Here is a 55074-nt window from a genome sequence, read left to right on the forward strand (position 1 = left end):
GGATCTTCCGGGAGTGGAACGAGGGCCGGCTGGGCTCGTACCTGATCGAGATCACGGCGGAGGTCCTGGGCCACACGGACGCGTCGACGGGCGGGCCGTTCGTGGACGTGGTCGTGGACCGGGCGGGGCAGAAGGGCACCGGCCGCTGGACCGTCCAGACCGCCCTCGACCTCGCCTCGCCGGTGACGGCGATCGCGCAGGCGACGTTCGCGCGGGCCGCGTCGGGGCAGACGGCGCTGCGCGACGCCTACCGGGGTCTGCCGGGCGGGACGACGCCGCCGCTGAGCCGGACGGAGGCGGCGCGGTTCGCGTCGCAGGTGGAGAACGCGCTGTACGCGTCGAAGGTCATCGCCTACGACCAGGGCTGGACGATGATCCAGGACGCGGCCAAGGAGTACGGCTGGGACATCGACCTCGCCGCGGTCGCCCGGATCTGGCGCGGCGGCTGCATCATCCGCGCCTCCTTCCTCGACCGCATCCGCGCCGCCTACGCCCAGGACGCCGCGCTGGTCAGCCTGCTGACCGAGAAGGAGTTCGCCCAGGAGATCGGCGACGCGCAGGTCCCCTGGCGGGAGATCGTCGCGACGGCCGCCCGCCGCGGCATCCCCGTCCCCGCGTTCTCCGCGTCCCTGGCCTACTACGACACCCTGCGCGCCGAACGCCTCCCCGCCGCCCTCCTCCAGGGCCAGCGCGACTACTTCGGCGCGCACACCTACGGGCGGGTCGACAAGCCCGGCGCGTTCCACACCCACTGGGCCGACGCCGACCGCCCCGAGACCGACGCATAGCCGACGCATGACCGCCGCATGGCAATTGACGTGCGGCGAAGGACTGTTGGGCCACGGACCGCGAGCGGACCGTGGCCCTCCGTTCTTTTTCACCTCACGGCCGGGTTACAGAACCCTCAACCTCTGGTAGCGGGGCGGTTATCCGGCGACGATGGGAGCATGACACCGGCCGAGCGCGCCCATGAACGCCTGGCAAGCTGGCCCGACCTCACGACGGTGACCTCGTCGTGCGGCACGGGTCCCGCCCTGCGTTCCGCGCACAGCGAGATCGTCCACTTCCACTCGGCCCACGAGGTCGACCTGCACCTCACCGGTCGGGCCATCCAGCGCCTCTCCCGCGACCTCCGTGCCTCCACGGCCATCCGTCTGCTCCCCGGCTCCCGCTGGGTCACCGTCCACCTCGACTGCGAGTCCGACGCGGACCTGCTCGTCAGTCTCGTCAGCATGGCCCTCCAGGCACACCAGTCGGCTCCGCCGGGTGAGGAGGGGACCCGGTGCAATCTGCATCGGGTGATGCTGGTGCCGAGGGACGAGCCGCTGGTCTGAAGTACTCGGTCTGAAGTACTACGGGTACCCCCGAGCGACTTTGCCATCCCTTTACAACTGACACCCCCGCTGCCTCGTCTCTCCGCTCGATTCCACCCCACCCGGGTGGACCGAAGAGGGAGAGCAGGCATATGCGTCGTACAGCTCGTGGTGTGGTGGGGGCCTTCGTGCTCGCCGGGGTCGTCGCGCTGACCGGTGCGGGGGTGGCGGTCGCCGACACCGCGCCCTCCGCGGTGCCGAGCACCGGTGAGGCGCCGAGCCCGGTGCCGAGCGTCGTCGACTCGACACAGGCGCCCAGCGAGACCTCGACCAAGGCGCCGACGGACGCGACGGCCGTGCCGACCACCGCGCCGAGCGTGCGGGAGGGGCAGGTGGCGGTGGTGCCGTCGGGTGCCGCCGACACCGGGGTCGGGGAGCCGTCGGACTCCGGGCCGTCGTCCACGACGCTCGTCGGGGTCGGGGCCGGGAGCGCGCTGCTCGCCGGGGGTGCCTTCGTCGTCGTGCGGCGCCGGCGGGCGACCGGGGAGTGACCGTGCTGTCCAGGCGGGGGTTCGCCGCGGGGCTCGGGGCGGGGCTGGGGGCGCTGCTCGTCGGGTGCGGGTCGAACGGGGAGGGCGTGCGGGTGTCCAAGGACACCGGCGCGCTCGGGGGTGTTCGGGCTGCCGGTGACGGGAGTTCGGGGTCCGGGGGTTCGGGGTCCGGGGGTTCGGGAGGCGGCTCGGCCGGAGGTACTACGGGTACCACGGGGTCGTCCGGCTCCGGGGGTGCCTCCGCTGCCGGGGGCCGTTCCGGGGTCGTACCCGTACGCCTTCGGGTGCCCTCGATCGGGGTCGACACCCCGTTGCTCTCGCTCGGACTCGGCAAGGACGGGGCCGTCGAGGTGCCGCCGGTGGCTCCGCACGACCGTGCGGGGTGGTACCGGTACTCGCCGGTGCCGGGGGCGACCGGGCCGGCCGTGATCCTCGGGCACGTCACCGTCGGGGAGTACGGGGACGGGGTCTTCAAGCGGCTGACCGAGCTGCGCCGGGGCGACGAGGTGGTCGCCCGGCTGACGGACGGCCGGGAGCCGGTGTTCCGGGTGACGTCCGTGCGGACGGTCGCGAAGTCGGCGTTCCCGACCCAGGAGGTGTACGGCGACACCGTGCGCCCCGAGCTGCGGCTCATCACCTGCGGGGGTGCGCGGACCGGCGAGGGATACGCGGACAACGTGATCGTGTTCGCCGAGCTGAAGCGGGGGTGAGGGCGGGGTGGGGGGCGGGGCGCCTGTGAACGAGACGTCGCACCGGTACTACGGGTACGGGGGAACCCGTACCCGTAGTACCGGCATCCTCCCACCCGAGCCGGACCCCGGCCCGGACCCCGGCCCCAGCCCTGATCCGACCCCCCACTCCCCCTGGAGAGCGTTGAACCGCCCCCGATCCCTCCCCTGGTCCCGGCCCCGGTCGCGCTCGCGCGAGGAGGACGCGTCGGAGCTGTTCACGGCGCTGTACCCGCGGCTCGCGGGCTGGTGCCGGCGGCTCGTGGACGACGACGAGACCGCGCACGAGATCGCCTCGGAGGCGTTCACCCGGCTGTGGTCGCGGTGGACGAAGGTGGAGGAGCCGCAGGGCTTCCTGTACGTCACCGCGGCGAACCTGGTCCGCGACCACTGGCGCAAGGCGGAACGGGAGCGCCGGGCGATGCGGCGGGCGCGGACGGAGGAGGCGCTGCGCCCGGCGCCGGAGCAGGGCGACCCGTCGGTCATGCTGCTGGTGCAGTCCCTGCCCGAACGACTGAGGGTCCCGATCCTGTTGCACTACTACGCTGACATGCCGATCCGGCAGGTGTCCGCCCTGACCGGACGCAAGGAGGGAACCGTCAAGGCCGACCTCCACGCGGCCCGCGAGCTGCTCCGCGCCCACCTGAGGAGAAGCCTTGACCACACGCTTTGACGCCGACGGGAGCACCGGCGGCGGCCAGGAGGACCCGCTCGTCGAGCTGTTGCGCCCGCCCGCGTCCCATCTCCCGCCCCCGTCCGGCCACTTCACCGCGCTGCGCCGCAAGTCCCGGCGCCGCAAGGCGCGTACGGTCCTCGCGGCGGCGGCGACCTGTGCGGCGGCGCTGCTGATCGCGCTCCCGCTGACGTCGACGTCGGGGCCCCCGGTGCACAAGTCCCCGCCGCTGGCGCCGCCTCCGGCGACCGTCCCCTCACCGACGGCGCCCCCGTCCCAGCGGGCCGCCACCTCGCCGGTCCCGGGCCCCTCGACCGCGGACACGCACCCGCCGGTGCGGGACGCGACCCCTTCCATGGACCCGGTCCCCTCGCCGGGGGTCTCGGACACCGTCGTCGAGCGGCCGTCGGACGCCTCGTCCCTGGCCGCGGAACCCACCCCGTCGCCCTCCGCGGAGAAGACGGAGAAGTCGGGGTCCCGCACCGGCGCCACCGTCGCCCCGCAGGAGCCGGTCACACGCTGACCCTCGGGCACCGTCAGGGCAGGTCGACGGGGGTACCGGCGGCGAAGACGGTCAGTTTCTCCGGGTTGCGGACGTAGTACAGGCTCGTGATGACGGGGCCTTCGTGGCTGAACGCGATGACGCCGTCGAGCTCGCCGTCCACGTACATCGCGAGCGCCGGGGAGCCGTTGACGAAGGTGGGGCGGGACGTGAGGACGACGTGCCTGGCGACGTAGCTGAGAATGAAGCGGACGACCTTGTCGGCGCCCGACACCGGTACGCGGGCGGCCTGTTTGACGCCGCCGCCGTCCGTCACCATGACGACGTCCGGGGCCAGGACGTCCAGCAGGCCCTGCGGGTCGCCCGAGTCGAGCGCCGCGCGGAACGCGTCCAGGGCGTCCCGGGTCTGCCGGGGTGTGACCGTCTGACGGGGGCGGCGGGCGTCGACGTGCCGCCGGGCGCGGTGCGCGATCTGCCGTACGGCGGCGGGGGACTTGTCGACGGCCGCCGCGATCTCCTCGTACGGCACGTCGAAGACCTCGCGCAGGACGAACACGGCGCGTTCCGTCGGGGAGAGGGTCTCCAGGACGAGCATCAGCGCCATCGACATGCTCTCCGCGAGTTCGGCGTCCTGGGCGACGTCGGGGGTGGTGAGCAGAGGTTCGGGGAGCCAGGGGCCGACGTACGACTCGCGTCTTCTCGACAGGGTGCGCAGGCGGTTGAGGGACTGGCGGGTGGTGATCCGGACGAGGTACGCGCGGGTGTCGCGCACCTCGTCCAGGTCGACCTTCACCCATCTCAACCACGTTTCCTGGAGGACGTCTTCGGCGTCCGCCGCCGAGCCGAGCATCTCGTAGGCGACGGTGAAGAGGAGGTTGCGGTGGGCGACGAAGGCGTCGGTGGCCGGGTCGGTCATCGTCTCTCTTTCAGGGGGCGGTGACGGGGGTGGGCTCGGTGGCGGTGGCGAGGGTCTGCCGGCGGTTCGGGTCCTTGCTCCACCACGTCCGTACGCCGGGTTTCCTTGCCTCGTAGGAGAGTTGCCACACCGTGCTGCGGCAGACCAGTTCCTTGACGCCGCTGCCCGTGCGGCCTCCGAGGTGGAGGTTCCTCGCCGTGTCGTCCTTGTGCGAGAACTGGAAGACGCCCGTGTGGCGCCCCAGGCTGATGCACTGGCCCGCGAACCCGACGTCCGCCGGGGCGGGTTGATCCCCCGCGATCCGGCTGAGCACCGTCTCCGCCGCCTGCGGACCGAGTTGGACCGCCGACTGGCAGCCCATCCGGTACGGCCGCCCCGAGGGCGCGGCGGAGTCGCCGGCCGCGACGATGCGTACGTCGTCGACGCTGGTCAGGGTCTCGTCGGTGAGGAGGCGGCCGAGGGGGTCGGTGCTGAGGCCGCTGCGGGCGGCGAGGTCGGGGACACCGAACCCGGCGGTCCAGACGACGAGTTGCCCCTCGATCTCGCGGCCGTCGTCGAGTCGTACGGTGTGCCGCGTGACCTCTGTCGCCTGGGGGCCCTCCAGGACGGTGACGCCGAGGCGGGTGAGGCGGGCCGCGATCGTCCTGCGGCCCTTCGGGGAGAGGTAGGGGTTGAGGGTGGCGCCGCAGATCAGCGTCACCTTCCTGCCCTGTTCGGCGAGTTCGGCGGCCGTCTCGATGCCGGAGGCTCCGCCGCCGACGACCGTGACGGTCGCGTCGGGGGCGGCGTCGAGGGTCGCGCGGAGGGTGCGGGCGTCCTCCAGGGTGGCGAGGGGGTGGGCGAACTCCCTCACGCCGGGGATCTGTTGGGCCGAGCTCGCGCTGCCGACGGCGTACACGAGGTAGTCGTAGCGGACGGGTCCCTGACTGGTCGTCACCGTCCTTGTACCGGCGTCGATCCGGCTCACCGAGTCGACGACGAGCCGCACCCTTTCGTTCAGCACCTTCCCGTACTCCGTCACCGCGTCGTGCGTGCCGGCCGCCAGTTGGTGCAGCCTGATCCGCTGCACGAACTCCGCCCTCGGGTTGATCAGCGTCACCGCGACGTCCGTCCGCCGCGTCAGCCTGTTCGCCGCCATCACCCCGGCGTACCCGCCACCCACCACGACCACTTCGGTCTTCTCGCTCACTGTCTCTCCTCCGTTCCAGGGGGTTCGGCCTCAAGACACCGACCGCACGGGCCGTGTGACACCCGTGACCCAGATCACTCCCCCAACTCCCCGGCGAGCCGCCCCAGCGCCTCCCGGATCATGTCCCCGTACGCGTCCGGCGCGAGCGCGTCCAAGTACCCCTGAGCCTGGGCGACATGACTCCGCGCCCGCTCCTTGTCCCCCGTCCTCTGATAGCTGGCGGCCAGGTTCAGATGCAACGACGGATAGAAGCCCCGCACCGCCAACGCCGGGTGATGCTCCTTGACCCGCTCGTCGCCGACCTGTCCGGCGGCCTCCAACGCCCTGAGATCCCAGGCGAGTTCGTCATGTGGATCGTCTTGCAGATCCGCCATGTGATGAGCGAGCACACACCGGTGAAACGCGTCCCCGTCCACCCCGATCTCCTCCCACAGCTCCCCCAGCTTCCCGGCGTCCCGCGCCTGTACGGCTTCCTGAATGCGCTCGATCACTCGGGGCTCCCCTTGGTCGTCGGTGGGTCGGGGGAAGGGTAGGGGTGGGTACTGACAGCGGGGGGGTCGGCCGCTGTCCGGGTGGGCCGTCGGTGTGGTGGTTCAAGTCGGCTTCTGTCAGGCCGAGTTCTTCCAGCCCCGGCCCAGCACCTCCGCCACTCTCATGAACCCGTCCGTGCCGTGGCCGAGGGTGATCGTGTGGTGGGTCAGGGATTCGGCCGCTCGGACGAGGGTCGCGTCGATGCCGTGGGACTCGGAGGTGTGGGCGATGTGGGAGAGGGTGGAGGCGGCGGAGGTGAGGGGGTTGTCGGTGCCGGAGGAGGTGAAGTCGGTGGTGTCGAACTCGGCGGCCGTCTGGGTGAAGATCGGCGGGAGGATCTGGGTGAGGCCGCTCGCGAAGGGGGCGAGTTCGCCGGCGGTGACGCCTTCCGCCCGGGCGACGGCGAGGGCGTGGGCGTAACCGGCCATGGTGGTCCAGAAGATGTCGAGGAGGGCGATGTCGTAGGCGGCGGCGCGGCCGATCTCGTCACCGAGGTGGGTGTGGGTGCCGTTCAACCGGTCGAGGACCGGACGGTGTTGGGAGTACAGGCCCGCGGGCCCCGAGTAGAGGAAGACGCCGGCCGGGGTGCCGATCACCGTGTTCTGGGTCATGATCGCGCCGTCGAGGTACGAAATCCCGTGCCCGGCCGCCCAGTTAGCGAGGTCGCGGGCCCGATCGGGGGTGTCCGCGCTCAAGTTGACGACCGTACGTCCGCGCAGCGCCTCGGCGACCGCGTCCCGCCGGAGGAACGAGTCGACGGCGTCGTAGTTCACCACGCAGACGACGGTCAGCGGGCTCGCCGCGACGGCCTGCGCCACGGAGGGCGCCCAGACGGCCCCTCGGGCGGCCAACTCCCTTTCGCGGCCCGGGGTCCGGTTCCAGACGGTCGTGCGGACACCGGCGTCCAGGAACGCCCCGGCCAGCGCGCGGCCCATCGGGCCGAGGCCGAGCACGGTGACAGACTGAGGTATGACATCAGACATGAGTTCGATTCCTTCGTGATGGACAGGTGCGGTGAACTTGTGGGATGTACTGGCGGGACGAACGGGACGGAGAGGACATGACGCGCAGCCGCGCCCAGGACACGAACGTCTGCGGAGTGACCGCCGCGATCGCCGTGATCGACGGCAAGTGGAAGACGAGCCTGCTGTGGCTCCTGGAGTCCGGCCCCACCCGCCCCGGCGAGCTCCGCCGCAGACTCCCCGGCCTCAGCGAGAAGGTGCTGACGCAGGCGCTGCGCGAGATGGAGACGGACGGGCTGGTCCACCGGGACGTCCACGACGTCCTGCCGCTGAAGACCGTGTACTCCCTGACCCCCTTCGGCCATGACCTCTCCAAAGCCCTTGGCCCGCTTGCCGATTGGGGCCACGAACGGCTCGCGAGACTGACCGGGCGGCCCTGAGCGTCCCCCGGTCGCCCGCCCCGTCAGCCTCGCCCGGCCGGCGCCCGCCGCCAAGTACCCACTTTTTTGTGGCTACTTCACCGCCCGCCGACACCCACGAGACACCCCCCTCGGAACAGGAGCCCGCCATGGGAACCAAACAAGAGCTCCAGGGCCTCCCCGAAGGCTCCGACCTCCGCCGCGCCGACTCCCTCGCCCGCGAGATCTTCTCCGACGTCGCCAACAAATGGGCCCTCCTCATCATCGAGACCCTCGGCGAACGCACCCTGCGCTTCAGCGAGTTGAGGGACGAGGTGGAGGGGATCAGCCACAAGATGCTGACCCAGAACCTCCGCATGCTGGAGCGCAACGGCCTCGCGGAACGCACCGTCCACCCCACGATCCCGCCCCGCGTCGAGTACACCCTCACCGAACCGGGCCGGGCCCTGCGCGCGACGGTCGACCTGCTCTGCGACTGGACGCAGCGGTACCTGGGGGACATCGAGGAGGCCAGGGGCCGGTTCGGGGAGTGAGTTCGCCTCGCCGGCGTCGTACCGGAAAACCCGTGGCGGGCCGGCGTCGGCCGCTGCTAGGTTCGCCGAGGCCGTGCGAACGAACGAGGAGGTGGTACCCGTGAACGCTGTATCGACATGGGTGCTCCCCTCAGGGGTCACGGTCGGGCGGTAGGCCGTCCGGGAGCGCCGTTCACGCGCATTCCCGAAGGGCATGACCATGCGTTTCACCTCCGAGCGACGGCTCGACGACGGCGTACTCGTCCGCGACTTCACCCTCGACGAGATCCCCGGCACCCTGTGGACCCCCGGGGCCCCCGAGCCCACCGGAACCCCCGGCTCCACCCGCGCCCCGGGCTCCGCCGAGCCCCCCGCCCCGCTCCCCCTGATCCTGATGGCCCACAACAACGGCCTCCCCCGGCACGAACCCCGCCTCGGCGCCCGCGCCCGCTACTCCGCCGCGCGCGGCTACGCGGTCGCCTCCATCGACGCCGCCGGCTGCGGCGACCGGCCCCGCACCGCCGCCGAGGAACAGGCGCGGACGGAGCTCCGGCGGGCTCTGGCGGCGGGCGAACCTGTCGACGACATCTTCGAATCCTTCATCGGCCCGCTGATCGAGAAGGCCGCCCCCGACTGGACCACCGCCCTCTCCGCCCTCCTCGAACTCCCCGAGATCTCCGGCCCCGTCGGCTACTCGGGCTGGATGGCCCTCGGCATCCACCTCACCGCCACCGACCCCCGCATCACCGCCGCCGGCTTCTTCGCGGGCGGCTACGTCCCGCACGCCCAGCGCGCCCAGGCCCCCGACGTCACCGTCCCCCTCCTGCTCCTCCTCCAGTGGGACGACGAGGGCAACCCCCGCGAACGCGCCCTCCAACTCTTCGACACCTTCGGCACCCGGGAAAAGACCCTCCACGCCAACTTGGGGGGCCATACCGGGACGCCGTGGTTCGAGGTGGAGGACGGGGATCGGTTCTTCGGGCGGCATCTGAAGACCCCGCCCCAGCCGACCCGAGCCGCCACGCCGTAACCCACCGCGCCTCGGACCGGCCGGGACGGCGCTCCGGCACGTGTCCCGGCCGGTCCGAGGCGGGCTTCAGCTGTTGGTGTTGCGCAGGTGCCACTCCAGCCCGTTCGCCGTACCGCGGGCGACGCCGGGCGTGTCGCCGCCGATGCCGTCCCAGTTGCCGGTGACGGGGCAGTCACCTCGAACGCCGTAGGAGAAACTCCTGGTCGTGGGACCGTCGGTCAAGGTTTCTCGTTGGTGCCAGTACAGGTTGGTGTCGGCGTTCTGCCCTGGACGGACGACGCCCTGAGTGTCACCGCCGATCCCGTCCCAGTCGCCGGTGACGGGGAAATCACCGACGACGCCGTAGATGAAGTCGTAGTCGGATATTCCGCCACTGACGCCTTTGCGCAGGTGCCACGCCTTGGAACCGCCCGCGTTGCCTCCCGCGACCCCCGGCCCGTCGCCCCCTATGCCGTCCCAGTTACCGGTGATCGGGCGATAGGTGAGCACGTCGTTGACGTAAGCGCGCCCATAGCTGAAGACCGGGTACTTCGTACTCAAGGGGCTGTCGCGGACGTGCCACTCCCAGTTCATGTACGTGTTGCCGTCCCTGACCGGACGGACGATTCCGTGACCGTCCCCACCGATGCCGTCCCAGTTGCCGACGACAGGCACATCGCCGGCGTCACCGTAGGTGAAGTCGTAGTCGATCCGCCCGCTGAAGGCGCTCTCGCTCAGACGCCAGCGCAGTACGCCGCCCTCCACAGTGACGTACCCGACGCCGTCTCCGCCGACCCCGTCCCAGTTGCCGGTCACCGGCCAGATCGTGCCGTCCTTGACGGTGCACCCGGCCGCCGCCCCGAGAATCCCCACCGAGCCCCCGGCCCTCTCTCCGACGGCGGGCTCCTCCGCCGCACCCGCCGGGACGGCCGCCAGCATCGGGCCGATCAGTCCTGCCAGCGCGCCGATCATGCCGAGAACACGCCGCTTCGCTCTGCTCACCCTGGTCTCCTTTCGTGTCCGGCCCACCTCGGCGGACGGATGACCGCCGGGGTGTGCGGGGAGTGCCACGATGTGGGGTGTTCCTTGACGTGAACCTTGTAGAAATCTTGACCGACTGGTCGGCGCGGCCCCCACAGCCCGTCGCGCGGACGCCGAGACCTTGAGGGACGTACATGACGGAGTTCGTACTGCTGGATTCCCCCGCGTTACGCGACGCCGAGGGCGTGGCGGTGGACCTGGGCCCGGCCAAGCAACGCACCGTCCTCGCGGCGCTGTTGGTGGACGCCGGGCGCTGGGTGACGGTGGAGACGCTGATCGACCGTGTCTGGGGCGAGGGCCCGCCGCTGCATGTACGGCCCTCCCTGTACGCGTACATCACCCGGATTCGGCAGTCGCTCGCCCGAGCGGCCGTCCCCGGCGGCACGGGAGCGGGTGACGGCAGCGGGCGGCGGCAGTTGCGGCACGGTCCCGGCGGCTACCTGATCGACGTACCGCACGACCGCGTCGACGTGCACCGGTTCCGGCGGCTGATCCGCGAGGCCCGCGCCACGGGCCGTGCGGACGCCGAGCGGGCGACGCTGCTGCGTGAGGCGCTCGGGCTGTGGCGCGGTGAGCCGCTGGCGGGTCTGGCCGGCGAGTGGGCGGAACGCACCCGGAGCGGCTGGCGGCAGCAGCGGATCGAGGCGGTACTGGCGCTGGCGGAGGCCGAATTCCGCGTGGGCGGTCACGTGCGGGTGATCGGCGAGCTGACCGGTCTCGTGCAGGAGCAGCCGCTGGTCGAACCGCTGACCGTGGCGCTCATGCGGGCCCTCCAGGCTGCCGGACGTGGCCCTGAGGCCCTGACCTGCTACGACGTCCTGCGACGGCGGTTGGCCGAGGAACTCGGCACGCTGCCGGGCCCCGAGGCGCAACGGGCGCATCAGGCGATCCTGCGCGGTGAGTCCGGCCCTCCCCCGGCCATCGGTCCGGCTCCCCCCGAACGGGAGCACGGCCGGACGGTACCGGCCCAACTTCCTTTGTCCACACGGGGGTTCACGGGCAGACAGGCGGAACTCGCCCGGCTCGACGGAGCCCTGGCCGACGCCGCCGAGCGGCCGGCCGCCGTGGTCGTCTCGGTCGTGTCGGGAACAGCGGGGGTGGGGAAGACGACCCTGGCGGTGCACTGGGCCCACCGGGTCGCCGAGCACTTCCCCGGCGGCCAGCTCTACGTGAACCTGCGCGGATTCGACCCGTCCGGCACGGCCATGACGCCCGACGAGGCCGTACTGGGCTTCCTCGACGCGCTGGGGGTGCCGGCCCAGCGGGTCCCGGCGGCCTCCCACGCCCGGGTGGGTCTGTACCGGAGTCTGCTGGCCGGGCGGCGGGCGCTCGTCGTGCTGGACAACGCCCACGACACCGAGCAGGTCCGCCCGCTGCTGCCCGGCTCGCCCGGCTCCGTCGCCGTCGTGACCAGCCGCAACCGATTAGCCGGGCTCCTCACGTCCGAGGGTGCCCGCCCCGTCCTCCTGGACCTGCTCTCGCCGGCCGAGGCCCGTACCCTCCTGGCCCGCAGGCTCGGCGAACACCGGGTCGCGGCCGAGCCGGAGGCCGTGGCGGAGATCATCACCTCGTGCACCCGGCTCCCGCTCGCCCTGGCCATCGCCACCGCGCGAGCCGCCGGCCGTCCGCACTTCCCCCTCCGTGTCGTCGCCGAGGAACTGCGCGACAGCCACGGCACGCTCGACGCCTTCGCCGGGGACGACCTGGCGACCGACGCGCGGGCCGTCTTCTCCTGGTCCCTGCGCGGCCTCTCCGCCCCGGCCTCGCGCCTGTTCCACCTGCTGGGCCTGCACTTCGGGCCCGACATCTCCGCGCCGGCCGCCGCCGCCCTCGCCGGCCTCCCGCTCCAGGGAACCCGCGGCCCGCTCGCCGAACTCACCCGCGCCCATCTGCTGACCGAGCACGTGCCGGGCCGTTACGCCCTGCACGACCTGCTGCGTGTCTACGCCACCGAGCGGGCCCTGGCCCGGCGGACGCCGGCGGAACGGGACACCGCCGTCCACCGGCTGCTCACGTGGTACCTGTACACCGCCGACGCCACGCACTCCCTCCTCACCCCGCACCGCCGTCGGGCGCCCCTCGCACCGGCACCCGCGGCGTGCGAACCGCTGGCGTTCCGCACGCACCGGGAGGCCCGGGAGTGGTGCGAGGCCGAGCGCGCCAACCTCGTCACCGCCGTGCACCGGGCCGTCGCGACGGGCCGGGCGGACGTCGCGTGGCGGCTGACCACGGCCCTGTGGGGGTTCTTCTATCTCAGCGGCCATCTGCACGACTGGCTCGACACGACCCGGGCCAGTCTCGACGGCACCCGGGACTCCCACGACCGCGTCGGCGAGGCATGGAGCCTGAACGACCTGGCCTGCGCGCTCAGGCAGATGCACCGCTACGACGAGGCCATCGAGCGTTTCCGGCAGGCGATGGCGCTGAACCGGGAGCTCGGATTTCCGTACGGCAGACGGCAGGACCTGGTCAACCTCGGCTACACCCATCGCCTCGCCGGCCGGCCGGACGACGCCATCACGTACTACCGCCGGGCGCTGGCCGTCGGGCAGGCCCCCGGCGATCCCTCGGATGAGGGCAGCATCCTCGCCAACCTGGGCGACGCCTACCTGCAACTGGCCCGGTACGACGACGCCATCGGCTGTCTGGAGCGGGCCCTGGTCCTCCTGCGCGCCACCGGCGACGAGTGGGCGGAGGGCATCGCGCTCGACATCCTCGGCACCGTCCACCGCCGGCTCGGCCGCCTCGACGACGCCTTCGCCCACTACGACCGGGCGCTCGCCAGACACGCGGACGTCGGCAACCGGTGGGGGCAGGCCCACACCCTGAGCAACCTCGGCGACACCCACCTCGCCCTCGGCGCCCCGGCCACGGCCCGCACCCACTGGGAGCGGGCCCTCTCCATCCTCGAAGAGGTCAACCACCCGGACGCGGATACCGTCCGGGAACGGCTACGACTGCCGGGGGCATGCTGAGAGCGGGACGCCGGGGGACGAGACGTGGGGTCCGTGGCGTGAGTGTGACCAGGCGCGATAGTTGTCACCTGCCGTCCAGCGAGGACGTTTCACCGATCCCCACCAGCAGTTGAAAGGGCCATTCCGGGTCGGCTTGGCCGATGGTCAGACCGACCCATCGCTCCGAGTGCGGCAACCGCCACATCTGCATGCTGCCGGCGACACCGCACAGGAAGCTGAGCGGTTCGCGGCTCGTGGCGGTCGAGTCGGAGTCGTCGAGTTCGAGATAGGGCCACAGGTCAACCGCTTCAGGGGCGCCCCAGCGTTCCGCGAGGATGACCGACAACGCGGCAAGGCCGGCTTCCAGCTCCCGTTCCGCTGCCTCGACGATCTCGGCACTCCGGTCCTCCCAGAAGTCCTGACTTTCACGGAGCACGGCCAGGTGAAAGCCGGGCCCACTCCACTGGCCGGCCCCTCCCGGCCGGCCGTTCTCGTCCGGGAAGGGCCGGGCACTCAAGCTGTCGATGATCGACAAGTACTCGTCAGCGTGCTCTCTGGACTGGTGCTGAGGCAGCATGAACGAAGCCTAGCTCCGCGATTCCGGCCGGACTTTCAGAGCCGCCCGGGCCTCGTGCCGCTTGGGCCGGTGGCAGATGTCCCGCCCAGGTGACAACTGTCGCGCCCAGTCACAGTGACCCGGCACACTATTGCAAGCACCTGCTTGCAATAGTTAGCAACGCCGGGCAAGGTAGAGCCATGGCATCGCTCAACGTCGGAAACCTCGGCGAGTACCTACGCGAGCAGCGGCGGAACGCGCGGCTGTCGTTGCGGCAGCTCGCGGAGGCCGCGGGGGTGTCGAATCCGTATCTCAGCCAGATCGAGCGGGGCCTGCGGAAGCCGAGTGCCGAGGTGCTTCAGCAGGTCGCGAAGGCGCTGAGGATCTCTGCCGAGACGTTGTACGTCAGGGCGGGGATTCTGGACGCCGAGCGGGATCTGGACGAGGTGGAGACCCGCGCCGTGATCCTCGCCGACCCGACGCTGACCGAGCCGCAGAAGCAGGCGCTGCTCCAGATCTACGAGTCGTTCCGCAAGGAGAACGGGTTCGACGCGAGCCCGCCCCCGAAGGCGGAGCCCGACGGCGACAGCGTCGTACCCAGAACTGACCACAGCGATCCGCAGGGGGCGGCCGGTTGACCGGTCCAAGGGGCCGGCCGGCCCACCGCGGACGCACACCTCGGCCGATGTCGACGAACGTGAAACCGGGAGGAACACCCACCATGGCCATGACCGACGATCTGCGCAAGACCCTCAGCGACCCGACCCCCCTGTACTTCGCCGCCGGCGCGGCCGATCTGGCGTTGCAGGAGGTGAAGAAGGTCCCCGCGCTGGTGGAGCAGTTGCGCGCGGACGCGCCCGCCCGGTTCGAGGCCGTGCGGGAGAGCGACCCGAAGGCGCGGGCCAAGGAGGCCGGTGCCAAGGCGGGCGCGCGGGCCAAGGAGGCGCAGGAGACCCTTCAGACGAAGGTCGGCGAGTTCGTCTCCGCCCTCGACGGCGACTTCAAGAAGCTCGGCTCGACCCTCGACGCCGACCTGAAGAAGCTCGGCGAGTCCGCCCAGGACCTGGCCCTGCGGAGCGTCGGCGTCGCCGCGGAGTACGCCGTGAAGGCGCGCGAGACGTACGAGAAGGTCGCCGAGCACGGCGAGCAGGCCGTGAAGACCTGGCGCGGGGAGGCCGCGGAGGAGATCCAGGAGCTGGCCGTCGCGGTCGAGGTCGAGGAGGAGGCACCCGCCTCCACCAAGACCGCCGAGACGCCGGCCCCCGCCGAGCCCGCCCCCGCCGAGCAGCCCGAGGCCAAGGCCGCCCCCGCCCCGAAGAAGGCCCCCGCCAAGAAGGCCCCGGCCCGCAAGGCCGCCGCGAAGAAGACGACCCCGCCGGCGAAGTGAGCCGTACGACGGGCCGGGCACTCTCGTGGTGTCCGGCTCGTTGAAGGGGGTAGCGGACCGAGGGTTGCGGGTACGGTGACCGCGTAACGGACGAGTAGTCGAACCGGGTGGTGGACGTTGTGCTGATGCAAGGATTCAGCAGTTTCATGGCTCTGCTGAGCCTGGCCCTGATCGTCTTCAGCGGCTTCGCGCTCTTCGACGCGGCGATCCGCAGAGAGGACGGCTACCGGGCGGTCGACAAGCAGACCAAGCCGTTCTGGATGATCGTCCTGGGCCTGGCCTTCGTCGTGAACCTCATCTTCCCGATCCTGTCGTTCCTGCCGATCATCGGCCTGGTCGCGACGATCGTGTACATGGTCGACGTCCGCCCCGCCCTGCGGACGCTGCCCGGCGGCGGCAAGGGTGGCCGCGGCGGCAGAGGCGGCGGCGGCTCCAGCAGCGACGGCCCGTACGGCCCCTACAACGGCGGCCGGTAGCAGGACGCGGCTTACCGCTCCAGGAGCAGTACGGCCACGTCGTCCGCCAGCTCGCCCCCGTTCATCTCCCGCACCTCGCGCACGGCGGAGCGCAGCAGCCGCTCCCCGCGCACCCCTTCACCCCACAGCCGGCGCACCATGCCGACCATCCCGTCCTGCCCGAGCCGCTCCCCGCGCCCGTCGTCGACGCGCCCCTCGATGAGCCCGTCGGTGTACAGCAACAGGCTCCACTCCGCCCCGAGTTCGACCTCCATCCGGGGCCAGCTCTCCCACGGCAGCATCCCGATCGCGGGCCCGTTCTCGGTGTACGGCAGCAGCTCGGCCCGCCCGTCGCGCACGACCAGCGGCGCCGGGTGCCCGGCGAGGCAGAGCCGCGCCCGCGTCCCGTCGGCATCGATGTCGACGGTGCACAGCGTCGCGAACATCTCCTCGCCGTCCCGCTCGTGCTCCAGCACCTCCTGCAAGGTGCGCAGCAGGTCGTCCCCGCAGAGCCCGGCCAGCGTCAGCGCCCGCCAGGCGATCCGGAGTTCGACGCCGAGCGCGGCCTCGTCGGGCCCGTGCCCGCAGACGTCGCCGATCATCGCGTGGACGATCCCGTCGGGGGTGCGGACGACGTCGTAGAAGTCGCCGCCGAGCAGCGCGCGCGAGCGGCCCGGCCGGTAGCGGGCGGCGAACCGCAGCGAGGCGCCGTCGAGGAGCGGTGTGGGCAGCAGCCCGCGCTCCAGCCGGGCGTTCTCCTGGGCCCGCAGCCGCCCTTCCGCGAGCCTGCGCTCGGCCGCGTCGGAACGTTTCCGCTCGACCGCGTACCGGATCGCGCGGCTCAGCAGCCGGCCGTCCAGCTCGTCCCGGAAGAGGTAGTCCTGCGCACCGACGCGTACGGCCTCGGCGGCGCGGTCGGCGTCGCCGGAGGCGGTGAGGGCGAGGACGGCGTGCCGGGGGGCGAGGCGCAGGACGTGCCGCAGGACGTCCAGCTCGTCCTCGTTGCCGTGTGCGCCGTCCGGGCCGCAGCCGGGGGCGGGGAGGGCCAGGTCGAGGAGGATGCAGTGGACGTCGTCGGTGAGGAGACGTTCCGCCTCGGTGAGGTTGCGCGCCGCCCGGACCCGGATGGGCTGCCCCGCGGAGTCCCGCAGATCCGGGACGAGGGGGGTGGCGGAGGGGTCGTCCTGGATGAGGAGGAGGGTGAGCTGGGGGGCCACGAGGGCGGCGGAGGCCCCGGCCACACCAAGGGGCCCGTCCGCACCAAGGGGCCCGTCCGCGCCGGCGTTCTCAGGTGTGCTGACGACGCCGGCGTCACCGGTCGTCCCCACGGTTTCCGGCGTGCCGGAGGCGGCCGGGGCCGTCGTGGCCGTGAGCGAGCCCGGTGTGTCGGGCATGTCGGGCGTCTCCTCGGTCCCCGGCGCGAGGGCCGCGGCCCCGGTCTCCGGCGCCTCGGCCGTGGCCTCGGTCTCCGGCCGGCCGCACTCCACCGCCGGGACCGCTCTCTGCCGCGGTACGGGTACGGGCATGTCCTGGGTTCCTTCCCTCCCCCCGAGGGCACGGCGGTGACGAGGGACTCGTCCCACCGAGCGGGACCCTAGCCGCAGAGAGCGCCGCAGCGGAATGGTGTACGGCACCCAGGTTGATCTCGCGTCAATGGCATATGCCGCGTTCCGTACCGCAGTTGGGCAGTGCGGGTGAGGTGCGGGGATGACGAACGTCACGTCCGCGCGGGGTTTGGGATCAAGGACGCGTGCTCTGTGTCACGTGGCCCCGCTCACCCCCCTTTCTCCCCGCCGCGCCCCTTACGCGTCCGGCCGTACGACGCCCAGGATCGGCATCGAGCCCGCGCCGGCGACCGTGACCGAGCGGCCGGGGCGGGGGGCGTGGACCATCTGGCCGTCGCCTATGTACATCGCGATGTGGCTGGCGTCGGCGTAGTAGACGATGAGGTCGCCCGGGCGCATGTCCTTGATGTCGACGTGCTTGAGCTGTCTCCACTGCTCCTGCGAGGTGCGGGGTATCGGCGTGCCCGCACCGGCCCACGCCTGGGAGGTGAGCCCGGAGCAGTCGTACGAGCCCGGCCCCTCCGCGCCCCATTCGTAGGGCTTGCCGCGCTGGGCGAGGGCGAACGTGACGGCCTTCGCGCCCTGGGCGGAGGCGCCGGTCGCGGTGTCGCCGACGACGCCCGTGTTCTCGTCGAGCCATTTCGTCTGGGCCTGCTGGGCGGCCTGCCGTTCCAGTTCGGCGAGGCGCTCCTTCTCCTCCTGGGCCAGCTCGGCCTCTAGTTTCTTCGCGGCGGCGATCTGCTGCTCGATGCGCTTCTGGGCGGCGGCCTTGGCCTGCCGGCCGGCCTCCAGCTTCTGCCACTGGGCCGCCGCGTCGTCCGCGTACTGCTCCAGGTCGGCCTGGACCGTCGCCAGCTGGGCGAGGAGGCCCTTGGTCGCCTTCTGGCCCTGGAGGACACGGCCCGCGCCGTCCAGGAACTGGGAGGGGTCCTCGCTGAGGATCAGCTTCGCCTCGTCGGGCAGGCCGCCGCTGCGGTACTGGGCGCGGGCGGCGGCTCCCGCGCGGTCCTTCAGCCTGGCGAGCTGCTCGCGGCCGTCGACGATGCGCTGGGCGAGCGCGACGATCATCGAGGACTGCTCCTTCGACGCCTCCTCCGCCGCGTTGTACGCGTCCGTGGCGACCGCCGCGTCGTGGTACAGCGCGTCCAGGCGGGCCCGGACCTCCTGAAGGTCCTTGCCGGGGGCGGGAGTCGGCGACGCGCTCGGGCCGCTGCTCGGGCCGGGGTCGGGGGCCGCGAACGCCGTCGCCGGGGCCGCCAGGACCGTCACCGCGCAGACGACGGTCACGGCCGTGGCCACCAGGGCGCGCTTGCCCGTACCCATAATCGCTCCCCCAACTGATTAACCGTCAGTAACTTACGACCATCGGGGATACTGTCACGCCCCGACCGAAAACGACAGGGTTTGTACGGCCTTGCCGCCCCTCCCCCACCTCCCGCTCCACCCCATCTCCCCACTTCCCGCCCCGGCATGACACATCCGATGCCTGTGTGACGAACGACGCGGCGGAGGCGTTCCCGCCGACAGTCACCCGACAGGGTGAACCCGCCACGGGCCGCGGATGTCCGAGGCGTCACCGAGGCGCCAACGCCCCCCACTCCACGGTCACTTCCCCCTGCCGCCAGCGCCGCGCCCCGTCCACCACCGGCCACTCCCCCGCCAGATCCCGCACCGCCCGAATCCACCGCTGCCGCGCCCCGTACGACGCGTAGGGCGCGGCGGCGGCCCAGGCCCGGTCGAAGTCCCGGAGGAAGGCGTGCACCGGCTCACCCGGCACGTTCCGGTGGATGAGCGCCTTGGGCAGCCGCTCGGCGAGGTCGGACGGCCGCTCCAGGGAGGCGAGCCGCGCGGCGAAGGTGACCGTACGCGGCCCCTCGGGCCCCAGCGCGACCCACACGTGCCGCCGCCCGATCTCGTCGCACGTCCCCTCGACCAGCAGCCCGCCCGGCGCCAGCCGCCCGCACAGCCGCGCCCACACCCCGGCGACGGCGTCCTCGTCGTACTGCCGCAGCACGTTCGCCGCCCGCACCAGCATCGGCCGCCCCTCGACAGGCACCTCGAACCCCCCGTGCCGGAAGACGAGCCCCTCCCGCTCGTACGGTTTCGCGGCGGCCACGCGCGCGGGGTCGATCTCCACGCCCACCACGCGCGCGTGCGGCACGCTCCGCCGCAGCCGGGCCAGCAGCTCGACGGCCGTCCACGGCGCCGCCCCGTACCCGAGATCGACGGCCACCGGCGCATCGGCCCGCCGCAGCTCGGCCCCGTGCGCGTCGGCGATCCAGCGGTCCATGCGCCGCAGCCGGTTCGGGTTGGTCGTCCCGCGCGTGACGGTGCCGACGGGGCGGGGGGAGGTCATGCGTACGAGGGTAACGGGACGCCCCGCACGATCGAACGGTTGAGCGAGTCACGGTAACGCGTAGGTAAAAACACCCCCCGGAAGGCCCCGTACCCGGAATGGGAGGGCCGCCTCGCGGTGTTGCACCGGCTCGGAGGGTGCACGACCCCCTCCTTTCGCATGCCCGCAGCACCGCCAGCAAGGAGGAAACGCCACGTGAGCCAGTACGTCAGCCGGCTCGGGCGTCGCTCCCCGGCCACGACCCCGCGGCTGCGGCTCCCGCACCGCAGGCCGCGCCGTGTCGCGATGCTCTCCGTGCACACGTCACCCCTGCACCAGCCCGGCACCGGGGACGCCGGCGGGATGAACGTCTACATCGTCGAGCTGGCCCAGCGGCTGGCGGCGATCAACATCGAGGTCGAGATCTTCACCCGGGCGACGACGGGGGGGCTGCCGCCGACGGTCGACCTCGCGCCCGGCGTCCTCGTCCGGCACATCGACGCGGGCCCCTACGAGGGCCTCAACAAGGAGGACCTCCCCGCCCAGCTGTGCGCCTTCACGCACGGCGTCATGCAGGCGTGGGCCGGTCACCGGCCGGGGTACTACGACCTCGTCCACTCCCACTACTGGCTCTCCGGGCACGTCGGCTGGCTCGCCGCGCAACGCTGGGGCGCGCCTCTCGTGCACGCGATGCACACCATGGCCAAGGTGAAGAACGCGAACCTCGCGGACGGCGACTCCCCCGAGCCGGCGGCACGTGTCATCGGGGAGACGCAGATCGTCGAGGCGGCGGACCGGCTGATCGCCAACACCGCCGAGGAGGCGGGGGAGTTGGTGCACCACTACCACGCCGACCCGGCCAAGGTCGCCGTCGTGCACCCCGGGGTCAACCTGGACCGCTTCACGCCGGGCGACGGGCGGGCGGCGGCGCGTGCACGCCTCGGCCTGCCGCCGGACGCCCTGATCCCCCTCTTCGCGGGACGCATCCAGCCGCTGAAAGCGCCGGACGTCCTCCTCAAGGCCGTCGCGGTGCTGCTGGACGACCGTCCGGAACTCCGCTCGCGGATCGTCGTCCCCGTCGTCGGCGGTCCCAGCGGCAGCGGGCTCGCCAAGCCGGAGGGGCTCCAGAAGCTCGCCGCGCGCCTCGGCGTCGCCGACGTCGTCCGCTTCCGCCCGCCCGTCGGCCAGGAACAACTGGCGGACTGGTTCCGCGCGGCCTCCGTCCTCGTCGTCCCCTCCTACAGCGAGTCCTTCGGCCTCGTCGCGATAGAGGCGCAGGCGACGGGTACGCCGATCCTGGCGGCCTCCGTCGGCGGGCTCCCCGTCGCCGTCCGGGACGGCGAGACCGGGTTCCTCGTCGACGGGCACGAGCCGGCGTCGTACGCGCGCGTGCTGGAACGTTTCGCGGACTCACCGGAGCTGGTGGGCCGCATGGGCCGCGCCGCCGCCGCCCACGCCCAGCACTTCGGCTGGGACACGGCCGCCGCCGCCACCGCCGACGTCTACACCGCCGCCGTCCAGTCCCACCGCCGTAACGTACGCTCCCACCATGGCTGAGGCTGAGGCGCACACCGTCATCGAGACGGCGCTCCAGGAGGCGGGCGTCTCCTGGGAGTCCCCGTCCCCCGGCACGTACGTCGCCGAACTCCCCGGCACGCGCAAGCTGAAGACGACGGTCTCGCTACGACTCGGCCGCCACTCCCTCTCCCTCAACGCGTTCGTCATCCGGCATCCCGACGAGAACGAGCCCGCCGTCCACCGCTGGCTCCTGGAACGCAACCTCAAGCTGTACGGGGTGAGTTACGCCGTCGACGGCCTGGGAGACATCTACGTCACCGCCCGGCTCCCCCTCGCGACGGTCACCCCGCCCGAGATCGACCGCCTCCTCGGGCAGACCCTTGAGGCCGCCGACGGGGCGTTCAATGTGCTGCTGGAGATGGGGTTCGCCTCGGCGATCCGCAAGGAGTACGCGTGGCGGGTGTCGCGGGGGGAGTCGACGCGGAATCTTGAGGCGTTCGGGCGGGTGACGGGGGGTGGGTGAGACCACGTGCCGTATATACGGCCGGGACGACGGCACCGTCCTCTGGAACGAGCACGCCGTCGCCGAGTGGGTCTTCTGCGACTGCTGCGGCATCAAGTCGGGTGCCGGGGACGACAAGTTGACCAAAGTCCGCCTGAACCGGGCCTATTGGGCCGCCTCGGGGGCCGTGTGGGACGTACCCACGAACGAACCGGAGAACTGGGACCTGCGGGCCCAGCTCGCCCAGATCCCGCCGGAGTGGCGCTGACGGCTCAGCCCGCCCCCGGCGAAAGCGGGTGCGTGCTAGGCGCGGTCCACGGCGAGTTCCGGGACGTCCCTCGCGACCGCGTCGTCCGTCCCGGCCCCCTCCTCCGACCCGAACCAGGCCACCGCCACCGCCCCCGAGACCGCGAGGACGAAGCCGAGTACCGCGAGCCAGGCGAAGCCGGGGCGGGAGGCGTCGCCGAGCCACCAGACGCCGATCATGCCGGGGAGGACGGTCTCGCCGACGACGAGTGCGGCGGTCGCGCCGTTCACGGAGCCGATCTGGAGGGCGACCGTGTGCAGGTACATGCCGCCGATCCCGGCGACGAGGATGGCGTACAGGGCGGGGTCGCCGAGCAGCGCGCCGAGGTCGAAGGGGGCGATCCCGTTCAGCACGCGCACCCCCACACCGAGCGCGCCGAAGCCGAGGCCGGAGAGGAGGCCGGCGAGGATCGCGGCACGGGCGCCGAGCAGTCGGACGAGGACGGTGCCGCCCACCATCAGCAGTACGGAGACCGCGAGGAGCCACCAGTGCGTCGCGATCGGCGTGTGCCCGCTGCCCTCGGGGCCCGCCGCGCTCGCGAGCAGCACCAGCGCCGAGCAGACGACCGCGATCGACGTCCACTCCTTCCGGGTCAGCCGGATGCCGAGCAGCTTGACGCTCAGGACGGCCGTGATGATCAGGTTCGCGCTGATGACCGTCTGCGACAGGAACAGCGGCAACAGCCTGGCCGCCAGCGCGCCGAGCCCGAAGCCGACGAAGTCCAGCACCGTCCCGACGATGAACTCCCAGGTCATCGCGGCCTGTGCGGTGGACGAGAGGCTGGGGCCACCGTGCGTCGTGACCTGCCCCTCCGCCGCCGCCTGCCGCCGGGCCGACTTCCGCGAGCCGACGGCTTGCAGTACGGAGCCCGTGCCGTAGCAGATCGACGCCGCGATGGCGGTCAGGAGTCCTATGAGCACCGAGCGCTCCGTTCAAGGGGGTGGGTTCCTGTGCGTTCCCTCTGCCAGACGTGGGATCGGGCGGGGGCGTTGCTTGGGTGGGGGTGGTGTTCGCACATCCCGCGTGCGCAGCACGTCGTACCCGACAGGAAAGCCTCGACCCCTCAGCCAAGCCCTTGGCGACTCACCGCCCTCAGCAGCCTCTTCGGCTGGAGGTACCAGCCCGTCCACCCTGGCAATACACAGACAACGATCTTCACCACCAGTCGAAAGCCCCCGAGAGATACAGGACGGCCAGTCGGAGGCGCCACACGTTCACGATCGCCTCACCCGTGAACAAATGATTGCACAAACGAAAGATTCGCAACCAATTCCTCCAACCTGTCTCTCAAATTAAGAATTTACCTCCCCTCGACAGCGGACACCCTATACGGTTTATTTCTTGCCGCACCCGAAGGCGTCCAAATATTCCCGACAGGGGGATTGTCGTGAGCATTTCTGTCGACCCTCTACGTTTGTCCAAGCCGCAAGACTCCAGCACCTACCTAGCAATCAAGACACCTCAAGGCGGCCGTACCGTCTACAGCGTGCGAGTTCCTCTTCTGGACCTTCCCACCATCCTCCCGGTTCCTGACCCCAACAACGTCGACAAGGACAACCGAAAGGTTGATCGCCTCCACGCCAAACACTTCGGCGAGTATCTCGATGCCAAACAGGACTGGGTGGCACCTGCCCTCTTGGCCAGGGACGGCGGCGGATGCACTTTCGAAAAAGTGGATGATCACGGCAACGTCGGCTATCTCACAGTCCCTTGGGCGATCGGCGGCATCTCGTCCCTGCGCACCATCGACGGCCAGCATCGCGTACTCGGGGTCGCCATCGAGAAACAACGCATCACAGACGCCATCTCCGCAGTCGACCGCGAGATGGCTCGCAAAGTCAGCCCGGAGAAGGCAGCAAAACTCGAAGCCGAACGCGAAAAATTCATCGGCCGGATGAATCGCCTGAAAGCCGAGTACGTCGGCCTGGACATCTACGTCGAACCAGATCCGATCAAGTCACAGCAGATGTTCGTGGATGTAGCCGACAACGCCAAGGGAATCAGCAGCGCCGTCCGCGCTCGTTTCGACAGCTACAAGGTCGCCAACCGCACCTTGTCCGACGTCATCGACCATCCGCTGCTGAAAGGACGAATCGACGCCGAACAGGACCGCATGACACTCAAGAACCCAAACTTCATGGGTGCCAAGCACGTCGCCGACATCACACGTGCCGTCATTGCCGGCGCCGGCGGACGGATCAGCAAGAAAGCCGAACAAACCCTCACCGACGGCGAAGTGATCGAACAGGTCAAGGATTTCCTCGACGTCATCTCCAATGCTTTCGATGACCTCGCCGCCCTCACCGAGGACGATCCCGAGGCGGATCGCCAGTCAGGAGAACTGACCAGGGCCCAAGAGGTACGCCGTAACTCACTCCTCGGCTCGGTAGGAATGCTCCGTGTTCTCGGCGGTGTTTTCCGTTCTCTGCGATCAGGTGACAACCCGATCGAACTCGATGACATCACCGCCTTCTTCAAGCGTCTCGATCCTCACATGACAGCACCGGTCGCCGAGACCAGCATCTGGCGGACTACAGCGGCGAACAATGACTTCGAACCAAATGCCGCGGCACCGATCATGCGGACCCAGAACATTGTCCATCTCGTCGAGGTAATCACCGGCTGGTACAAGAAATCTCCCACGGCGCTATAGCCTCAACAGGATTTTTGTTTTCCCCACTCCGACACGGGAGAAATCCCCAAATTCGGCACTCACATCCGGCGGGAAGAAAAATCCCCCTGTTCCGCAGGAAAACACGGAACAGGGGGTTTCGGTTAGCCGCTTACTTCTTCTTCCCCTGATTCTTGACCGCCTCAATAGCAGCCGCAGCCGCCTCAGGGTCCAGATACTTCCCGCCCGGCACGACCGGCTTGAAGTCCGCGTCCAGTTCGTAGGCCAGCGGAATCCCGGTGGGGATGTTCAGGCCCGCGATGTCGGCGTCCGAGACCCCGTCGAGGTGCTTGACGAGGGCGCGCAGGGAGTTGCCGTGGGCGGCGACCAGGACCGTGCGGCCGGCGAGGAGGTCCGGGACGATGCCGTCGTACCAGTAGGGGAGCATGCGGACGACGACGTCCTTGAGGCACTCCGTGCGGGGCCGCAGCTCCGGGGGGATGGCGGCGTAGCGGGGGTCGCCGGACTGGGAGAACTCCGTGCCGTCCGCCAACGCCGGCGGGGGCGTGTCGTAGGAGCGGCGCCACAGCATGAACTGCTCCTCGCCGAACTCCGCGAGGGTCTGCGCCTTGTCCTTGCCCTGGAGGGCGCCGTAGTGGCGCTCGTTGAGGCGCCAGCTGCGGTGGACGGGAATCCAGTGCCGGTCGGCGGACTCCAGGGCGAGCTGCGCGGTACGGATCGCGCGCTTCTGGAGGGACGTGTGGACCACGTCGGGGAGGAGACCGGCGGCCGTCAGGAGCTCACCGCCGCGGACCGCCTCCTTCTCGCCCTTCTCGTTGAGATTGACGTCCACCCAGCCGGTGAACAGGTTCTTCGCGTTCCATTCGCTCTCGCCGTGGCGGAGGAGGATCAGCTTGTACGGTGCGTCGGCCATGCGTATGAGCGTAATCGAAGGGTTTGGGCCACAGCGCCTCGCGGTGCATTGACGAGATCTGTTAATCGGCTCGCTCCCGGAACACCCCCTCTCGTAACGTACGTATACCGCCTGCACCACTTACACCGGGGGTCTCCATGTCCATCGCGTCCCTCAGACGCGCCACCCGCGAGAGCGTCTCCGGCCTGCCCCGCGAGTTCTGGTGGCTGTGGACGAGCACGCTGATCAACCGGCTCGGCGCGTTCGTCGCCACGTTCATGGCGCTGTACCTGACCCTCGACCGCGGCTACTCCGCCTCGTACGCCGGTCTCGTCGCGTCGCTGCACGGGCTCGGCGGCGTCGTCTCGTCCCTGGCCGGCGGGGTGATGGCGGACCGCCTCGGACGCCGGCCGACCCTGCTGATCGCCCAGCTGTCGACGGCCTTCTCCGTCGCCCTGCTCGGCTTCGTCACCGACCCGGTCGCCATCGCGGGCGTCGCGTTCCTCGTCGGCGCGGCGAGCAACGCGTCCCGGCCGGCGGTGCAGGCGATGATGGCGGACATCGTGCGCCCCGAGGACCGCGTACGGGCCTTCTCCCTCAACTACTGGGCGATCAACCTGGGGTTCGCGGTCTCGTCGGCGGGCGCGGGGCTCATCGCCGGGGTCAGCTATCTCGCCGGGTTCCTCATCGAGGCGGGGATGACGTTCGTCTGCGCGATCGTCGTCTTCCTCAAGCTGCCCGAGTCCCGGCCGACCCGGGCGAAGTCGGCGGCCGAGGAGAACGTCTCGCTCGCCACCGTCGTCCGCGACCGGCGGTTCATGTCGCTGGTCGGGCTGTCGTTCCTGGTCGCGCTGATCTTCCAACAGGGCGCCGTGGGGCTGCCGGTGGCGATGGGGGAGGCCGGATTCTCGCCCGCGGACTACGGGGTGGCGATCGCGGTGAACGGCGTGCTGATCGTCGTCCTCCAGATCCCGGTCACCCGGTTCATCGAACACCGCGATCCCGTACGGCTGTTGGTCATCTCCTCGGTCCTCGCGGGGTACGGGTTCGGCCTCACCGCGTTCGCCGGTTCCGTCGGTGTCTTCGCGCTGACCGTGTGCGTGTGGACCCTCGCGGAGATCGTCAACGCGCCCACCCAGACCGGCCTCGTCGTCCGCTTCTCCCCCTCCCACGGGCGCGGTCGCTACCAGGGCATGTACACCCTCTCCTGGTCCGCCGCCGCCCTCATCGCCCCCCTCATGTCCGGCCTGGTCATCGACCGTCTCGGCGCGGAGTGGCTGTGGGGGACGTGTGCGGTGGTGGGTACGGTGGCGGGGGCGGGGTACTGGCTGCTGCTGCGGCGAATCCCCGCCGAGGAGACGGCAGTTGAGGCGCCGGTGGAGCGCGAGGCGGCTCAGCCCCTCTCGTAGAGGGCGTTGATCTCGTCCTGCGGGAGTTGGGCCGCGGCGTAGGTGAAGGTGCCCTGCTCGGCCAACTCCCTTGCCGCATCGGCCAGTTGGCGGTACATCGTCCGTACGATGCTCCCCCCGACGGTCACCCGCCGCACCCCCAGCGCCCTCAGGTCGGCCATCGACAACGCGCCGCCCGTCAGGCCCATCACGACATTCAGGGGGCCGTCGATGCCCCGCACCAGCGCGCCGATCGTCTCCGCGTCGGCCGCGCCCGGTACGAACGCGCAGTCGGCGCCCGCCGCGAGGTACGCGTTGGCCCGGTCGACCGCCTCGCCGAGGGTGCCGCCCGTGAGGAGGACGTCGGTGCGGCCGACCAGGGCGAAAGGCGTCCCGCCCGCGTCGACCGCCGCACGGGCCGCGCGCATCCGCTCCACCGCAAGCCCCTTGTCGTACAGGGGAGTTGCCCGATCCCCCGTGAAATCCTCGATGTTGCCGCCCACCGCACCCGCCGCGATCGTCAACTCGATCGTCTCCACGACGAGTTCGGGACTCGCACCGTACCCGTCCTCCAGATCCGCACTGAGCGGTACGTCGACCCCGGCCGCCATCTCCGCGACACGGGCCAGCATCTCCGTACGGCCGAGCCGCCCCTCCCCGTACCCGTGATCCGGTCGCCCCAGCGAGAACGCGATACCCGCACTCGTCGTCGCGACGGCCGGGAACCCGGCGGACTCCAGCAGGCGCGCACTGCCGACGTCCCAGGCGTTGGGCAGCAGGAAGCAGCCGTCCTTCCGGTGCAAGTCGAGGAAATCCTGGGCGCGTTGACGCTTCTCGGTGTTCATGGGTCCCTTTCTCTGCCGCCTCTGTGACGACCGTATGCCTTCGTGGTCCGGTGCGGAGGTTGCCGTTCGCGCGGGTCGGCGGGGACTTCTAGGGGCCCTCGCGTTCGATCAGCCGGCCTTCGCTCAGCGTGTAGAAGCGGGCCGGGGTCGCGTCCACCGGACGGGCCGGTTTCTCCGGGGCGTCGGGGTTCCGGATACGGAATCCGTGGAGCTGGACGGCCTCCGCGTCCACGTCGTCGGGGTGCGGGCGGCCCTCCAGGATGAATCCGCAGAGCGCGCGCAGGGCGTCCTCGCCGAACTCCAGGGGGTGGAAGGGGAGCGCGTACGGTTCGTCCTCCTCGCCGGGCCACGGGATGATCTCCGCCGGGCGGTCCCCTGCCCAGTAAGGGAGTTCGAACGGGAGCGGTTCGCCGATGTTCTCCACGATCCCGTCGTCCGGCGAGACGCTCAGCGAACGGACCAGCCGGCCGTCCTCCCACACGGCGAAGGCGAGCCAGTCGACCACGCTGTGCATCGCGTGCAGGACGAGTCGGCGCCCCGCGCTCGCCGCCACGAGGTGTTCCGGGAGGCGCGAGGGGAAGTCGAGCATCACCTCCCGGTCTCCGATGACGTCCACCCCCGGCCAACTCCCCGCGTACACCGTCCCCTCCGACGGGTACACGGCATCCGAGAGGCCCATCCCCCCAGCCTCCTCGATCCCGCACCCCGGATACAGCCGCCACACCAACTCCGCGGTCCGCGCCCCGTCCGCGTCCCCCACCCGCTTCAACAACTCCGGGACGTCGCCGTCCGCATACACGAGCAGTCCTGTCTTGGCACCCATGTGGACGACCGTAGCCGGGGGCACTGACAACGCGGCGGATGCGGATACCGTCGGGCCGTGGACCCGACCGACATAGGCGAGCTGATCCCCCTGCTCGCGCCCCTCGCCCTGCGTACGACCGTCCTGTCACCGACCACCGGAACGCCGGGCCCGCGCGAAAGCTCCGTCGGGGGGCCGCTGTTGTGGCCCTCCTCGGAGGAGTGGCCGCGCTGTGGGCAGCGGGGGCACTGGCTGCCGCCGGACGACAAGCGGGTCGTCGGCGAGGTCCCGATGGTCCCCGTCGTCCAGCTCTTCGCCCGTGACGTACCGGAGTTGGAGTTCCCCGAAGGCGCCGATGTCCTCCAGCTCGTCTGGTGCACCCTCAACCACCCGGCAGACTCCGAGGACTCCGTCCTCCCCCGCCTCTACTGGCGCGACGAGGCGGCCGTCCTCGCGGGCGGTCTCCTGCTCGACGTCCCCGTCCCTCAGGAGGGCGAGGAACGCCTCGGCTCCCCCTACACCGATGTTCGTGTGCAGGGAGTGCCCGGCGATGCCGTACGCGCATCGGTTCGACTGCTAGGACGCCCCCGGTCGGAGATGCCGGGAAGCGGTGAGGCAGGAAGACAGCCAGGCCGCTTCTGAGCGGTCGACGACGAGGTCCTCGACGGTGATCATCCCGTCCATCACCTGCCCGACCCGTATGGACCGGTCCCCGACCCGGAACAGTTGCCATTCGGCGTCGCTGTGCCAGAGTCTGGCGGTCTTCTCCCCACGGCGCTGGGCGAAGACCAGTTCCTCCCCGTGTTCGTTCCGGAAGTACCCGACGTAGTCCTTGCTCGTGATCGTGCCACCGCACAGGCGGGCCAGAAGCTCTTCGATCGCGGGCGGGGTGTCGCTCATGCCGTGGGCTCCTCGGGCCGGCTCAGTTCCTGTCGCGCCGACGAGAGCGCCAGCATGCGGGCCGCCGAGTCCAACAGGGTCTCGTACGTGATGACTTCTATGCGGGAGGCGTGGGCGTTGTAGGTGCGCAGCGTCTCCGCGACCTCCTGAGGGGTGATGCCCCCGGTGACGTACCGGGAGTGCCCGATCACCACTGTCGCCGAGGCCCTGCGGGTGTCCACACCGTGCTTCGCGAGGATGGCCCGGCGGTTCTCGTCGAGGGTCCGCAGGTAGTTCTGCGCCTGGGAGACCGCTTGATGCGGTGGAGCGCCCAGCATGAGGTGGCCGCTGCGACGGATGACCAGCTTCTCGATGTCGGCACGCTTGAGTTCCACCACGTGCAAGGAGCCGTCCGCCCGCAGCAAGGGGATATCGAGGATGGTGTCCGGGGTGTACTGCCTGCGCGCCAGCTCGGCCACGTAGGCACCGCCGAAGATCCACTCCTGGTCCTTCAGCTGATCGTGGAGAGCGCCCTCGGAACTGTTCGGATCGTCCACGACGACTCGCAGCGCCTCCAGCGCGGTTCGCCTGGCTTTCAGCGCGAGCACTTGGGCCAGCAACTCCGTGTCGGCGTCCGCCAAGATGTCGGTCAGCAACTCGGCGGTTTCGGCGGAGACCGCGCGCGGCAGGCTCCGGAGGACCACGTTCATGTGTCCGAGCTTCTGGAGTCGTCGCACTTCCTTGGTGGACAACTGGACACCGCCTTCGCCCGTTCCGAGACCCAGGTGGTCGATGGATTGAGCGATGCCCTGAAAAACGTCACGCGCGTCCGAGGCCGTGGCGTCAGGAGTGTCGCGGCGCAGGGCGTCCAGGACGGCGACTGCCCGGTCGGCGCCCAGAGCCACCGTCCTCCGCATGTACTCCTCGCTGCGCTGCCGTGCCCTCTCGTCGTACTGCGCCTGCACAACGTCCAGGAACATCTCGCCTCCGGCGTACGCGGCGAAACGCTGGAAACGCTGGGCGAACTCGAAGTCCCCGCAGAGGATGGCCTCTTGAGCCACGTCCTCCAGGGCGTTCACCAACGGTTTGCCCTTGCCGTACGTACCGCCCAGCCCTCCCATGACGCGCAGCACCGCGTCGATGCGCGCTCTCACACTCGCGTGCTCAGTGAGGCCCTTCCCCTCTTCGACCATGTGTCGAAGCGTGCGACTGGAACGGAATGGCGTCATGCAAACCACCCTAAGAACGACCACTGACAACGCCCCCGCCCGGTGATCCCGGACGGGGGCGTTCGACGCGGCTGCCTCAAGGCAAGGCCCGTTCACCTCAAAGCGAACCGCAGCCCGTTCAGCGGGCCGCGTGCCCGAACCGATCCCCCGTCGCCGGGAGGCCACCCGCGCCCGGCTGGTAGACCGTGGCCGCAGCCACAGCCCCGCCCGCAGTCACGTTCGACAACGGCAACGCATACAGCGTGCCGTAGGCCGAAGGCCCGTACGGAAGGCCGACGTACAGGCTCGTGCCGGTGTACCAGAGGCTGGAGCCGAGCTGCTGGTTGGCGCCCGGCGTGCCCGGGATGCCGTCGCCGTCGCCCACCTCCAGCCAGCGGTCGCCCGCGCCCGGCGTGCCGAGGAGGGAGAAGGTCTGGACGGCGCCCGCCTTGGCGGTGGTGCCGATCGCCTCGCCGGGAACACCGACCGCCAGCTTCAGGGTGGCAGCCGAACTCACCGCACGCGGCGCCGTGTTGACCGCGGCCAGTGTCGAGCCGAAGAGGTCGCCCGCCTCGGAGGTGCCGGAGACGTCGTCGTCGCCGGTCCCGGAGGAGTACCCGTTGAGCTGGGTGTACGTACCGGCGGCGGTGACCCGGAAGGTCAGGACGTTGCCGGTGTCGGTCTTGGAGACCCCGTCGATGTCGAGGTCCTCACCGGGGGACCCGACCGCGAGGATGGAGTCCGTCGCCGAAGCCGCCCCCGACGGCCGGTACGACACGATCGCGAGCGACTTCCCGAAGAGGTCACCGGGCTCGGCGCCCCCGGACACCGTGTCGAGGTCCTGGTCGAGCCCGAACAACGGGGTGGGCCGCTTCTCGGAGTTGAGGACGTTCGGGTTGAAGACGGCGAGGTTGCCGGCGTTCGCGTCGGTCCCGATCGTCTCGTTGGGCGCGGAGACCGCGAAGTGGTTGGAGCCCGCGGCGATGGCGCCCCCGAACCCGTCGTTCGGCTCGATCGCCCCCGGCACGTCGAGGCTGTCCTGGTGGATGGAGACGTTGGTGGACCCCTGGAGGTAGAACACCTCACCGGCCCCGGCCGACCCGTCGAGCCCCTCCCCCGGCACCCCGATGACGATGTACGGCTCACCGGCGTTGGTGACGGCGGCGGCGACGGCCGCCCCCATCCGGTCCCCGCTCTCGGGCCCGGACGCGGCGATGGACCCGTTCCCGTTGCCCTGCTGGTAGTTGGCGTCCTTCAGGGTCCCGGTGCCGATCCCGCCGGGCGCCCCGTAGAGGAGGTCGGTCATCCCGGCGTCGACGGCGTCGCCGAGATCCTCACCCGGCGTCCCGACGACGAGGTCGGTGCACCCGTCGGCGTCGTAGTCGACGGTCGCGATCGCGTCGCCGAAGTTGTCGCCCGCCTCGGCCCCGCCGTTGACCCAGTCGAGGTCCTGCTGGAGCTCGACGGTGCCCTTGCCGCCGCCGTACACGATCCGTACGGAGCCGGCGCCCGCGTCGCCGCCGATGGTGGCGCCGGGGTCGGCGATCGCGACGTCCTCGACGCCGTCGCAGTTGAAGTCGGTGACGCGGGGCGCGCCGACGACACCGGTCACCCAGGACGCGATGTCGTCGACCCGCGCGACGACGCCTCCCGTACGGGTCTCGGTGGCGTCGATGCCGTAGCAACCGCCTTGGTAGGAGCGGCTGTTGAGCCCGACGAGCTGGCCGCCCCGGACGACGGGGCCGCCGGAGTCGCCCTGGCAGGCGGCGGCGCCGTCGACACCGGTGACCGTCGCGGTGCCGGTCGCGGCGGCGTCGACCGTCAGCGCGCCCGTGTGCAGCTTCAGCGGCACCCACTCGGTCTTCGTCCGCCCGTACCCGGCGAACGTGAGCTGCTCGCCGGCGGCAGGCGCGGTCGTCGAGACGACGGCCGGCGTCACCCCGGTGACGGGCTTGTTCAGGCGGGCCAGGACGACGTCCCGGTCCGTGCGCGGCACGATCTCGACGACTTCGCGCACGGCGCCGTCGGTGCCGGAGAGGTCGGTGCGGCCGATCGTCGCGACCGTCTTCTGCGCGGGCTTGCCGGCCGGCACGGTCAGCGAGGACGCGGGGTCGGCGGCGAAGCAACTGGCCGCGGTGAGCAGCCATTCGGTGTCGACGAGGACGCCGGAGCAGCCGCTCGCGTAGTCGCCGACGAGGATCTGGGCGGTGTAGGCGTAGCTGGTGCCGGTCGCGGCGGTGCCGGTGACGGCCTGGGCGGCCGGCGCGGCGCACACGGCGACGGGTCCGGCGAGGAGGGCCGCGGCGAGCGCGGACAGACGTAGCGGGAGGGGTCTGGGTCGGGTCATGTCGTGGGTTTCCTCAGGGGGTTCGAACGGAGAAAGGATCAACTCGCCTTTTTCGACGGCTACTTCGAGCTCCTGATCTCCACGAGCATGTGCGACCGGCCCTGTTCGTCCGCGCTCTCCCCGACCGCCGTCCAGGCGTTCTTGGCGACGTCGAAGGACTTCTCCTCCGTGCCGACGGTCATGTCGACCTCGGTCGTGTAGTCGTTGCCGCGCACCCCGTACACCGCCGGGAGCTCCAGCGTCAGCCAGCCGGAGGCGCCCTTGACGTCGAAGCAGATCTTGTCCTTGTCGTGCGCCCAGACTTCCAGCTGTCCGGTGCCGGTGACGCAGTCGGCGAGGGTGATGTGCCCGTCGCCGCGCTTCAGGACGATGTCCTTCTCCGCGAGGATCTTGTCCGCCTGCGGATAGCCGTACTTCTCGACGGTGTACCCGGGGGCGTCGTCCGCCACCGGGGCGACCGCTCCGGATTCCGTCCCGAATGCGCCGAATGCAAGCCACGCCACAGCCCCCGCCGCCATGGCGGCGCCCACTATGCGCCGAATGGTTCTTTGCAACTTCATTAACATCCTCGCGTTTTATTTCCGGGTGAATACAAGTTCCTGACAGGAACTCCACCCACGGCGGATGTCATCCAAGACCCGGCAAGTAAGCCCTGTCCAGGGCGGTGAATGTGACGTACAACACGCTCAAAGAAATGTGAAGGTCCGCTTGTGCACATTTGGCGAATGCGTTGACTTCGATCATGGTGCGTGCTTTACCTATGCCGGAAAACTCAAAAGCACCGGAAGGATGATTCCTTTTGCCTCCCTCTTCTTTGTGGAGCAGACGCCGGGTCCTCACCGCCGTGGCCGGCGTGGCCGCGGTACCGGCCCTTCCCTCGATCCTCACGCTGACGGCGACACCGGCCGCGGCGGCGGACGACACGTCCGGCAGCGGACTGCCCGACACCGAACGCGGTCGCGCGGTGTGGGCGTACAAGACCGGCGGACGCAGTGTCCGCGAGGGCGCCACCGCCGCGCTGCTGGGCACCCCGGCCGCGGTCACCGCGTTCCTCACCACCGACCTCCCCGCCCGCCGGGCGGAGGACAACCGCATGGGTGTGCTGGCGGGTCTCCCCTACGCCGGCAAGTCGGTCCAGAGCTTGGCCAATACGGCGTTGTCGGCGGGGGATGACGCGGTCTCGGCCTTCCTGGACGGCAGCTACCGGACAGCGGTCAGCTCCGACCTGCGCGCCTCGGTGCTCACGGTCATGAACAACAGCGGCGCCGCCGTCCAGAAGGCCGGCACCAAGGCGCTGGACGCGGGCGACGACAAGACCCTGCACACCTTCCTGAACGACGGCCAGTTCACCGCGCAGGCCGAGGACGAGCGGATCGCCGTCTTCAAGATCCTCGCCACCGCCTCCCCCCAGGTCGCCACCTACGCCCAACGGGCCCTGGACGACGGCTCGGCGGCGGCGATCCGACAGTTCCTGATCTCCGGTCAGTACATCGCGCGCGCCCGGGACGAGGAGGCCGCGACGATCGACCAGCTCGTCGCGATCGTCGAACGCGAGGGCAAGCGCGCCCAGTTGCAGACCGAGCAGGCCGTCGCCGCCTCCGACAAGGCGAAGGACGCGGCGGAGAAGGCCAAGGCCGCCGCGCTCAAGGCCGCCGACGAGGCCGCCGCCGCCAAGGACGACGTCGCGAAGTCGGCCCGGGCCGCCAACGCCGCCGCGTCCGCCGCGAAGGGGGCCGCCGCCGCGGCCTCCACGGCGATCTCCGCGTCCCGGGTCGCGCAAGCCGCGTCCGGCCGGGCCACGGTCGCCGCCCAGGCCGCCGCCTCGGCCGCCGCAGCCGCCGGGAGCGCCGCCTCCCGCGCGTACGGCGCCGCGATCGCCGCGTCGAAGGACGCGTCCAAGGCGTCCGCCGCCCGGCAGGCCGCCGAGGGCGCCCGCAACGCGGCGAGCAAGGCCCGTACCGCCGCGAAGGCCGCCGACCAGGCGCGGGCCGCCGCCGCCGCGTGCGACACGGCCGGGGCCGCCGCCAAGTCGGCCGCGAACAACGCGGCAGCCGCCGCGAACGCCGCCGCTGCCGCCGCCGCGTCCTCCGGCGTCGCCCAGGCGCAGGCCGCGCGCGCCCGCGCAGCCGCCGCCGAGGCCAACGCCGCCGCCGCGCGCGCCACCGCCGCCGCGAACACCGCCTCCACCCTCGCCGGACGCGCCGCGGCGGCTGCCGCCGTGGCCCGGGACGCCGCCAACTCCGCCGCCGCGCACGCCGAGAAGGCGGCGGCAGCGGCGGACGAGGCGGCGGCGCACGCCGGTGAGGCCGTCGAGTACGCCAAGCGCTCCACGGAGTACGCGAACGCCGCCGTCGAGGCCGCCAACACCGCCGCCGACGCGGTCAAGGAGGCGCAGGAGGTCGAGAAGGCCGCCCGCACCGCCGAGACCGAGCGGATCGACGCCGACACCGCGATCGGCGTCGAACTCGCCCGCCTCGCCGCCCAGGAGGAGACGGACGACCTCGCCCAGGTGAACCGCGAGCGCACCCAGGCCGACCGCACCTCCTCCGAGACGAAGGACCTGGTCGCCGCAGCCGAGGCCGCCGTCGCCGCCGGTGACACCGCGACGGCCGTCGGCAAGGGCCGCCAGGCCGCCCTGATCCTGCTGGAGTCGGCCGGCTCCTGGACCCGCCAGGCCGCCGAGTACGCCCTCTCCGGCACCGAGTACGACGTCCTGAACTGGCTCTCCGCCGACCGCGCCCTCGCCGAGGGCCAGGACGACCGGGAGACCGTCGTCACCGTCGCCGAGATCTCCCGCACCTCCGTCGCCCAGGCCGCCGCCGACGCGCTCGCCTCGGCCGCCCCGGACGCCGTCCGCACCTTCCTCGCGACCGGCGCGATCGAGGCGGCCCGGACCGACAACCGGGTGCTCGTCCTCAACGTCGTCGGCGCGAACCCGGGCGCCGCCGTCCAGGCGAAGGCCCAGGCCGCGCTCGACGACGGCAGCGCGGTCGCCCTGCACCGCTTCCTCCAGATCGAGTACGCGGAGGCGATCAAGGAGGACGACCGGGTCGAGATCTTCAAACTGCTCGCGACCGGCGGGCAGTACATGAGGTCGGCCGCGCAGATCGTCCTGGAGGGCCCCGCCCGGATGCGGCGGAACTTCGTCAGCCACGACCAGTTCGACGTGGCCCGCCTCGACCAGGACGCCGCCGCGCACATCTCGGCGATCCGCGCGGCCATCGCGCACGCCGCCAAGGTCGCCGCCAAGGCCCAGGAGGACGCCGCCCTCGCCTCCAAGGCCGCCGCCGAGGCCCGCCAGGCCGCGGCCGAGGCGACCGAGTGGAAGAACAAGGCCGACGGGTACGCCGCCGCCGCGCAGACCTCCGCCGCCGAGGCGAAGTCCAATGCCGACGCCGCGGACAAGTCGGCCGCCGACGCCGCGAAGTCCGCCGCCTCCGCCCAGCAGGCCGCCGCCGTGGCCCGGACGGCGGCACGCACCGCGAACTACTCGGCGCGCCGGGCCGCCGCCTCCGCCACCCAGGCCGTCGCCTCGGCCGCCTCCGCGCAGGCGTCCGCGACCTCGGCCCGCGCCTCCGCGGTCCAGGCCGGCAAGGACGCCCAGGCCGCTGCCGCCGCCGCGTCCGACGCGAACCGGATCTACACGGCGAAGGTCGCCGCCGAGGCCAAGCAGCGCGCGATGGACGCGGCCGACAAGGCCCGGGGGTACGAGAGCAGCGGCACCAACCCCTCCCAGAACGCGGACAGCGACAAGCCCTGGTACGTCGACTGGGGCATCTGGCCGGACGACATCGGCAGCGCGAGCGAGTGGTCGACCGTCGTCGGCCACTACTCGACGATCGTCGGCGGCGGCGCGGTCGCCCTAGGGGTCGCCTCGCTGTTCTTCCCGCCGCTGGCCCCGATCGCCATCGGCGTCGGCATCAGCTCCGTGGTGATCCAGGGCGTCAGCGCGTTCCTGGCGCTCGCGGGCAACGACTGGAACTGGCAGAGCAAGCAGTTCCAGTCGGCGTTCGGGCTGTTCGGCCTCGGTCTCGTCACCCTGGGCGTCGGCGGCCCGCTGTCCAAGATCGGGCTCAGCTACGCGGACGACGCGGTGAAGCTCGCCGACACCGTGGGCGGCAAGATCGTCGGCCTCGCCGGGGACGTCACGACGACGATCACCGGTCTGCTGACCTGGTAATCCCGGTACGAGAGGGCGAGGATGCGCGCATGCTGACCGAGAACCTGTCCACGACCGGCTGGTGGGTCCTCGCCCTCGTCTCGGGCGCGGCCCTGGGCCTGGCGTCCCTGACCCTGGCCGACCGGCGCAAGCCGGCCCACCGGATCATCGTCGTCGCGGTGCCCGGCAGCATGGGGCTGTTCCTGTGGGCGCAGGCACGGTTCGGCGACCTCGAAGGCAGGCAGGCCCTGTTCTTCTACACGCTGATCTGTCTCAGCCTGGTGATCCTGCGGGCGGTCTACCACCCGTGGTTCAGACGCCAGTTCCGGCTGCGCGACGCGGGGGAGCCGATGGAGAACGCGACCACCCCCCAGGTGTTCCTGTTCCTCTTCTCCTTCGTCGCCACGTTCGTCGGCGTCGCGTTCCTCGTCCACTGAGTCCACTGAACACACGTGGGGCCCGGTGTTCGCACACCGGGCCCCACGGCTCAGTTCAGCCGCACTGACAAGGACTGCCCGACTGGCAACCGCACCCACACCCCGACCCGCAGCCACAGGCACCTATCAACAACAGGTTCCTGACCTGGACGGGCTGTTCGGTGGGTGTCTCCTGAGTGGGGTCGGGCGACGTGCTGGGGGATTCGGCCATGGGGTCCCTCCTCGACGCAGGTACACCCATGGCAACCGAACAACAACCCCGAGTGAAGGGCGCACCGAGGGCGCACCGGGGGTACGGGTACGGCTACGCCTGGATCTCCGGCGGCAGGTCGGTCTGGATCTCGTCCGCGTGCTCACCGGTGACGAGGAAGACCACACGCTTGGCGACGGCGACCGCGTGGTCGGCGAACCGCTCGTAGTAGCGGCCCAGGAGGGTGACGTCGACGGCGGTCTCGATGCCGTGCTTCCAGCGGTCGTCGATCAGGTGCTGGAACAGCGTGCGGTGCAGCAGGTCCATCGCGTCGTCGTCCGCTTCGAGCTGGAGCGCGAGGTCGACGTCCTTGGTGATGATGCACTCGGCGGCCTTGGCCATCAGGCGCTGGGCGAGCTGGCCCATCTCCAGGATGGTCGCGTGCAGGTCGCGCGGCACGGCCCGCTCGGGGAAGCGCAGCCGGGCCAGCTTGGCGACGTGCTGGGCGAGGTCGCCGGAGCGCTCCAGGTCGGCGGACATCCTGAGGGACGTCACGACGATCCGCAGGTCCGTGGCCACCGGCTGCTGGCGGGCGAGCAGCGCTATGGCCTTCGCCTCCAGCTCGTGGTGGAGCTCGTCGACCTTCTTGTCGCCCTCGATGACGTTCTCGGCCAGGTTCAGGTCGGCGTCGAGGATCGCGGTGGTCGCGCGCCCGATGGCCGAGCCGACCAGCCGGGCCATCTCCACCAGACCGTCGCCGATCGAATCAAGTTCCTCGTGGTACGCGTCACGCATCTGCGTTCCCTCTCCTGCATCAGTTTCCGGCCCCTACGGTCCCACGTTCGGCCCTGTACGCGTCGGTTTCCGTCATCCCAAATGAATCACCCCTGGCTCCAAGGTGAACTCTGGGCGACGAGTCTCGAAGGTCACCCCTCGACGGCTGTGGCGATGTCGTACCCCGTGCCTAACCTGGAGACATGGACGTGAACGCGGCGGTCGCCGCAGCGGCAGCGATCGCCGGGGTGCTCACCGGCGTCATCGCCATGCTGGCGTTCCGCTGGAGCGAACGCGACCAGAAGCGCCCCACCCGCACCTCCCTGCACACGGACCCGGTCCTCCCCCCGGGGGTGGACACGGTCCTGTCGGTCCTGCGCTCCTCGGCGGTCGTCCTCGACGAGGCGGACGCCGTGGTCAAGGCCAGCTCGGCGGCGTACGCCCTGGGCCTGGTCCGGGGCGGGAAGCTGGCCGTGGAGCCGATGCTCCTGATGGCCCGCGACACCCGCCGCGACGGCGAGATACGCCAGGTGGAGCTGGACCTCCCGAGGCGCGGGACCGGCCGGGGCGAGGCCCTCGCGGTCTCCGCCCGGGTCGCCCCGCTGGGCTCGCGGCTGGTGCTGCTCCTGGTCGAGGACCTCACCGAGGCCCGCAGGATCGAGGCGGTCCGCCGGGACTTCGTGGCGAACGTCAGCCATGAGCTGAAGACCCCGGTCGGCGCGCTCTCCCTGCTCTCCGAGGCCGTCATGGACGCCTCGGACGACCCGGAGGCGGTGACCCGCTTCGCGGGCCGCATGCAGATCGAGGCGACCCGGCTGACCAACCTCGTGCAGGAGCTGATCGACCTCTCCCGGGTGCAGAACGACGACCCGCTGGAGGACTCCGAGCCGGTCCGGGTCGACGAGCTGGTCGCCGAGGCAGTCGACCGCTGCCGGCACCAGGCCGGCGCCAAGCAGATCACCATGGCGGCGGGCGGCACGGCCGACCTGCACGTCTGGGGCAGCCGCGGCCAGCTCGCCGCGGCGCTCGGCAACCTCGTCGAGAACGCCGTCAACTACTCCCCCGCCCGCACCCGCGTGGGGATAGCAGCCCGCCGGGTGTCCGCGCCCGGCGGGGACCTGATCGAGATCGCCGTCACCGACCAGGGCATCGGGATCTCCGAGAAGGACAAGGAGCGCGTCTTCGAGCGCTTCTACCGCGTGGACCCCGCCCGCTCCCGTGCCACAGGTGGTACGGGGCTCGGTCTCGCGATCGTCAAGCACGTGGCCGCCTCGCACGGCGGGGAGGTCACGGTCTGGAGCTCCGAGGGCCAGGGCTCCACGTTCACCCTGAGGCTGCCGGAGGCGGGCGCGGCCCGCGACCGCGCGCACCAGCACCCCGACCTCGACGACGAGGCGGGGCAGCCCACCGCTGAATCCTATGAACCGCTTCCCGCCCCGGAGGTCCTTCCGTGACCCGTGTGCTCGTCGTCGAGGACGAAGAGTCCTTCTCGGACGCCCTGTCGTACATGCTTCGCAAAGAGGGCTTCGAGGTCGCCGTGGCGGCCACGGGCCCCGACGGTCTCGACGAGTTCGAGCGCAACGGCGCCGACCTCGTCCTGCTCGACCTGATGCTGCCGGGTCTGCCCGGCACGGAGGTCTGCCGCCAGCTGCGCGGCCGTTCCAACGTCCCGGTGATCATGGTCACCGCGAAGGACAGCGAGATCGACAAGGTCGTCGGTCTCGAAATAGGGGCCGACGACTACGTCACCAAGCCCTTCTCCTCCCGTGAGCTGGTCGCCCGCATCCGCGCGGTCCTGCGCCGCCGGGGCGAGCCGGAGGAGGTCACCCCGGCCGCCCTGGAGGCGGGCCCGGTCCGCATGGACGTCGACCGCCACGTGGTGACGGTCTCCGGCTCCAAGGTCGACCTCCCCCTGAAGGAGTTCGACCTCCTCGAAATGCTCCTCCGCAACGCGGGCCGCGTCCTCACCCGCATGCAGCTCATCGACCGCGTCTGGGGCGCCGACTACGTGGGCGACACGAAGACGCTGGACGTCCACGTCAAGCGCCTCCGCGCCAAGATCGAGCCCGACCCCGGAGCGCCTCGCTACCTGGTGACGGTCCGGGGGCTCGGCTACAAGTTCGAGCCGTAAAGAGCCTGGCTACGACGATGAGGGCGGCACCCCCGGCTCGGGGGTGCCGCCCTCAGGCGTGTCCGGGGTGGCTCAGTGGCCGGTGCTCGACGAGGGGGACTCGGAGGAGCCGGCGGACTCCGAGGGGCTCACCTCGGGGCTCGGGGACTCCGACGAACCCGAAGAGGCCGCCGGCGTCGGGACCGACGTCGGCCCCCACGAGCTGAAGTAGGTCGTGGCCGGGACGACGAACGCCTGGAGGCCGACGTCACCCGTCTCGCTGAACGTGAACGTGATCTTCTGGGCGTTGCCGTTCTTGACGGTGTCGCCGGGGGTGTCGAGGACGGCGGACGCGTTGTTCTCGCCGCCGATGACGATCGAGCCGCCGGCCGGCACGACCAGGCTGCCCTTCTTGCTCGCGGTGTCGGTCTTGCCCGGCGTCAGCACCGCGGACTGGCTCGTGCCGTCGACGGTGATCCCGGTCAGCGTCTGCGCGGTCCGGCCGGTGTTGAAGACGGTCGCGGCGACGGCGGCGGGCCCCTCGGCACCCCGCTCGGGCTGCGTGATGACGACCGCGTTCTGAATCTTGATGACGCCGAGCGTCACGGCCGCGTTGTCCGGCTTGATCTCCAGCGTCTGGCTGTTGTTCCCGGCGGCACAGCCGGCGAGCGAGGCGATCGAGAACGCGAGGGCGGAAGCGGCGAGGGCGCCGCGTCGAAGGCTGCTGCTCACGGCGGCGGCATCTCCTTGGAACGCAGGGGCGACTCTCCATATAAAGCCGCCCTAAGGGTCAGTCAGCGACCTCAGCGTATCGACCCGTTCACAGCACCCCACACCCGACCCGCCCCTAGCGCCCCCCGAGCCCCTCCGCGGAGCAGCTCACCCCACACGCCCCACCCGCCACATCTGACCCACGAGTCACAATGGCCACTTCACGTACGCCGGGCATTCACATAACCCCGGTACTCGCCCGCGCGGATTTTCCGAACTCCGAATGCGCCCTCCTCCGGAATTCGATCACCGTCCGGACGCCGCGGTTCGATGATCAATTCCGGAAACGTCGAAGACCGGCCACCACGTGCCGAACGGAGTAGCGGAAGTCGCACACCAGGAAGAGGACATATCGGGACGTTCACCCGCCTTGACGCGGTTCCGGAAGCGTGTAACGTACGCGTTTCACCCCCCACGAAGAGCCGCTCCGACCTGCGAATACCCGCCTCCGGACGCCTTCCCCAGCACGTTCCTGTCGCTGTTGTCAAGCCCCGAGATATGCCCTGACCTGCGAAAACGCCATTCAGGAACCGTCGTTTCCGTGTTACCCTGGATAGCCACGGAAGGGGTACCTGTCACATGACGTTCAAGGTTGGCGACACCGTGGTCTATCCCCATCACGGGGCCGCGCTGATCGAGGCCATCGAAACTCGCCAGATCAAAGGCGTGGACAAGACCTACTTGGTGCTGAAGGTCGCCCAGGGTGACCTGACGGTACGTGTGCCAGCGGACAATGCGGAGTTCGTCGGCGTACGTGATGTGGTCGGTCAGGACGGGCTGGACCGGGTCTTCGAGGTGCTGCGCGCGCCGTACGCCGAGGAGCCCACGAACTGGTCGCGTCGTTACAAGGCAAATCTGGAGAAGCTCGCCTCCGGTGACGTCATCAAGGTCGCGGAAGTCGTCCGTGACCTGTGGCGTCGTGAGCGCGAGCGCGGACTCTCCGCCGGTGAGAAGCGCATGCTCGCCAAGGCTCGCCAGATCCTGGTGAGCGAGCTCGCCCTCGCGGAGAACACCAACGAGGACAAGGCCGAGGCCCTGCTCGACGAGGTGCTCGCTTCCTGAGCCGAGCCTTTTCCCGCTGATATGCCGCGGTGCCCGATGACGTATTTCTCGTCGCCGGGCGCTGCGGCATGTTCGTATCCCCAGCGCGGTACGCCTGATCCCGGGGTCTCCGAAAAAACCGAGCGAACCCCGGTACTTTCGAGGCCAGGACTCCCGCTCCCGGCCCGCACGTCACGGAAGGGGCAGGTCGAGGTGGGGGGTACCCGGCACTCCTCCCAGGCCATACCCACGTAGGTCGAGCACACAAACCTGACAGGAAACATGTCTGACGAATCACACCCCCCCAAGGCGGCCGTCCGCACGGCCGCGGTGATTCCGGCCGCCGGCCGCGGCGTCCGGCTCGGCCCCGGCGCACCGAAGGCGCTACGCGCGCTGAACGGCACGCCGATGCTGATCCACGCGGTCCGCGCGCTCGCCGCGTCCCGCGCGGTCTCCCTGGTCGTCGTGGTGGCACCGCCGGACGGCGCCCCCGAGGTCCGCTCCCTCCTCGACGCGCACGCGCTCCCCGAGCGGACCGAGTTCGTCGTCGTCCCCGGGGGCGAATCCCGCCAGGAGTCCGTGAAACTCGGCCTCGACGCGCTGCCGGAGGGGTACGACATCGTCCTCGTCCACGACGCGGCCCGCCCCCTCGTCCCCGTCGACACGGTCGACTCCGTCGTCGAGGCCGTCCGCGAGGGGGCCGTCGCCGTCGTCCCCGCGCTGCCCCTCGCCGACACGGTCAAGGAGGTCGAGCCGACGCCGGGCGCGCCCGAACCTGTCGTCGCGACACCCGTCCGGGCGCGGCTGCGGGCCGTGCAGACGCCGCAGGGGTTCGACCGCAAGACGCTCGTCCACGCGCACGAGACGGTCACCGAGGACGTCACGGACGACGCGAGCATGATCGAGCAGCTCGGGGGGACGGTCGTCGTCGTCCCGGGGCACGAGGAGGCGTTCAAGGTGACGCGCCCGCTGGACCTGGTCCTCGCGGAGGCGGTCCTGGCGCGCAGGAGGGCGAACGATGGGTTCTGAGTTCGTGTTGCCCCAGGTGGGCATCGGCACCGACATCCACGCCTTCGAGGAGGGCCGCGAGCTGTGGTGCGCCGGCCTCAAGTGGGACGGCACGGGCCTCGCGGGCCACTCCGACGCGGACGTCGTCGCGCACGCCGCCTGCAACGCCCTCTTCTCCGCGGCGGGCCTCGGCGACCTGGGCCAGCACTTCGGCACCGGCCGCCCGGAGTGGTCGGGTGCATCCGGCGTCACGCTGTTGACGGAGGCGGCCCGGATCGTCCGCGACGCGGGCTTCGTGATCGGGAACGTGGCGGTCCAGGTCATCGGCCCCCGCCCCAAGATCGGCAAACGCCGCGACGAGGCCCAGAAGATCCTGTCGGACGCGGTCGGAGCACCGGTCTCGGTGTCGGGAGCGACGACGGACGGCCTCGGATTCCCGGGCCGTGACGAGGGTCTGATGGCGATCGCGACGGCGTTGGTCGTACGGAAGACCTGAACAATGCCGGTGTTTTTCGGCCCCCTTCTCCCACTACCCTTGGACCCGTGACTATTCGCCTGTACGACACCAGCGCCCGGCAGATCCGTGACTTCTCCCCGCTCACGCCGGGCTGTGTCTCGATCTACCTCTGTGGCGCCACCGTGCAGGCGGCCCCGCACATCGGGCACGTCCGGTCGAACCTCAACTTCGACATCATCCGCCGGTGGTTCACGTACCGGGGGTACGACGTCACGTTCGTGCGGAACGTGACGGACATCGACGACAAGATCATCGCGAAGGCCGACGAGCAGCGCCGCCCCTGGTGGTCCATCGGGTACGAGAACGAGCGCGCGTTCAACGACGGCTACCAGGCCCTCGGCTGCCTCCCGCCCACCTACGAACCCCGGGCGACCGGCCATGTCACCGAGATGGTCGAGATGATCCGCACGCTCATGGAACGCGGTCACGCGTACGAGGCCGACGGCAGCGTCTACTTCGACGTCCGCTCCTGGCCGTCGTACCTCGAACTGTCCCGGCAGGACCTGGACGAGATGCGGCAGCCCGACGAGGGCGTCGGCGGCAAGCGCGACCCCCGCGACTTCGCGCTGTGGAAGGCGACGAAGCCGGGCGAGCCGGACTGGGAGACGCCGTGGGGCCGGGGCCGGCCCGGCTGGCATCTCGAGTGCTCGGCGATGGTCCACAAGTACCTGGGCCCCGCGTTCGACATCCACGGCGGCGGCCTCGACCTGATCTTCCCGCACCACGAGAACGAGATCGCCCAGGCGAAGGCGGCCGGCGACGACTTCGCGACGTACTGGCTGCACAACGCGTGGGTCACCATGAGCGGCGAGAAGATGTCGAAGTCGCTGGGCAACAGCGTGCTCGTCTCCGCGATGGTCAAGCAGTGGCGGCCCATCGTCCTCAGGTACTACCTGGGTACGCCCCACTACCGATCCATGATCGAGTACAGCGAGGACTCCCTGCGCGAGGCCGAGTCCGCGTTCGCGCGGATCGAGGGCTTCGTGCAGCGGGTCGTCGAGAAGGCCGGCGGCGTCGTCGAGCCGGCCGCCGAGGTGCCGCCCGCGTTCGCCGAGGCGATGGACGACGACTTCGGCGTCCCGCAGGCCCTCGCGATCGTCCACACCACCGTCCGGCAGGGCAACAGCGCCCTCGCGGCCGACGACAAGGAGGGCGCCGTCGCCCGCCTCGCCGAGGTCCGCGCGATGCTGGGCGTCCTCGGCCTCGACCCCCTCGACCCGCACTGGGCGGGCGAGTCGGACCGCGGCGAGACTGTGTTTTCTAAAAGCGTGCACGGCGTGGTCGACAGCCTCGTACGCCTGGTCCTGGACCAGCGGGAATCGGCGCGCGCCCGGAAGGACTGGGGTACGGCGGACGCGATCCGGGACCAGCTGGGGCAGGCGGGGCTGGTCATCGAGGACGGCCCGCAGGGGCCGCGCTGGACGCTGGGACCGCGCTGAGCGACCCTGCTTCGAAGAAGATCGATTGTGCCGTCCGGGTCTCCGGGCGGCACACTTCATGAGACGTACTGCTGTTTGAGCAGTGGAACCTTTTAAGGACTGGTAGGTCATGGCAGCCAACAACCGCCGCATGTCCGGCAAGAAGGGCGCGCAGGTCGGCAGTGGCGGCCAGCGGCGCCGGGGCCTGGAGGGCAAGGGGCCGACCCCGCCCGCCGAGATGCGCAAGGGGCACAAGAAGAACCGCATCGCCGCCGCGCAGACGCGGCGCGCGCAGGGCCGTCCGGCGACCCCCAAGGGGCGTGGCGGCAAGGGGACGTCCGAGATGGTCGTCGGCCGCAACCCGGTCGTGGAGGCGCTGCGCGAGGGCGTGCCCGCGTCGACCCTGTACGTCCAGCAGTTCATCGACAACGACGAGCGCGTCCGCGAGGCGCTCCAGCTCGCGGCCGACCGCGGCGGCATCAACCTCATGGAGGCCCCCCGCCCCGAGCTGGACCGCATGACGAACGGCCTGAACCACCAGGGCCTCGTCCTCCAGGTCCCGCCGTACGAGTACGCGCACCCCGAGGACCTCGCCGCCGCCGCGTACGACGTCGGCGAGGACCCGCTGATCGTCGCCCTCGACGGGGTGACGGACCCCCGCAACCTCGGCGCGGTCGTCCGCTCGGTCTCCGCGTTCGGCGGCCACGGCGTGGTCGTCCCCGAGCGGCGCGCGGCCGGGATGACGGCCGGTGCGTGGAAGACGTCGGCGGGTACGGCGGCCCGTACGCCGGTCGCGCGGGCGACGAACCTGACGCGGGCTCTGGAGTCCTACAAGAAGGCCGGCATCACGGTCGTCGGCCTCGCGGCGGACGGCGAGGCGGAGGTCGGCTCGCTGGCGGCCCTGGAGGGCCCGGTCGTCATCGTCGTCGGCAGCGAGGGCAAGGGGCTCTCGCGGCTGGTCGGTGAGACCTGCGACGTACGGGTACGGATTCCGATGCCCGGTGGGGCGGAGTCCCTCAACGCCGGTGTGGCGGCGGGGATCGTGCTGTACGAGGTGGCGCGCCGCAGGGCCTGAGCGGCTCACTCGTACGGGGTAGTTCCGGGGTACTTCCGGGGTGGTCCTGGGGTTTGACGGGGTCCGGACACATCCGGCGAGTCAAAGCAGTGTCCTAAACACAAGTCACTCGGTTAGATGAGTGTGGACACCAGAACACCCCGTACACCCGCGGGGGACCGCCAGTCGGGATTCGCCTCAGGACTCGACGACGGTCCCGCACTGAGCATGGTGAAGGTGCCGAGCGATCCGGCGCAGGTCATCGTCACGCACGCCTCCTTCCGCGTGCAGTTGGGCGCCTCGGCGCGACGCGGCCAGTCCCCGCGCGTCGCACGGCACTTGAACGCCACCGGAGACACCTCCCGGGTGCCCGTCGCGAACGCGAGCGCGAGCGCGGGCACCGCCGCAGCGCCCAAGCGCCGGGCCGTCGTCTGGAGCGGGCACTCCGCGCCGGACGACACCGGCGCGCACCGCCTCCTCCAGGCCGTCCGGGCCGGCAGCGTGGGCCACGGCGAACCGGCCTCCTCCGACGCGGGCGCCACCCAGGTCATCCCCCGCGTCGAGGTCGAGGACCTCGCCGAGCGGACCATGGAGACCCCCCTCGTCGGCGCCCAACGCACCCGCGACAACCGGCTGTTGCCGCACATGCGGGCCGTCGACAGCGTCTACGACGAGCCGGGCTACGCGCCCCCGTCGCCGTACGACGCGTACGAGCCGCCCCGGGAGCGGGCCCCCGGCGACCCCGCGCGGCACGCCTACTACCCCGGGCGCCGGCTCAACCTCGGCGTCGTCCTGCTCCCGCTGCGCATCTTCCTCGGCTTCCTCGCGGTGTACGCGGGGATGGGCAAGCTCTGCGACCCCGTCTACTTCGACGGCGGCAAGCGGGGCTCGATGGTGACGTGGCTGAACACGCTGCACCCGTGGGAAGTCGCCGAGCCGCTACGGCAGTTCGCGCTGCACCACCCGGTCGGCTCCGGTCTCGTCATCGCCTTCCTCCAGGTCGTCGTCGGCGTGCTGACGATCCTCGGCTGCTGGCAGCGGGTGGCGGCGGTGGCGGGGGCGCTGCTGTCGGCGGCCCTGATCGTCACCGTCAGCTGGAAGACCGTCCCGGTCTACGACACCCCCGACATCATCAACCTCGCCGCCTGGTCGCCGCTGATCATCGCGGGCGCCCCGGTGTACTCCGTCGACGGGCGGCTCGCGTCGGCCGCCTGGCGCCGGCTCGGTCCGCGCGCCCCGCTGTGGCAGCTGCGCCGCTACACGCTGCGCCGGGGCGCGCTGGTCACGGCGATCGTCGTCGGTCTGACGCTGCTCTTCGGCTCGCTCCTCGGCGCGGCCGTCCGGGACGCGGACCGGGTCGTCGTGCCCGGCCCGGGTGAGGCCCCGCGCAACGAGCTGCCGGGTTCGCCGCTGCCGAGCGCCTCCGGCACGAGCGAGCGGGCCGGCCGGCCGAGCGGGGAGGCGTCCGCCTCGCCGACGACCGAGGGGGCGAGTTCGACGCCGTCCGAGAGCCGTGAGAAGCAGCCGTCGTCGACCCGTGACTCGTCGACGTCCGGCTCCCCGAGCCAGACCCAGGGCACGGGCGGCTCGTCCGACGACACCCCGGCGGAGAACACCTCCCCGGCCCAGGAGGCCCCCAGCACGTCCTCCGCCGGCCCCTCCTCGGGCGGCAGCTCGTCGAGCGGCTCGGGCGGGGAGTCGTCGGGCGGGGACCAGAACCTGGTGGGGGGCCTGCTGGGCTAGCTCCCGCACGGCTCTTCTCCGGTACGACGATGGGGTCCCCTTCTTCGAGAAGGGGACCCCATCGTCGTACCGCGTCGCTCAGCGGCCCGGTGTCGCCAGTTCCTTGGCGGCCTCGGTCAGGTCCTTCGCCGTGTCGATGGCCCGCCAGTACGCGCCCTGTGGCAGCGGGAACCCGGCGAGGCGCAGTTCGCGGGCGAGCTGGGGGAACGTCGTCCGCTCGTGGTCCCCCCGTTCCGGCAGGAGCCCGGCGAACTCCGGGGAGAAGACGTACACGCCCGCGTTGATCTCGAACGTCGACGGCGGGGACTCGATGAAGTCGGTGATGTGGCCGAACCCGTCGGTCTGGACGGCGCCCCAGGGAATCCGGGGCCGGGCGAGCGCGAGGGTGGCGACGGCGTCCCGCTCGGTGTGGAAGTCGGCCATCTCGCGCAGCGAGAAGCGGGTCCAGATGTCGCCGTTCGTCGCGTACCAGGGGCGGTCGGGGTGCGGGAGCCGGGCCGCCGCGTACTTCAGCCCGCCGCCTCGGCCGAGCGGCTCGCTCTCGACGACGGTGGTGACGGAGACGGGCAGCTCGGTGCTGTCGAGCCAGCTCTGGAGGACTTCCGCGAGGTGTCCGCAGGAGACGACGACGTCGGTCACGCCCTCCTGGGCGAGCCAGGTCAGCTGGTGGCCGATGATCGGCGTGCCCGTGCCGGGGATCTCGACCATCGGCTTCGGCCGGTCGTCGGTGTACGGCCGCAGACGCGAGCCTTGGCCTCCGGCCAGGATGACGGCTTGTGTGGGGCGGGAGGCGGCGTGCGGGTGGGTCATGGACCGCACTGTACGAGACGGGGGTGTAGGGGGTGGGTGAGGGGTGGGCGGTGCGGGGTGGGCTTCGGGTGCGGGTCGGCCCCGGGGGTCTGTCCCCGGGGCCGGTTGTCGGCGGTGGGCCGGTGTCGGCCGTGTCCGTCAGCCCGTGTGGGCCGTCAGGACTCCCGAGGCGAAGGACGTGTCGCAGACCGGACGGGAGAAGGACTGGGCGCGGTTCGGGCCGTAGACGCGGACGGCGGCGCGGCCGAGGGCGCGGGCGATGGACGCGCAGTGCTTCGCGAGCGCCGGCTTGCCGTTGACCGCCTGCTGGAGGTGGGTCAGGGCGATGCCGGGGTCCTTCTGCTGGAGCTCCGTGAGGAGCTGGTCGCGCAGGACGTCCTGGGGGGCGCGGGCCGCCGCGCCGTGGCCGGTGCGGGGGGCGGAGACGTCGGACGCGGTCAGCACCGACTCCGACGGGTCCCCGGTCCAGTTGACCCGGGTCACCGCGAGGGTCCCGGAGAGCACCATGACGACGGGCAGGACAAAGGCGAGGGAGCGACCGATCCGGCGGGCGGGACCCCGGCCGCCGCGTCGCGTCCGCGTGGTGGTGTGCTCCACGGAGCGCTTCGAGTGCTTCACGCGAGTGATGGTAGCGCCCAGTAATGATTTGGAGACATTTAGTCACCCGAATGGGCGACGATGAAGTGGCGGATATTGGGTAGCGGGTTGACACTCGCGCCCGAAAAGCCTGAATTGTCAGCAATTCTGAGCCGTACGTACGAGGGCCCCGCAACCTCTCGGCTGCGGGGCCCTCGCGGTGACCGGTGTCAGTCGGACAGGCGGGCGCCCGTCGAGGTGGAGAAGACGTGGGTCTCACCGGCGCGCGGGACGACGGAGAGGGTGGAGCCCTTCTCCGGGACCTCACGGCCGCTGACGCGGACGACGAGGTCCTTGGAGTCCTCGCCGACCTTGGCGGTGCCGTAGACGTACGCGTCGGCGCCGAGCTCCTCGACCACGTTGACGGTGACCGCGAGGCCCTTGCCGGCCTCGGTGGTGACGTCGAAGTGCTCGGGGCGGACACCGACGGTGACCGTCTTGTCGGTCGTGCCCGCGAGGGCGTCGCGCTCGACCGGGACGACCGAGGCGCCGAACTTCACGCCGCCGTCGGCGATCGGGACCTCGACGAGGTTCATCGCCGGGGAGCCGATGAAGCCGGCGACGAAGAGGTTCGCGGGGCGGTCGTACATGTTGCGCGGGGTGTCGACCTGCTGGAGCAGACCGTCCTTGAGGACCGCGACGCGGTCGCCCATCGTCATGGCCTCGACCTGGTCGTGGGTGACGTAGACGGTCGTGATGCCGAGGCGGCGCTGGAGGGACGCGATCTGCGTACGCGTCGACACACGGAGCTTGGCGTCGAGGTTCGACAGCGGCTCGTCCATGAGGAAGACCTGCGGCTCACGGACGATCGCGCGGCCCATCGCGACACGCTGGCGCTGACCGCCGGAGAGCGCCTTCGGCTTGCGGTCGAGGTACTCCGTGAGGTCGAGGATCTTCGCGGCCTCCTCGACCTTCGCGCGGATCTCCGCCTTCGGGACGCCGGCGATCTTCAGGGCGAAGCCCATGTTGTCGGCGACCGACATGTGCGGGTAGAGCGCGTAGTTCTGGAACACCATGGCGATGTCCCGGTCCTTGGGCGGCAGGTGCGTGACGTCGCGGTCGCCGATGCGGATGGCTCCGCCGTTGACGTCCTCAAGACCCGCGAGCATCCGCAGGGAGGTCGACTTGCCACAGCCCGAGGGGCCGACGAGGACCAGGAACTCCCCGTCCTCGATGTGGATGTCGAGCCCGTCGACGGCGGGCTTCTCGGTGCCCGGGTAGATCCGGGTCGCCTTGTCGAAAGACACAGTGGCCATGGTGCTAGGCCCCCTTCTACCGGCAGGAACGTGCCGGACGATCCGTTGTAGGAAGGTGGTGGTGTAGTCCACGGGTGGACTGCCTCAGGACGCTACCTCGCGTTTTCCGGTATGTCAGTACCTGGAGGACTGTGAACTTCGCGGAAATTTTCGACAGGGCGGGGTGGGGGCTTGGGTACACTGCACGGGTCGCTGTACGCGGTCGCGTACAGCTACGCCTCCTTAGCTCAGCTGGCCAGAGCACCGCTCTTGTAAAGCGAAGGTCGTCGGTTCGAATCCGACAGGGGGCTCATCCCTCGGGGCCGGAGCGGTCCCGGAAGCCCGGCGAGTGGATCACTCGCCGGGCTTCTGCGTGTCCCGCGTTCGTACGTGCGGTCGATGCGCCACGTTCCGGTGAACCCGGCTGAATGCCGCAACCGCACAGAACCCACGCATGTCGTTCACCCACACGTGACCGTCGACGTCTGGGAGAGACCATGAGCCAGCAGCAGCACGGGTGGCCGGTGCCGCAGCCGCCGAGGAAGAGGACGTCCGTCGGGAAGGTCGTCGGGATCGGGTGTGGCGGGGCTGTGGGGCTGCTCGTGGTTCTCGGGGTGGCGGGTGCGCTCGTCGGTGGGGGCGGGGGTGGTGACGAGGCCGGTGGTTCCGCTTCGGTGAGCCCCGGTGCCGTGCGTACGGGGACCGACGCCAAGGCCGAGGCCGAGAAGACCGAGGCGTCCGAGGGGAAGGTCGTCACCTTCAAGGTGTGGGGGACGGCGCCCGCCGGGGCGCTCGGGCCGGTCGACATCACCTACGGCTCCGACAGCGACAACCGTCAAGGCCGGTTCAGGAACGGTGAGTTCAGCGCGACGCTGCCGTTCGACAAGGACACCCTCTACTACACCGTGACCGCGCAGCTCCAGGGGTCCGGGGACATCGAGTGTTCCGTCACCGTGGAGGGCCACGCGGAGAAGGGGCATGCGGCCGGCGGGTACAACATCTGTCACGCGCAGGCCAATTCGGGGGTGTTCGGGGGGTGGGACTGAGGGCGGGGGCCGGCCCCCGCCCCGGGATTTCCGCTGTCCTGATGTCAAGGTGCCGACTGTTACCGGGTCAAACGTGCCGTATCGCTCAGGAGTTCCGGAGTCGGCGGGCGATTTCCAGATCCTCTTCGTCGAGGGGTTCGCCGTCCTCGATGTTCCAGAGGGAGTTTTCGAGGAGGCGGCCGAGGGTCCAGGCGTGGGCGCGGGCGCGGTCCAGGCCGAGGGTGGCGGTCATCGCGTCGAAGCGCCAGCGGATGTCGTCCGCGTCGAAACGGTTGGCGATGGCGGGCCAGAGGTCGTAGCCGGGGTCGCCGGCGAGGGGTTTGGGGTCGATGGCGAGCCAGGGGGCGCGGTCGGCGGCGAGGACGTTCTCGTCGTGGAGGTCCCAGTGCAGGAGGCGGTCGCCGGGCTCGTCGAGGACCTCGGCGACGGCGGACGCGCAGTCCGCGACGATCCGGCGGTGCTCGGGGTCGGGGATCAGGCGGAGCGCGGCCGGGGTGCGCTCCAGCATGGACGCGGCGATGTCGGCGAGGCCGCGCATGCCCTCGGGCGCGGGGCCGGCCGTCAGGTGGGCCAGGAGGCCGGCGATGACCTCGACGGAGGTGTGGACGTCGGCCACGCGCGCGAGCGTGCGCGCGGGGTCGAGGCGTTCCAGGAGCATCGTCCCGGTGGCCTCGTCGTGGCCGAGGAGGCGGACCGCCCGGTCGCCGTCCCACAGCCGCAGGGCGACCGGCTCGCCCTCGCTCTCCTCGTCGAGGAGTTGCAGTTTGAGAACGGCGCGCAGGCCGTCCGTACGGACGACGGGCAGGACCAGCGCGCACATGCCGTGCATCGACGGCCCGTCGAGCCGCAGGTCCCACCGGTCGAGGAACCCCTCCGCGAGCTCCGGGAGCCCCGCCAGGAAGGCGGTGCCGGCCTCCCCGTTCGCTCTTTGCTGAGACTTCACCAATCCGCGCGGAATGTCGATCACTCCCCGGACGATACTGACCTGCGTGAATCCGCTCATGCGAATTACGCGCGCACCGCGGGCGGTCTGGAGGTACGTCCGCGGCGCCCCCGGGACGTACATCTGGCTGGGCGTCATCCTGTTCACCACGCTCGCCGCGCACCGCATGTCCCCGGCGTTCGAGGAGGAGTTCCTGCGGCAGCGGTCGACCAACCTGCACGAGCTGTCGGACAACCCGGTGCGCGTGCTGGTCGCGAGCGCGATGTGGCTCGACGGGGGCTACTGGCTGCCGTACGCGGGGCTGTACTCGGTGATCCACGCGCCCGTGGAGCGCTGGCTCGGCACCGCGCGGTGGCTCGCGGTTGCCGCCGGGGCGCATGTGCTGGCGACGCTCATCAGTGAGGGCGCGCTGCTGGTCGCGATCGAGCGGGGGATCGCGCCGAGGTCGGCGATGAACACGCTGGACGTGGGGGTGAGCTACGCGCTGTGCGGGGTCGCCGCGGTCCTGACGTACCGGTTGCCCGGGCTGTGGCGGTACCTGTGGGCGGCGGGGCTGCTGGCGCTGTTCGCGGCGCCCATGACGGTCACTCCGACGTTCACGGACTTCGGGCACTTCATCGCCGTCTGCCTGGGTCTCGCGGCGTACCCGGTGACCCGGGGACGACGAAATCCGAAGGGGACAGCGGCCGTCCGCGCGGGTTAACGTCCGCGCATGAGTGCTTTCGCGAACGGCGGGGTGTCCTTCTGGTGGGCCGGGAACGGCCTCCCGGTGGCGCGCGGTCCGCTGCCCGGGGACACCACCGCGGACGTCGTGATCGTCGGCGGCGGATACACCGGGCTGTGGACGGCGTACTACCTGAAGAAGGCCGACCCCTCGCTCGCGGTGACCGTCCTGGAGCGCGCGTTCTGCGGGTACGGCGCCTCCGGGCGCAACGGCGGCTGGCTGTACAACGGCATCGCCGGACGCGACCGGTACGCGCGCGTGCACGGCCACGAGGCCGCCGTACGCCTCCAGCGGGCCATGAACGACACCGTCGGCGAGGTCGTCGCCGTCACCGAGGCCGAGGGGATCGACGCGGACGTCCACCGGGGCGGCGTCCTGGAGGTGGCCCGCACCCCCGCCCAACTGGCGCGCCTGCGCGCGTTCCACGAGCACGAGCTGTCGTACGGCGAGACGGACCGCGAGCTGTACGGTCCCGCCGAGACGTCGGAACGTATCCGTATCGTCGACGCGTTGGGCTCCGCCTGGACCCCGCACGGCGCGCGCGTGCACCCCGTGAAGCTGCTGACGGGGCTGCTGGAGACCGTCGTACGGCTCGGCGTGGACGTGCACGAGGGCACGGCGGTGACGGAGATCCGTCCCGGGCGGGCGGTCACTCCGTACGGGAGCGTGCGCGCGCAGTACGTACTGCGGTGCACCGAGGGGTTCACGGCCGAGCTGAAGGGGCAGCGGCGGACCTGGCTGCCGATGAACTCCTCGATGATCGCGACCGAGCCGCTGGACGACGCCCTCTGGGAGGAGATCGGCTGGCGCGGGCGCGAGGCGCTGGGGGACATGGCGCACGCGTACATGTACGCGCAGCGCACCGCCGACGGGCGGATCGCCCTGGGCGGCCGGGGTGTGCCGTACCGCTTCGGCTCGCGCACGGACGCGGACGGCCGTACCCCGGAGGCGACGGTGGCGGCCCTGCGCGCCGTCCTCACCGACTTCTTCCCCGCCCTGCGCGGCGTACCGGTCGCCCACGCCTGGTCCGGTGTCCTCGGCGTCCCCCGCGACTGGTGCGCGACCGCCACCCTCGACCCCGCCTCCGGCCTCGGCTGGGCCGGCGGCTACGTCGGCTCCGGCGTCGCCACCGCCAACCTCGCCGGCCGAACCCTCACGGAGCTGGTCCTCGGCACGGACGGCGAGCTGAGCGCGCTCCCCTGGGTCGGCCACCGGGTCCGCAAGTGGGAACCCGAGCCGTTTCGCTGGCTGGGGGTACGGGGGCTGTACGCGACGTACCGGGCGGCCGACCGGCGGGAGCGGGAGATGCGGGCGGGGGCGGGGTCTTCGCGGTTGGCTCGAGTGGCGGATGTGGTGGCGGGGCGAGGGTGAAGCCGGGGTGAGGCGGGGGGCCGCAGGGGGGCCGGCGGGGGCTTCCAGCGGCTGATCTGGGGGGTTTCCGGGGCCTGTGGATAACTCGGAAGCTGTGTCGCACCTGTGTGCGACTATTTCGCCTCAACGACCGATCTTGATCCCAGGGGGGATGCGTTGAGGGGTGTGG

Annotated in this window: 54 protein-coding genes, 1 tRNA gene and 1 pseudogene; 33 read left to right on the top strand and 23 right to left on the bottom strand. The window is 71.1% G+C overall.

Annotation, left to right across the window (positions count from 1 at the left end; translation table 11 throughout):
* From ABZX85_RS46010 to ABZX85_RS46035, 6 genes and pseudogenes are all read left to right on the top strand, one after another.
* Positions 1–788 (top strand): annotated as a pseudogene (locus ABZX85_RS46010) (NADP-dependent phosphogluconate dehydrogenase); the annotation flags it as partial.
* Positions 789–947: 159 nt separating this feature from the next.
* Positions 948–1334, top strand: a complete 387-nt coding sequence (locus tag ABZX85_RS46015; protein ID WP_355883873.1) for a luciferase family protein — start codon at positions 948–950, stop codon at positions 1332–1334.
* Between the two features lie 131 nt (positions 1335–1465).
* On the top strand, positions 1466–1864 hold the full coding sequence (locus tag ABZX85_RS46020; protein ID WP_355883876.1) for an LPXTG cell wall anchor domain-containing protein: 399 nt from the start codon (positions 1466–1468) through the stop codon (positions 1862–1864).
* Complete coding sequence (locus ABZX85_RS46025) at positions 1861–2574, top strand: class F sortase (RefSeq protein ID WP_355883879.1); 714 nt, start codon at positions 1861–1863, stop codon at positions 2572–2574. Before ABZX85_RS46020 ends, ABZX85_RS46025 begins: the two co-directional genes overlap by 4 nt.
* A gap of 163 nt (positions 2575–2737) precedes the next feature.
* A complete protein-coding gene (locus ABZX85_RS46030; RefSeq protein ID WP_355883882.1) occupies positions 2738–3265 on the top strand; it encodes an RNA polymerase sigma factor in 528 nt (175 codons plus the stop codon).
* The gene (locus ABZX85_RS46035) at positions 3249–3788 is read left to right on the top strand and encodes a hypothetical protein (RefSeq protein WP_355883885.1); all 540 of its coding nucleotides are present in this window, start codon (positions 3249–3251) and stop codon (positions 3786–3788) included. Before ABZX85_RS46030 ends, ABZX85_RS46035 begins: the two co-directional genes overlap by 17 nt.
* 13 nt (positions 3789–3801) lie before the next feature.
* Here the strand turns inward: ABZX85_RS46035 and ABZX85_RS46040 are convergent, their stop codons facing one another.
* The 4 genes from ABZX85_RS46040 to ABZX85_RS46055 all read right to left on the bottom strand — a co-directional run bounded on the left by ABZX85_RS46040 (position 3802) and on the right by ABZX85_RS46055 (position 7386).
* Positions 3802–4683, bottom strand: coding sequence for an RNA polymerase sigma-70 factor (locus ABZX85_RS46040; RefSeq protein ID WP_355883888.1), 882 nt, complete (start codon positions 4681–4683; stop codon positions 3802–3804).
* 10 nt (positions 4684–4693) lie between these two features.
* The gene (locus tag ABZX85_RS46045; protein WP_355883891.1) at positions 4694–5872 is read right to left on the bottom strand and encodes an FAD-dependent oxidoreductase; all 1179 of its coding nucleotides are present in this window, start codon (positions 5870–5872) and stop codon (positions 4694–4696) included.
* Between the two features lie 74 nt (positions 5873–5946).
* On the bottom strand, positions 5947–6363 hold the full coding sequence (locus ABZX85_RS46050) for a hypothetical protein (protein WP_355883894.1): 417 nt from the start codon (positions 6361–6363) through the stop codon (positions 5947–5949).
* A gap of 117 nt (positions 6364–6480) precedes the next feature.
* Positions 6481–7386: an NAD(P)-binding domain-containing protein gene (locus tag ABZX85_RS46055; protein WP_355883897.1), complete on the bottom strand. Its 906-nt coding sequence runs from the start codon at positions 7384–7386 to the stop codon at positions 6481–6483.
* Positions 7387–7463: 77 nt separating this feature from the next.
* Between ABZX85_RS46055 and ABZX85_RS46060 the strand changes: the two genes are divergently transcribed.
* From ABZX85_RS46060 to ABZX85_RS46070, 3 genes are all read left to right on the top strand, one after another.
* A complete protein-coding gene (locus ABZX85_RS46060) occupies positions 7464–7805 on the top strand; it encodes a helix-turn-helix domain-containing protein (protein WP_355883899.1) in 342 nt (113 codons plus the stop codon).
* 128 nt (positions 7806–7933) lie between these two features.
* Complete coding sequence (locus ABZX85_RS46065) at positions 7934–8317, top strand: helix-turn-helix domain-containing protein (RefSeq protein WP_355883902.1); 384 nt, start codon at positions 7934–7936, stop codon at positions 8315–8317.
* Between the two features lie 199 nt (positions 8318–8516).
* Complete coding sequence (locus ABZX85_RS46070) at positions 8517–9326, top strand: alpha/beta hydrolase (protein ID WP_355883905.1); 810 nt, start codon at positions 8517–8519, stop codon at positions 9324–9326.
* A 66-nt stretch (positions 9327–9392) separates the two neighbouring features.
* Here the strand turns inward: ABZX85_RS46070 and ABZX85_RS46075 are convergent, their stop codons facing one another.
* A complete protein-coding gene (locus tag ABZX85_RS46075; protein WP_355883908.1) occupies positions 9393–10307 on the bottom strand; it encodes a hypothetical protein in 915 nt (304 codons plus the stop codon).
* Positions 10308–10480: 173 nt separating this feature from the next.
* Between ABZX85_RS46075 and ABZX85_RS46080 the strand changes: the two genes are divergently transcribed.
* Positions 10481–13321, top strand: a complete 2841-nt coding sequence (locus tag ABZX85_RS46080; RefSeq protein WP_355883911.1) for a BTAD domain-containing putative transcriptional regulator — start codon at positions 10481–10483, stop codon at positions 13319–13321.
* 64 nt (positions 13322–13385) lie between these two features.
* On the opposite strand, the gene ABZX85_RS46085 is transcribed toward ABZX85_RS46080, so the two are convergent.
* Positions 13386–13877 carry a hypothetical protein gene (locus tag ABZX85_RS46085; RefSeq protein WP_355883914.1) on the bottom strand — a complete coding sequence of 164 codons (492 nt, stop codon included), beginning with the start codon at positions 13875–13877 and terminating at the stop codon, positions 13386–13388.
* A 179-nt stretch (positions 13878–14056) separates the two neighbouring features.
* Here ABZX85_RS46085 and ABZX85_RS46090 point away from each other — a divergent pair, with 179 nt between their 5' ends.
* The 3 genes from ABZX85_RS46090 (at position 14057) to ABZX85_RS46100 (ending at position 15719) form a co-directional block, all read left to right on the top strand.
* Positions 14057–14494 (top strand): helix-turn-helix domain-containing protein, encoded by a 438-nt coding sequence (locus ABZX85_RS46090; RefSeq protein ID WP_355883917.1) that lies wholly within the window; start codon positions 14057–14059, stop codon positions 14492–14494.
* Positions 14495–14577: 83 nt separating this feature from the next.
* Positions 14578–15243 carry a hypothetical protein gene (locus ABZX85_RS46095; RefSeq protein WP_355883919.1) on the top strand — a complete coding sequence of 222 codons (666 nt, stop codon included), beginning with the start codon at positions 14578–14580 and terminating at the stop codon, positions 15241–15243.
* 125 nt (positions 15244–15368) lie between these two features.
* Positions 15369–15719, top strand: a complete 351-nt coding sequence (locus tag ABZX85_RS46100) for a DUF2516 family protein (protein ID WP_355883921.1) — start codon at positions 15369–15371, stop codon at positions 15717–15719.
* Between the two features lie 11 nt (positions 15720–15730).
* On the opposite strand, the gene ABZX85_RS46105 is transcribed toward ABZX85_RS46100, so the two are convergent.
* The 3 genes from ABZX85_RS46105 to ABZX85_RS46115 all read right to left on the bottom strand — a co-directional run bounded on the left by ABZX85_RS46105 (position 15731) and on the right by ABZX85_RS46115 (position 19619).
* Complete coding sequence (locus tag ABZX85_RS46105; RefSeq protein ID WP_355883923.1) at positions 15731–17224, bottom strand: SpoIIE family protein phosphatase; 1494 nt, start codon at positions 17222–17224, stop codon at positions 15731–15733.
* A gap of 276 nt (positions 17225–17500) precedes the next feature.
* Positions 17501–18586, bottom strand: coding sequence for an NlpC/P60 family protein (locus ABZX85_RS46110; RefSeq protein ID WP_355883925.1), 1086 nt, complete (start codon positions 18584–18586; stop codon positions 17501–17503).
* Between the two features lie 250 nt (positions 18587–18836).
* On the bottom strand, positions 18837–19619 hold the full coding sequence (locus ABZX85_RS46115; protein ID WP_355883927.1) for a class I SAM-dependent methyltransferase: 783 nt from the start codon (positions 19617–19619) through the stop codon (positions 18837–18839).
* Positions 19620–19814: 195 nt separating this feature from the next.
* On the opposite strand from ABZX85_RS46115, the gene mshA reads away from it, so the two are divergent.
* The 3 genes from mshA (at position 19815) to ABZX85_RS46130 (ending at position 21886) form a co-directional block, all read left to right on the top strand.
* Entirely contained in the window at positions 19815–21155 is a 1341-nt protein-coding gene (mshA, locus tag ABZX85_RS46120) for a D-inositol-3-phosphate glycosyltransferase (protein ID WP_355883929.1), read from the top strand.
* Positions 21148–21639, top strand: a complete 492-nt coding sequence (locus tag ABZX85_RS46125; RefSeq protein ID WP_355883931.1) for a YbjN domain-containing protein — start codon at positions 21148–21150, stop codon at positions 21637–21639. Before mshA ends, ABZX85_RS46125 begins: the two co-directional genes overlap by 8 nt.
* A 118-nt stretch (positions 21640–21757) precedes the next feature.
* The gene (locus ABZX85_RS46130) at positions 21758–21886 is read left to right on the top strand and encodes a hypothetical protein (RefSeq protein WP_355883933.1); all 129 of its coding nucleotides are present in this window, start codon (positions 21758–21760) and stop codon (positions 21884–21886) included.
* 35 nt (positions 21887–21921) lie between these two features.
* Here ABZX85_RS46130 and ABZX85_RS46135 read toward each other — a convergent pair whose 3' ends face one another.
* Positions 21922–22845, bottom strand: coding sequence for a hypothetical protein (locus tag ABZX85_RS46135; RefSeq protein ID WP_355883934.1), 924 nt, complete (start codon positions 22843–22845; stop codon positions 21922–21924).
* 467 nt (positions 22846–23312) lie between these two features.
* Here ABZX85_RS46135 and ABZX85_RS46140 point away from each other — a divergent pair, with 467 nt between their 5' ends.
* Entirely contained in the window at positions 23313–24578 is a 1266-nt protein-coding gene (locus tag ABZX85_RS46140) for a DNA sulfur modification protein DndB (protein WP_355883936.1), read from the top strand.
* A gap of 130 nt (positions 24579–24708) precedes the next feature.
* Here ABZX85_RS46140 and ABZX85_RS46145 read toward each other — a convergent pair whose 3' ends face one another.
* Positions 24709–25470, bottom strand: a complete 762-nt coding sequence (locus ABZX85_RS46145) for a phosphoglyceromutase (protein ID WP_355883938.1) — start codon at positions 25468–25470, stop codon at positions 24709–24711.
* Between the two features lie 137 nt (positions 25471–25607).
* On the opposite strand from ABZX85_RS46145, the gene ABZX85_RS46150 reads away from it, so the two are divergent.
* Positions 25608–26858 carry an MFS transporter gene (locus ABZX85_RS46150; protein ID WP_355883940.1) on the top strand — a complete coding sequence of 417 codons (1251 nt, stop codon included), beginning with the start codon at positions 25608–25610 and terminating at the stop codon, positions 26856–26858.
* Here ABZX85_RS46150 and ABZX85_RS46155 read toward each other — a convergent pair.
* On the bottom strand, positions 26843–27682 hold the full coding sequence (locus tag ABZX85_RS46155; protein WP_355883942.1) for an isocitrate lyase/phosphoenolpyruvate mutase family protein: 840 nt from the start codon (positions 27680–27682) through the stop codon (positions 26843–26845). The two genes, ABZX85_RS46150 and ABZX85_RS46155, sit on opposite strands and share 16 nt — an antisense overlap.
* An 88-nt stretch (positions 27683–27770) precedes the next feature.
* Positions 27771–28505, bottom strand: a complete 735-nt coding sequence (locus ABZX85_RS46160) for a hypothetical protein (protein WP_355883944.1) — start codon at positions 28503–28505, stop codon at positions 27771–27773.
* A 57-nt stretch (positions 28506–28562) separates the two neighbouring features.
* On the opposite strand from ABZX85_RS46160, the gene ABZX85_RS46165 reads away from it, so the two are divergent.
* Positions 28563–29126, top strand: a complete 564-nt coding sequence (locus tag ABZX85_RS46165; protein WP_355883945.1) for a hypothetical protein — start codon at positions 28563–28565, stop codon at positions 29124–29126.
* Here ABZX85_RS46165 and ABZX85_RS46170 read toward each other — a convergent pair.
* The 4 genes from ABZX85_RS46170 to ABZX85_RS46185 form a co-directional block, all read right to left on the bottom strand.
* On the bottom strand, positions 29061–29384 hold the full coding sequence (locus ABZX85_RS46170; RefSeq protein WP_355883947.1) for a hypothetical protein: 324 nt from the start codon (positions 29382–29384) through the stop codon (positions 29061–29063). The genes ABZX85_RS46165 and ABZX85_RS46170 overlap by 66 nt on opposite strands.
* The gene (locus tag ABZX85_RS46175) at positions 29381–30556 is read right to left on the bottom strand and encodes a Shedu anti-phage system protein SduA domain-containing protein (RefSeq protein ID WP_355883949.1); all 1176 of its coding nucleotides are present in this window, start codon (positions 30554–30556) and stop codon (positions 29381–29383) included. Before ABZX85_RS46175 ends, ABZX85_RS46170 begins: the two co-directional genes overlap by 4 nt.
* Before the next feature lie 154 nt (positions 30557–30710).
* Entirely contained in the window at positions 30711–32918 is a 2208-nt protein-coding gene (locus ABZX85_RS46180; RefSeq protein ID WP_355883951.1) for a trypsin-like serine protease, read from the bottom strand.
* Positions 32919–32977: 59 nt separating this feature from the next.
* Positions 32978–33478: a hypothetical protein gene (locus ABZX85_RS46185; RefSeq protein ID WP_355883953.1), complete on the bottom strand. Its 501-nt coding sequence runs from the start codon at positions 33476–33478 to the stop codon at positions 32978–32980.
* A 239-nt stretch (positions 33479–33717) separates the two neighbouring features.
* Here ABZX85_RS46185 and ABZX85_RS46190 point away from each other — a divergent pair, with 239 nt between their 5' ends.
* Both ABZX85_RS46190 and ABZX85_RS46195 read left to right on the top strand, forming a co-directional pair.
* Positions 33718–37098 carry an ALF repeat-containing protein gene (locus ABZX85_RS46190; protein ID WP_355883955.1) on the top strand — a complete coding sequence of 1127 codons (3381 nt, stop codon included), beginning with the start codon at positions 33718–33720 and terminating at the stop codon, positions 37096–37098.
* A 29-nt stretch (positions 37099–37127) separates the two neighbouring features.
* Positions 37128–37514, top strand: a complete 387-nt coding sequence (locus ABZX85_RS46195; protein ID WP_355883957.1) for a hypothetical protein — start codon at positions 37128–37130, stop codon at positions 37512–37514.
* A gap of 304 nt (positions 37515–37818) precedes the next feature.
* Here ABZX85_RS46195 and phoU read toward each other — a convergent pair whose 3' ends face one another.
* Positions 37819–38499 (bottom strand): phosphate signaling complex protein PhoU, encoded by a 681-nt coding sequence (gene phoU / locus ABZX85_RS46200; RefSeq protein ID WP_355883958.1) that lies wholly within the window; start codon positions 38497–38499, stop codon positions 37819–37821.
* Between the two features lie 182 nt (positions 38500–38681).
* Between phoU and ABZX85_RS46205 the strand changes: the two genes are divergently transcribed.
* Together ABZX85_RS46205 and ABZX85_RS46210 are read left to right on the top strand one after the other, a co-directional pair.
* Entirely contained in the window at positions 38682–39932 is a 1251-nt protein-coding gene (locus tag ABZX85_RS46205) for an ATP-binding protein (protein ID WP_355883960.1), read from the top strand.
* The gene (locus tag ABZX85_RS46210; RefSeq protein ID WP_010358452.1) at positions 39929–40609 is read left to right on the top strand and encodes a response regulator transcription factor; all 681 of its coding nucleotides are present in this window, start codon (positions 39929–39931) and stop codon (positions 40607–40609) included. The genes ABZX85_RS46205 and ABZX85_RS46210 overlap by 4 nt, the downstream gene beginning before the upstream one ends.
* Before the next feature lie 72 nt (positions 40610–40681).
* On the opposite strand, the gene ABZX85_RS46215 is transcribed toward ABZX85_RS46210, so the two are convergent.
* Positions 40682–41320, bottom strand: a complete 639-nt coding sequence (locus tag ABZX85_RS46215; protein ID WP_355883962.1) for a DUF461 domain-containing protein — start codon at positions 41318–41320, stop codon at positions 40682–40684.
* A gap of 618 nt (positions 41321–41938) precedes the next feature.
* Here ABZX85_RS46215 and ABZX85_RS46220 point away from each other — a divergent pair.
* The 6 genes from ABZX85_RS46220 to ABZX85_RS46245 all read left to right on the top strand — a co-directional run bounded on the left by ABZX85_RS46220 (position 41939) and on the right by ABZX85_RS46245 (position 48140).
* On the top strand, positions 41939–42421 hold the full coding sequence (locus ABZX85_RS46220; protein ID WP_003953493.1) for a CarD family transcriptional regulator: 483 nt from the start codon (positions 41939–41941) through the stop codon (positions 42419–42421).
* A 261-nt stretch (positions 42422–42682) separates the two neighbouring features.
* A complete protein-coding gene (gene ispD, locus ABZX85_RS46225; protein ID WP_355883964.1) occupies positions 42683–43429 on the top strand; it encodes a 2-C-methyl-D-erythritol 4-phosphate cytidylyltransferase in 747 nt (248 codons plus the stop codon).
* Entirely contained in the window at positions 43419–43904 is a 486-nt protein-coding gene (gene ispF / locus ABZX85_RS46230; RefSeq protein WP_355883966.1) for a 2-C-methyl-D-erythritol 2,4-cyclodiphosphate synthase, read from the top strand. The genes ispD and ispF overlap by 11 nt, the downstream gene beginning before the upstream one ends.
* Positions 43905–43951: 47 nt before the next feature.
* Positions 43952–45364: a cysteine--tRNA ligase gene (gene cysS, locus ABZX85_RS46235; protein WP_355883968.1), complete on the top strand. Its 1413-nt coding sequence runs from the start codon at positions 43952–43954 to the stop codon at positions 45362–45364.
* 109 nt (positions 45365–45473) lie between these two features.
* Complete coding sequence (gene rlmB / locus ABZX85_RS46240) at positions 45474–46418, top strand: 23S rRNA (guanosine(2251)-2'-O)-methyltransferase RlmB (protein WP_355883969.1); 945 nt, start codon at positions 45474–45476, stop codon at positions 46416–46418.
* Between the two features lie 117 nt (positions 46419–46535).
* Entirely contained in the window at positions 46536–48140 is a 1605-nt protein-coding gene (locus ABZX85_RS46245; RefSeq protein ID WP_355883971.1) for a DoxX family membrane protein, read from the top strand.
* A 78-nt stretch (positions 48141–48218) separates the two neighbouring features.
* Here the strand turns inward: ABZX85_RS46245 and ABZX85_RS46250 are convergent, their stop codons facing one another.
* The 3 genes from ABZX85_RS46250 to ugpC all read right to left on the bottom strand — a co-directional run bounded on the left by ABZX85_RS46250 (position 48219) and on the right by ugpC (position 50842).
* On the bottom strand, positions 48219–48950 hold the full coding sequence (locus ABZX85_RS46250; protein ID WP_355883973.1) for a nucleotidyltransferase family protein: 732 nt from the start codon (positions 48948–48950) through the stop codon (positions 48219–48221).
* 138 nt (positions 48951–49088) lie between these two features.
* Positions 49089–49547, bottom strand: coding sequence for a hypothetical protein (locus ABZX85_RS46255; RefSeq protein ID WP_355883997.1), 459 nt, complete (start codon positions 49545–49547; stop codon positions 49089–49091).
* A gap of 209 nt (positions 49548–49756) precedes the next feature.
* The gene (gene ugpC, locus ABZX85_RS46260) at positions 49757–50842 is read right to left on the bottom strand and encodes a sn-glycerol-3-phosphate ABC transporter ATP-binding protein UgpC (protein ID WP_355883975.1); all 1086 of its coding nucleotides are present in this window, start codon (positions 50840–50842) and stop codon (positions 49757–49759) included.
* A gap of 216 nt (positions 50843–51058) precedes the next feature.
* On the opposite strand from ugpC, the gene ABZX85_RS46265 reads away from it, so the two are divergent.
* Positions 51059–51132: transfer RNA gene (locus ABZX85_RS46265), tRNA-Thr, on the top strand.
* Positions 51133–51318: 186 nt separating this feature from the next.
* Positions 51319–51867, top strand: a complete 549-nt coding sequence (locus ABZX85_RS46270) for a hypothetical protein (RefSeq protein ID WP_355883977.1) — start codon at positions 51319–51321, stop codon at positions 51865–51867.
* A gap of 85 nt (positions 51868–51952) precedes the next feature.
* Here the strand turns inward: ABZX85_RS46270 and ABZX85_RS46275 are convergent, their stop codons facing one another.
* Positions 51953–52870, bottom strand: coding sequence for an aminoglycoside phosphotransferase family protein (locus tag ABZX85_RS46275; RefSeq protein WP_355883979.1), 918 nt, complete (start codon positions 52868–52870; stop codon positions 51953–51955).
* Here ABZX85_RS46275 and ABZX85_RS46280 point away from each other — a divergent pair.
* Positions 52869–53513 carry a rhomboid-like protein gene (locus tag ABZX85_RS46280; protein WP_355883981.1) on the top strand — a complete coding sequence of 215 codons (645 nt, stop codon included), beginning with the start codon at positions 52869–52871 and terminating at the stop codon, positions 53511–53513. The genes ABZX85_RS46275 and ABZX85_RS46280 overlap by 2 nt on opposite strands.
* Positions 53514–53522: 9 nt before the next feature.
* Positions 53523–54905 (top strand): FAD-binding oxidoreductase, encoded by a 1383-nt coding sequence (locus tag ABZX85_RS46285; protein WP_355883983.1) that lies wholly within the window; start codon positions 53523–53525, stop codon positions 54903–54905.
* Positions 54906–55074: the final 169 nt, after the last annotated feature.

This window comes from Streptomyces sp. NPDC004539 (assembly GCF_040610055.1).
GTDB lineage: Bacteria > Actinomycetota > Actinomycetes > Streptomycetales > Streptomycetaceae > Streptomyces.

What these genes read in the sequence shown, in the direction of transcription:
- ABZX85_RS46020 (WP_355883876.1), top strand. Translation starts at nt 1,466, where the DNA reads ATGCGTCGTACAGCTCGTGGTGTGGTGGGGGCCTTCGTGCTCGCCGGG.
- ABZX85_RS46185 (WP_355883953.1), bottom strand. Translation starts at nt 33,478, where the DNA reads ATGAAGTTGCAAAGAACCATTCGGCGCATAGTGGGCGCCGCCATGGCG.
- ABZX85_RS46160 (WP_355883944.1), bottom strand. Translation starts at nt 28,505, where the DNA reads ATGGGTGCCAAGACAGGACTGCTCGTGTATGCGGACGGCGACGTCCCG.
- ABZX85_RS46195 (WP_355883957.1), top strand. Translation starts at nt 37,128, where the DNA reads ATGCTGACCGAGAACCTGTCCACGACCGGCTGGTGGGTCCTCGCCCTC.
- ABZX85_RS46270 (WP_355883977.1), top strand. Translation starts at nt 51,319, where the DNA reads ATGAGCCAGCAGCAGCACGGGTGGCCGGTGCCGCAGCCGCCGAGGAAG.
- ABZX85_RS46205 (WP_355883960.1), top strand. Translation starts at nt 38,682, where the DNA reads ATGGACGTGAACGCGGCGGTCGCCGCAGCGGCAGCGATCGCCGGGGTG.
- ABZX85_RS46175 (WP_355883949.1), bottom strand. Translation starts at nt 30,556, where the DNA reads ATGGTCGAAGAGGGGAAGGGCCTCACTGAGCACGCGAGTGTGAGAGCG.
- ABZX85_RS46145 (WP_355883938.1), bottom strand. Translation starts at nt 25,470, where the DNA reads ATGGCCGACGCACCGTACAAGCTGATCCTCCTCCGCCACGGCGAGAGC.
- ispD (WP_355883964.1), top strand. Translation starts at nt 42,683, where the DNA reads ATGTCTGACGAATCACACCCCCCCAAGGCGGCCGTCCGCACGGCCGCG.
- ABZX85_RS46060 (WP_355883899.1), top strand. Translation starts at nt 7,464, where the DNA reads ATGACGCGCAGCCGCGCCCAGGACACGAACGTCTGCGGAGTGACCGCC.
- ugpC (WP_355883975.1), bottom strand. Translation starts at nt 50,842, where the DNA reads ATGGCCACTGTGTCTTTCGACAAGGCGACCCGGATCTACCCGGGCACC.
- ABZX85_RS46155 (WP_355883942.1), bottom strand. Translation starts at nt 27,682, where the DNA reads ATGAACACCGAGAAGCGTCAACGCGCCCAGGATTTCCTCGACTTGCAC.
- ABZX85_RS46055 (WP_355883897.1), bottom strand. Translation starts at nt 7,386, where the DNA reads ATGTCTGATGTCATACCTCAGTCTGTCACCGTGCTCGGCCTCGGCCCG.
- ABZX85_RS46090 (WP_355883917.1), top strand. Translation starts at nt 14,057, where the DNA reads ATGGCATCGCTCAACGTCGGAAACCTCGGCGAGTACCTACGCGAGCAG.
- ispF (WP_355883966.1), top strand. Translation starts at nt 43,419, where the DNA reads ATGGGTTCTGAGTTCGTGTTGCCCCAGGTGGGCATCGGCACCGACATC.
- ABZX85_RS46180 (WP_355883951.1), bottom strand. Translation starts at nt 32,918, where the DNA reads ATGACCCGACCCAGACCCCTCCCGCTACGTCTGTCCGCGCTCGCCGCG.
- ABZX85_RS46085 (WP_355883914.1), bottom strand. Translation starts at nt 13,877, where the DNA reads ATGCTGCCTCAGCACCAGTCCAGAGAGCACGCTGACGAGTACTTGTCG.
- ABZX85_RS46095 (WP_355883919.1), top strand. Translation starts at nt 14,578, where the DNA reads ATGGCCATGACCGACGATCTGCGCAAGACCCTCAGCGACCCGACCCCC.
- ABZX85_RS46115 (WP_355883927.1), bottom strand. Translation starts at nt 19,619, where the DNA reads ATGACCTCCCCCCGCCCCGTCGGCACCGTCACGCGCGGGACGACCAAC.
- ABZX85_RS46280 (WP_355883981.1), top strand. Translation starts at nt 52,869, where the DNA reads ATGCGAATTACGCGCGCACCGCGGGCGGTCTGGAGGTACGTCCGCGGC.
- ABZX85_RS46125 (WP_355883931.1), top strand. Translation starts at nt 21,148, where the DNA reads ATGGCTGAGGCTGAGGCGCACACCGTCATCGAGACGGCGCTCCAGGAG.
- ABZX85_RS46105 (WP_355883923.1), bottom strand. Translation starts at nt 17,224, where the DNA reads ATGCCCGTACCCGTACCGCGGCAGAGAGCGGTCCCGGCGGTGGAGTGC.
- ABZX85_RS46015 (WP_355883873.1), top strand. Translation starts at nt 948, where the DNA reads ATGACACCGGCCGAGCGCGCCCATGAACGCCTGGCAAGCTGGCCCGAC.
- ABZX85_RS46275 (WP_355883979.1), bottom strand. Translation starts at nt 52,870, where the DNA reads ATGAGCGGATTCACGCAGGTCAGTATCGTCCGGGGAGTGATCGACATT.
- ABZX85_RS46065 (WP_355883902.1), top strand. Translation starts at nt 7,934, where the DNA reads ATGGGAACCAAACAAGAGCTCCAGGGCCTCCCCGAAGGCTCCGACCTC.
- ABZX85_RS46080 (WP_355883911.1), top strand. Translation starts at nt 10,481, where the DNA reads ATGACGGAGTTCGTACTGCTGGATTCCCCCGCGTTACGCGACGCCGAG.
- ABZX85_RS46110 (WP_355883925.1), bottom strand. Translation starts at nt 18,586, where the DNA reads ATGGGTACGGGCAAGCGCGCCCTGGTGGCCACGGCCGTGACCGTCGTC.
- ABZX85_RS46070 (WP_355883905.1), top strand. Translation starts at nt 8,517, where the DNA reads ATGCGTTTCACCTCCGAGCGACGGCTCGACGACGGCGTACTCGTCCGC.
- ABZX85_RS46285 (WP_355883983.1), top strand. Translation starts at nt 53,523, where the DNA reads ATGAGTGCTTTCGCGAACGGCGGGGTGTCCTTCTGGTGGGCCGGGAAC.
- phoU (WP_355883958.1), bottom strand. Translation starts at nt 38,499, where the DNA reads ATGCGTGACGCGTACCACGAGGAACTTGATTCGATCGGCGACGGTCTG.
- rlmB (WP_355883969.1), top strand. Translation starts at nt 45,474, where the DNA reads ATGGCAGCCAACAACCGCCGCATGTCCGGCAAGAAGGGCGCGCAGGTC.
- ABZX85_RS46250 (WP_355883973.1), bottom strand. Translation starts at nt 48,950, where the DNA reads ATGACCCACCCGCACGCCGCCTCCCGCCCCACACAAGCCGTCATCCTG.
- ABZX85_RS46150 (WP_355883940.1), top strand. Translation starts at nt 25,608, where the DNA reads ATGTCCATCGCGTCCCTCAGACGCGCCACCCGCGAGAGCGTCTCCGGC.
- ABZX85_RS46040 (WP_355883888.1), bottom strand. Translation starts at nt 4,683, where the DNA reads ATGACCGACCCGGCCACCGACGCCTTCGTCGCCCACCGCAACCTCCTC.
- ABZX85_RS46245 (WP_355883971.1), top strand. Translation starts at nt 46,536, where the DNA reads ATGAGTGTGGACACCAGAACACCCCGTACACCCGCGGGGGACCGCCAG.
- ABZX85_RS46170 (WP_355883947.1), bottom strand. Translation starts at nt 29,384, where the DNA reads ATGAGCGACACCCCGCCCGCGATCGAAGAGCTTCTGGCCCGCCTGTGC.
- ABZX85_RS46100 (WP_355883921.1), top strand. Translation starts at nt 15,369, where the DNA reads ATGCAAGGATTCAGCAGTTTCATGGCTCTGCTGAGCCTGGCCCTGATC.
- ABZX85_RS46220 (WP_003953493.1), top strand. Translation starts at nt 41,939, where the DNA reads ATGACGTTCAAGGTTGGCGACACCGTGGTCTATCCCCATCACGGGGCC.